The organism is Streptomyces sp. NPDC093252, from assembly GCF_040683675.1.
In the GTDB taxonomy this organism is placed as follows: domain Bacteria; phylum Actinomycetota; class Actinomycetes; order Streptomycetales; family Streptomycetaceae; genus Streptomyces.
On sequence record NZ_JBFBEM010000013.1, the window covers coordinates 228,691 to 284,951 of the forward strand.

Sequence of the window (56,261 nt, forward strand, 5' to 3'; positions counted from 1 at the left end):
GCTGCTGGCCCGCCGCCCCGACCTGGACGCGGTCTTCGCCGCCTCCGACGTCACCGCGGCCGGCGCCCGCCACATCCTCCGCGAGGCCGGCCGCCGCATCCCGGACGACGTGGCCCTCGTCGGCTACGACGACTCCGCCATCGCCCGGCACATGGACCCGCCCCTGACCAGCGTCCGCCAGCCCATCGAGGAGATGGGCCGCAGCATGATCGACCTGCTGCTCACCGAGATAGCCGCCCGCCGCCCGGCCCCGCCGCCGCCCCCGCGCACCGGGCACCAGGTGGTCCTGGCGACGGAACTCGTCGTCCGCACCTCCGCGTGAACACCCCCGACGCGCGGATTCCCGCCCTGGCCCACTGGCTGTCCGCCCGGCTCGACGAGGACGAGCGCTCGGCACGGGCGGCGAGCCGCCGCCACGGTGAGCCGGGCCCCGGGGCCGGGGTGCGCTGGCGCTGGGAGGACCCGGAGACCGACGAGCCCGTACTCCCCGACCCGGACCGCGCGGAGTTCGTCACCTGCGAGGCCCCGGATGGCGAGGGCGCCGTGGTGGCCCTGCGCAGCGAGGAGACCTGGCCGACCCGGCGCTCCGGCGAACTCCCGCAGTTCGGCATCGATCTCGCCCGGGAGGTGGACGCGGCCGTGGGCGCGCACATCGTCCGCCACGACCCGGCGCGGGTCCTGGCCGAGACCGACGCCAAGCGCCGCGTCCTGGCCTGGGCCCTGACCGCGCCGCCGTCCCCGTCCACGGACCATGTGCTGCGTCTGCTGGCCCTGCCGTACGCGGACCAGCCCGGCTACCGGGCGCAGTGGCGGCCCTGAAGACGCCGGGCGCGGACCTCCCGGCAGAAGACGGCGCCGATCCAGGCGGCGGCGACGGCCAGCACGACGGCCGCCCCGACCAGCAAGGGGATGATCACGAGGTCTCCAGGAGCGGAGTGCAGGTCATGGGTCCACCCTAAGCTCCGGGCATCGCGTCCGCGTCGACCGGTGTGCCGCACCCCCACCGGAGGGGCCGCAGGCGAGGGACGGACGGCCGGCCGACGCCCCTCAGCGCGCCTCCTCCTCGAACCGGCGGATCCGCCCGTGGAGCGAGACCCCGAACGATGACTCTTCCGGGAAATCCACCACCCCCACCACCCCCCGTCCGGCATCGTCGTGCCCAGCGCCGCCCACACCCCCGGGCGGCGGTGGACAGCGTGGAGGAAGAGGTGCCATGACAGGCAGACGTGAGACATGGACGACAGACGAGTTCGGCGCCTCGCACACCGGTGCCGTCGGGGTCCTTCTCGATGACGGCACGGTCCCGGGCCCCGCCTACTTCGACATCGGCTCCGGCAGCGCCGGGGAGCCGATCTCCCACTGGAGCGTCTACGACGGCAGGTTCTCCCACGTCCCCAGGGCCGCCGCCTTACAGGGTGTGTGCTCCTGCGGCTGGTCCGGCCCGGCACATCCGCTCGACTGGGACGCGATCGGCGACCGGCGACTGGACGAGGCCGGCGCGGGCACGGCGTACCGGGGCGAGAGCGACTGGGACGCCCACACCACCGAGGTGGCGGCGTCCGCCGTCCCCGTGCCGGAGGACATCACCCGGCTGCTGGAGCAGGTGCGGGAGTCGATCGAGAAGCTGGGGAAGACCTCGCCCCTGGCCGCGGTGCGGGCGGTCCGCCGTATGGAGGTGACCGCCGAGGACGCCGGATACTGGGCGGCCCGGGGCGCCCGGGGGGATGCCTCCCGCGCAGAGGCGGCCACCGCACTCGGCCTCGACGAGGACGCCGCCCGAAAACTACTGGCCCGCCTCGGCCGCTGGAGCCCCTACTTCTCCTGACCCCCCTTGGGGCGCCGCCGCTCTCGGACGGTGTCCGGTGTGGCGTCCGGGGAAACACCAAGGGCCCGACCTGATTCATCAGGTCGGGCCCTTGATCGATTGAGGGTGAGTGACGGGACTCGAACCCGCGGCCACCTGGACCACAACCAGGTGCTCTACCAACTGAGCTACACCCACCATGACCGGCGGTGGAAACTGGCGTCTCTCCGACCGGCCGAGAAAAAGTGTACAGGGTCCGAAGGGGTGCTCGCGCCCGGCTTTTCCGGGGCTCGCGCGGGGCCCCGGAACACGGTTACTGCGCAGGCAGGACGTGCTGTGCGGCGATGGCTCTGGCGGTGTCGGAGTCCGGTCCCGGCTGCGGGACGAAGATCGCCTCGCGGTAGTAGCGCAGCTCGGCGATGGACTCGCGGATGTCGGCCAGGGCGCGGTGGTTGCCGTTCTTCTCGGGGCTGTTGAAGTACGCCCTCGGGTACCAGCGGCGGGCCAGCTCCTTGACGCTGGAGACATCGACGATCCGGTAGTGGAGGTAGCCCTCCAGCGTCGGCATGTCCCGCAGCAGGAAGCCGCGGTCGGTGCCGACGGAGTTGCCGCACAGCGGGGCCTTGCCGGGTTCCTTGACGTGCTCGCGCACATACGCCAGGACCTGCTCCTCGGCGTCGGCGAGCGTGGTGCCGCCGGCCAGCTCGGTGAGCAGTCCGGACGCGGTGTGCATCTCCCGGACCACCTCCGGCATCGTCTCCAGCGCGGCGTCCGGCGGACGGACGACGATGTCCACGCCGTCGCCGAGCACATTCAGCTCGGAGTCCGTGACGAGGGCGGCCACCTCGATGAGCGCGTCGTCCGACAGCGAGAGGCCGGTCATCTCGCAGTCGATCCACACCATGCGATCGTTCATGCGACCACCCTACGGCCGAGGTCCGCCTGTGCGGTGCCCCGCGTCGCCCCGGAGCGCGGAGCGCGATCGGCAGCGGGGGGTGGGGTGCGCCCCCACCCCCCGCTGCCGACTCTGCCGACTCTGTGCCGACTCTGCCGACTCTGTGCCGACTCTGTCGGACGAACCCGTGCCTACCGGCCCGCGCTCATGCCCCGCTCCGCTGGCCCGGCAGGCTCGCCAGGGGTGCTCCCGCGCCGAGCGCGCTCGCCGTCGCCGGGGTGCGGCGGGCCTGGAGCGGCACCGGCGGATCCGGGTGCAGGGAGTGCGGCGGGGGGAGGTGGGGGGACGGGGGCGGACCCGGCGGTGCCGAGCCGTGGTGATCCTGGTCGGACGACTTGTCCACCTGCGGACGCCGGGCCCGGTACGCGGCCCGGTACGCGGCCGGTGAGGAGCCGAGCTGGCGGCGGAAGTGGCCGCGCAGGGCGACCGGCGAGCGGAAGCCGCAGCGGCCCGCCACCTCGTCCACCGAGTAGTCCGACGTCTCCAGCAGCCGCTGCGCCTGGAGCACCCGCTGGGTGATCAGCCACTGGAGCGGCGCGCTGCCGGTCAGCGAGCGGAAGCGGCGGTCGAAGGTGCGGCGGCTCATGTAGGCGCGGGCCGCCAGGGTCTCCACGTCGAACTGCTCGTGGAGGTGCTCCAGCGCCCAGGCGACGACCTCGGCGAGCGGGTCGGCGCCGATCTCCTCTGGTAAAGAGCGGTCCAGGTAGCGTTCCTGGCCTCCGCTCCGGCGCGGTGGGACGACCAGCCGGCGGGCCAGTGCCCCGGCGGCCTCGTTGCCGTGGTCCGTGCGCACGATGTGCAGACACAGATCGATTCCGGCGGCGGTCCCCGCCGATGTCAGTACGTCGCCGTCGTCCACGAAGAGTTCTCTGGGATCGACATGGACGGACGGATAGCGCTTGGCCAGCGTCGGCGCGTACATCCAGTGCGTGGTCGCCGGGCGGCCGTCCAGCAGGCCCGCCGCCGCGAGGACGAAGGCGCCGGTGCACAGCCCGACGATCCTCGCGCCTTCCTCGTGCGCCCGGCGCAGCGCGTCGAGCGCGTCCTCCGGGGGCGGGGAAGTGATCGAGCGCCAGGCCGGCACGACGACCGTGCCCGCCCGCGCGATGGCTTCCAGGCCATGCGGTGTACTGAGTTCCAGGCCCCCCGTGGTCCGCAGCGGACCGTCCTCGCCACCGCACACCAGCAGTCGGTAGCGCGGAACGCCGGCGTCCTGGCGGTCGATCCCGAACACCGACAGCGGTATGGAACTCTCGAAGATGGGGCCGCCGCTGAACAGCAGCACCGCGACGATCTCCTTGCGCCGTCGCCCGGACAGCTTCCGGGCCGCGGCTTCCGGCGCGGCAGTGGAGTCGTGGCTCATCCTGCTAAGCCCCCCTCGGTGGTCGCGGCTCCTCGGTTGTGTCGCTCCTGCACGTTTCCCCTCGGTCCTGCACGAGTCCCCCGCCATACGACAGTCAAGATCGAATCTACTGCGTCCCGCACCACGGAGGTGACCGGATTGGCACCCCTGCGGAGGGTCGAGTTGGCAACTTGGCGTAAAGCATTCGATCACGAAGCGTTGCACTCCCGCGGCGCAGAGGGAAGTGCGCCTTGTCGCGGTGGCCAATCCGCGTAGGGTGCGGAGCCGGGCTGAGACCCTTTCCGTGCAGGTCGAACGGTGCGTGAGGGGTCGTCAGACCAGTGGATGCGCAGTATGCAGAAGTTGGCTGAAAAGTTATGGGCCGGGGTGCGGAAACCGGTCAGTCGCGGGGGGCTCTGCGGACGGGGTCCGGTGGGAGGGGAAGTGCGGGGGGAAGGGGGGCCGTTTCTGGCTGGTGCTGGTGCTGGTGCTGGTGCTGGTGCTGGTGCCGTGGGCCGGGGTCGGTGCCGGGTTCGCTACCGGGCCGGCTGTCGGGTCTGTCGCCGAGTACGTCGCCGAGTATGTCTCCGGGTGCGCCGCCACGTTCGTCTCCGGGTGCTGCGGCGGGAGTTCCCCCTCGGCGGCCCGGCGTTCCGCGCGCCGCAGCAGCAGTCGGCACACCCCGGTGACCGCCGCGAGTCCCAGCGCCGTACCGGCCGCTCCGGCCAGGGAGGTGCCGTACCAGAGGAGGACCAGCGGGACGAGGACGCAACTGAAGACCGCCCAGCGCACCACGTCCCCGGCCGGGTCGGGAGCGGCGAAGGATGTCCGGGGCGCGGGCGGGGAGTGCTGCGGGGCCGGGGTCCGGTGCGGCTCCCCGCCGGTGGCGCGGGGCGCGGCGGGGACGGTACGGGGTGCGGACATGGCATGCTCCCTGTGGCGTGGTTCACGCACTTCAACGCCCGCGTCCCGGGACGGTCACTGTCAGCGAGCGGCCGGGCGATCACCCTCCCGCGCGGTGAATCCTGTGCAAACCGCCTGTACGGGGCAGCAACCATTGCGTGACGGGCGCCCCCTCGTGCATGCTCCACGAAACCCGCCGGGCGGCCGTGCGGGATCTGGGCGAAGGAGGCGTGCCGCCGTACCCTTGGGGGTATGGGGTTGGGAAGATGATTCCCGGACACAGCGCGGACGATCCGGTCCACCCGGTCGTCCCTCCCCGACAAAGGATCACAACGCCGAGACAGCCATGGCCGGTCACGAATTCTTTGAACCCGCGGACCGCAAGCGGCCCGTCGCCGACCCCACGGCGGCCGATCCCCTGGCGGCGGAAGAGCCACGCCACGCGTGCGACCCCGCCTTCAAGCACGGCGTCGTCGTCGGTTTCGACGGCTCCACCTCCAGCGAGCGCGCCCTCGCGTACGCCATCGGCATGGCCCGCCGCTCCCACGCGGGTCTGATCATCGTGCATGTCGCCAACCGGCTGCCCACCACCGTCTGGGCGGGCTGCGAACCCCCCGTCTTCGTCGATGTCCCCGACCACCGCACCGAGGTGCTCGGACTGGAACTCGCCTGCGCGGACTATCTCGCCGAGGTGCCCTGGATCCTGGTCGAGCGCGGCGGGGACATCTGCCATGAACTCGAAGAGGTCGGGCGGGAGTACGAGGCGGACGCGATCGTCGTGGGCTCCACGCACGGGCTGGTGGGCCGGATGTTCGGCTCGGTCGCCGGGCGGCTCGCCAAGCGCGCCAAGCGGCCGGTCATCGTTATTCCCTGAGGGTTGCTCCCCGAGGGCTCCTGCGAGGGTCCGGTCTCCGCGAACGCGGCCGGGCCGTTTCTGCTGCTGTTCGCGCAGTTTCCCGCGCCCCTGAAAAGAATGCGCAGTTCCCCGCGCCCCACGAAGGGGCTGCGGGGTTCGGCTGGGGGCGGAGGGCTACTCGACTGTTACCGACTTGGCCAGGTTTCGGGGCTTGTCGATGTCTCGGCCCAGGGTCAGGGCCGTGTGGTAGGCGAGGAGTTGGAGGGGGATGCCGAGGAGGATGGGGTCGAGTTCGTCCTCGTTCTTGGGGACCAGGATCGTCTGGTCGGCCTTCTCCTGGGGCTGGTGGGCGACCGCGAGGATCTTGCCCTCGCGGGCCTTGATCTCCTCCATCGCGGCGCGGTTCTTCTCCAGCAGGTCGTCGTCGGGGACGATCGCCACCGTGGGCAGGGCCGGTTCGATCAGGGCCAGGGGGCCGTGCTTCAGCTCGGACGCCGGGTATGCCTCGGCGTGGATGTAGGAGACCTCCTTGAGCTTGAGGGATGCCTCGCGGGCGACCGGGTAGCCCCGTACCCGGCCGATGAAGAGCATCGAGCGGGCGTCGGCGTAGGTGCGGGCGAGCTTCTCGATCTCGGGTTCCTGCGTCATGATCTCGGCGATCTGGGCGGGCAGCCGGCGCAGGCCCGCGATGATCCGCTTGCCGTCGCGGACCGAGAGGTCCCGGACCCGGCCCAGGTGCAGGGCGAGCAGGGCGAAGGCGACGGTGGTGTTGGTGAAGCACTTCGTGGAGACGACGCAGACCTCCGGGCCCGCGTGGACGTACATCCCGCCGTCCGCCTCGCGGGCGATGGCCGAGCCGACCACGTTCACCACGCCGAGGACCTTGCCGCCCTTGCGCTTCAGCTCCTGCACGGCGGCCAGCACGTCGTAGGTCTCGCCGGACTGGGAGACGGCGATGTAGAGGGTGTCGGGGTCCACGACCGCGTTGCGGTAGCGGAACTCGGAGGCGGGCTCGGCGTCGGCGGGGATCCGGGCCAGTTCCTCGATGAGCTGGGCGCCGATCATGCCCGCGTGGTACGAGGTGCCGCAGCCGAGGATCTTGACCCGGCGGACCGCGCGCGCCTCGCGGGCGTCCAGGTTGAGGCCGCCGAGGTGGACGGTGGAGAAGCGGTCGTCGATCCGGCCGCGCAGCACCCGGTCCACCGCCTCGGACTGCTCGTGGATCTCCTTGTGCATGTAGGTGTCGTGGCCGCCCATGTCGTAGGAGGCGGCCTCCCACTCGACAGTGGTGGGCTCGGCGGTGGTGCGGGTGCCCTCGGTGGTGTAGGTGCGGAAGTCGTCGGCCTTGAGGGTGGCCATCTCGCCGTCGTCCAGGGTCACTATCTGCCGGGTGTGGGTGACCAGGGCGGCGATGTCCGAGGCGACGAACATCTCCCGCTCGCCGATGCCGAGGACGACCGGGGAGCCGTTGCGGGCCACCACGATCCGGTCGGGGAAGTCGGCGTGCAGGACGGCGATGCCGTAGGTGCCCTCGATCAGGCGGAGGGTGTCACGGACCTTGTCCTCCAGCTTGTCGGCCGGGGAGCGGGCGATGAGGTGGGTCAGGACCTCGGTGTCGGTCTCGGAGAGGAAGACGACCCCGTCCGCCTCCAGCTTGCGGCGCAGGTCGGCGGCGTTGTCGATGATGCCGTTGTGGACGACGGCGACCTTGCCCTCGGCGTCCAGGTGCGGGTGGGCGTTGAGGTCGGAGGGGGCGCCGTGGGTGGCCCAGCGGGTGTGGGCGATGCCGGTGGTGCCCTTGAAGCGGGCCGGGACCTTCGCCTCCAGGTCGCGTACCCGGCCCTTGGCCTTGACCATCCGCAGCCCGGCGGCCTTGGGGGAGGTGACGACGAGGCCGGCCGAGTCGTAGCCCCGGTACTCCAGGCGCTGGAGGCCCTCCAGGAGCAGCGGGGCCACATCACGCTTCCCGATGTATCCGACGATTCCGCACATATGGGGTGTTCCTAGTCGTAGAGGGAGGGGGAGGGGAGGAGGGGGAGGGAGGGGCTGGTTTGAGGGTCAGCCGTAGACGATGCGGCGGAGTTGGCGCTGTGACAGGTCCGGGGGGGCCACCGCCCGGTACTTGAGGTCCGTCTCGATCCGCTCGAAGATCGTCGCGTTCACCAGGCCCTGGGCCTGTAGCTCGCGGTGGCGGCGGCGGACGTAGTCGACGGTCGTCTCGTCGAAGTAGGCGAGTACGTCCTGGATCACCCGGAGTGCCTCGCCCCTGCTCAGGGGGGTGGAGCGGGTCAGGTGATCTACGAGGTCGTCGTGCACCCGCTTGATCCTGGGGTATGGGGGAGGGTTTCGCAAGAATTCTGCCCGGTTTCGGGCAGGGAGTCCCTCCGGGAGGCCGCTCATCGGGTCACATGCGGCGGAGGACCGCCTGTTTGGCCAGGGTGAACTCCTCGTCGGTCAGTACCCCCGCGCGGTGCAGTTCGCCCAGCTCCCGCAGGCGCCGCAGCAGCGCGTCATGGTCGTCGGAGGGGGCGGGCCGCGCCGGGGTCTTGGTGAGGCGCGGGCGGGTGTCGGGGGCGGTGGGCGCCGGGGCGGGGGTGGCGGAGGCCGACGGGTGGGGCAGGCGGGCCTGCACGGCCGCCGCGATCAGGGCCATCAGCGGGTCCTTCTTGAACCCCCACAGATCCACCGAGTGGGGGTCGTACTTCGGCGGGGCCTTGGTCGGCGCGTGGCGGACGGTGAAGCGGAGGAAACCGTTGTCCAGGCCCGCCGCCGGATGCCACTCCACCGCCGAGATCTCGCCGATCGCGATGACCCGGGTGCCGGACGCCGACTTCGCCTCCTCCGTCTTCCAGTTCCACTCCAGCCGCACCCGCTCCCCGTCGAAGCTCGCCGTGGCGTCCCCCGCCGAGAACGACAGCGGCACCCCGGGGCCGGGGAGCAGATAGGCGTCCACCGGGTCGCCCGGCACCTGGTCCAGCAGCAGCGCGTTGCGCACCTCGTCCACGAAGTACTCGGCGACTCCGTACCGGTCCGGCTCCACGACCAGTTGGTAGGGGTCGTGCGGCTCGGCCAGGCGTCCTCCGGTCGCCAGTTGCAGCGGGTCGGCGCCGTCCCGCAGCCGGAGCCGCAGGCGCCCGGACCGTCGTCCCTGTTCGAGGGAGACGCCGGCCAGCGCGCCCAGCGGGACGACGAGTTCCCCGAGGGTTCTGCGCAGCAGGCCGACCGACTTGTCCCGGCCGGGCGTCAGCCGCAGCGCGTCCCCGTCGAACTCCCAGGTGCCGTCCCTCTGGATGATTTCCGCCATGCCAGGGATTGTTCCACCGCAGCCGCGAGAGAGTGGTGCGCATCTGTCGGGCTCAAGGCAAGGAAGGAACCGGCTTGTGAGACAGCACCGCAGAACGTTCCGCCTTCTGGGTTCCCTGCTCCTCGTCACCGGCGTCGGCACCTCCCTCACCGGAGCCGCCGCGCCCGCCTCCGGCGCCGGGGACGGCGTCGTCCCGCTCGGCCGGGTCATTCCGGCGCCCGCCTCCGTCGCACCGGGCGGCGTCCCGTACCGGATCACCGAGCGGACCCGGATCGGGGTCGGCGACTCCGGGGACGCCCGCCGCGTCGGCGACTACCTCGCCGATCTGCTGCGCCCCGCCACCGGTTACCGGCTCCCCGTCACCGCCCAGGCCGCCGGGGGCATCACCCTGCGGCTCGCCAAGGGCCCCTACGGTGAGGAGGGGTACCGCCTGGACAGCGGGCGTGGCGGCGTCATCATCACCGCGCAGCGCGCCGCCGGGCTCTTCCACGGGGTGCAGACCCTGCGCCAGCTCCTCCCGGCCGCCGTCGAGCACGACTCCGTCCAGCCCGGCCCCTGGCGGGTGGCCGGCGGCACCATCGAGGACACCCCGCGCTACGGCTGGCGCGGCGCCATGCTCGATGTGTCGCGGCACTTCTTCTCGGTCGAGGAGGTGAAGCGGTACGTCGACCAGCTCGCCCTCTACAAGTTCAACAAGCTGCATCTGCATCTCAGCGACGACCAGGGGTGGCGCATCGCCATCGACTCATGGCCGCGGCTCGCCACGTACGGGGGGTCGACGGAGGTCGGGGGCGGTCCCGGCGGTTACTACACCAAGGCGGACTACCGGGAGATCGTGCGGTACGGCGCCGCCCGGCATCTGGAGGTCGTTCCCGAGATCGATCTGCCGGGGCACACGAACGCTGCCCTCGCCTCCTACGCCGAGCTGAACTGCGACGGGGTGGCGCCGCCGCTCTACACCGGGACCGAGGTCGGCTTCAGTTCGCTGTGCGTGGGCAAGGAGGTCACCTATGACTTCGTCGAGGATGTGATCCGGGAGATCGCGGCGCTCACCCCGGGCCGGTATCTGCACATCGGCGGGGACGAGGCGCACTCCACGAGCGACGAGGACTACGCGGCGTTCATGGAGCGGGTCCAGCCGGTGGTGGCCCGGTACGGCAAGACGGTGGTCGGCTGGCACCAGCTCACCGGCGCGGTGCCCGCGCGGGGTGCACTGGTGCAGTACTGGGGGCTCGACGGGACGCCCGCGGCGGAGAAGGAGCGGGTCGCGGCGGCGGCGCGGGCGGGTACGGGGGTCATTCTGTCGCCGGCCGATCGCGTGTACCTGGATATGAAGTACGACGCCGATACGCCGCTCGGGCTGGACTGGGCGGGGTATGTGGATGTGCGGCGGTCGTATGAGTGGGAGCCGGGGGATTATCTGGCGGGGGTGCCGGCGGGGGCGGTGCGGGGGGTTGAGGCGCCGTTGTGGTCGGAGACGTTGGTGGATTCTGCGGGGGTGGAGTTCATGGCGTTTCCTCGGGTGGTGGGGGTTGCTGAGTTGGGGTGGTCTTCTGTGGGGGTGCGGGGGTGGGCGGATTATCGGGTTCGGTTGGGGGAGCAGGGGGAGCGGTGGGGGGTTATGGGGGTTGGGTTTTATCGGGCTGAGGGGGTGCCGTGGGGTAGCTGAGGGGTAGGGGGTGGTGGGTGCGGGTGTGGGGTGGGTGCGGGTGGGTTGTGGCTGGTCGCGCAGTTCCCCGCGCCCCTGAAAGATTGCGCAGTTCCCCGCGCCCCTGAGAGGAATGCGCTGCTCCCTGCACTCCTGAAAAGATTGCGCAGTTCCCCGCGCCCCTAAGGGCTGCCCCAGTTCCCCGCGCCCCTGGAAGGACTGCGCAGTTCCCCGCGCCGCTGAAAAGAATGCGCAGTTCCCCGCGCCCCTTTCTACGTGTTGGCTAGGGGGTTTTCTAGGGTGCCTGTTAGTTGTAGGGCTGCTGTGGGGTTGGTCAGGTCCAGCATGTGGTGGTTGTTTTGGAGTTGTAGGCGGTTGAGGCAGGAGAGGGGGAAGTGGGGGGCGAAGAGGTTGTGGTGGGTGAATTTTTCGGAGAGGTGGGGGTGGGATGATTGGTATTCGCGGGTGACCTCGGCGACTGTGTGCCAGAAGTCGGGTTCTTTCAGGACTTCCTCGGTGGTGAGTTGGGCGGAGAGGAAGCGGAAGAAGCAGTCGAAGACGTCGGTGAAGATGGAGAGGAGTTTGAGGTCGTCGGGGACGTCCACGCGGAGCCGTTCCACTGCCGGGGGCAGGATCGCGTGGGGGTCCATGACGGCGATCTCCTCGGCGATGTCCTTGAAGATCGCCCGCTGCACCAGCCCGTCCTTCAGGACCAGGATCACATTCTCGCCGTGGGGCATGAAGACCAGGTCGTATGCGTAGAAGCAGTGCAGGATCGGGGTGAGGTAGGCGCGGAGGTAGTGGCGCAGCCAGGTCCGGGGGGACCGGCCGGAGCGTTCGATCAGGGCGGTGGTGAAGGAGCGGTTCTCGTGGTCGGTGTGGAGGAGGGAGGCCATGGTGGCCAGTGACTCGCCCGGGGCGAGGGACGGGACCGGGCTCTCGCGCCAGAGCGCGGCCAGCATCTTGCGGTAGGGGGAGTGGCGGTCGGTGGCCCGCTCGTACTCCAGATGGCGATAGCCGACCGCCGCGCGTTCGCGGATGATCGTCAGGCCGGTCGCGGTGAGGGTGGGGTCGTTGTCGATCAGGTGCGACAGCCAGTCGTTGATGGCGGGGGTGGCCTCCATATAGGCGGCGGACAGGCCGCGCATGAAACCCATGTTGAGGACCGACAGGGCTGTCTTGACGTAGTGCTTGTGCGGGGCGGTGGTGTTGAAGAAGGTCCGGATGGACTGCTGGGCCAGGTACTCGTCGTCGCCCTCGCCGAGGCAGACCAGGTGGCGGCGGGCGATGTCGGCGGCGAAGGTGACGGTGAGTTTGTTCCACCACTGCCAGGGGTGGACCGGGATGAGGAGGTAGTCGGCCGGGTCGAGGTCCTGGGCGCGGAGGGTGGTGTGGAAGCGGGTGAGGGTGGGGGCGCCGAGTTCGGCGTGGAGGAAGGACTCGTACGCGATGCCCGTGCCCGCGGTGAACGCGGCGCGGGAGCGGTGGGCGGCGAGCCAGACGAGACGGACCGGGCTCGCGGTCTCGGGGGCGTACGAGAGGTAGTCGTGGACGCCGAAGCCGAGGCGGCCGTTGTTGGCGACGAAGCAGGGGTGGCCCTCGGTCATCCCGGTCTCGATCTCCTGGAAGGAGCCGGACGCCAACTCGGCGGCGGTGAGCCGCGGTTTGGCGAGTTTGAAGCAGGTGCCGGCCAGGGTGGAGGAGATCTCTTCGAGGTAGACCGGGAGGATCGCGTCGCTCAGGCCGAGGGAGGTGCGGAGGTCGAGGATGAAGTCGAGGGCACAGAGGGGGAGTGGGGTGCCGGAGCGGTGGCGGGTGAGGGAGGCGGGGTCGATCTGCCAGTGGTCCAGGGCGTGGCGGACGGCGGTGAAGCGGTAGGTGGTGCGGCCGTCGTCGCTGGGGACGAGGTAGGTGTCGTCGCCTTCGGGTTCGGGGGTGAGGTGTGCCACGGCGTCGGACAGGGTCATGCGGTGGCTCCCCGGGCGGTCAGGTACTGCTGCCGGGTGCAGAAGGAGAGCAGGGCCCGCTTCTCCGGCTTGTCGATCTCCCGGTCGGGGACGAAGCCGACGGCCGCGTTGAGGGCCTGGACGGCGGTGTTGGCCACGTCCGGTTCCACGACCACCCGGCGGGTGCGGGGGTCGGCGAAGAGTTCGTCCATGACGGCGGTGAGCACGGCCCGGGTGAAGCCGTGCACGGGGCGGTCGGTGGGGGCGGTCAGGAAGTGCATGCCGACATCGCCGGGCTCGGGCTCGTACAGACCGGTGAGTTCGACGTATCGCGGGTCGTACTTCTCCATGAGGAAGGCGGGGGTGCCGTTGTGCAGGCCGAGGAGGGCGTGGTGGTGCTCGTGGGCGGCGATCCCCATGTAGGTGCGTTCGACGTCCTGGAGGCGGGCGTTGCCCATCAGCCAGAACACGGCCTTGGGGTGGGTCACCCAGCCGTGCAGCAGTTCGGCGTCCCGGAGCGGGTCGAGGGGGCGCAGGGAGAGGGTGCCGAGGCTCATACGGCGAACTCCTGGAAGGCGATGGTCTTCTCGATCGGGTAGGGCTCGGCGCCGAGCAGTTCGCGGATGATGCAACTGTTGCGGTAGGCCCCCATCCCGAGGTCGGGGGAGGTGATGCCATGGGTGTGGACACCGGCGTTCTGGAGGAAGACGCCGTGGCCGGTGATGTCGATGGCGTAGTTGCGGGCCACGTCGAAGTTGCCGTGGGTGTCGCGCACCAGCCGGTCGGCGATCGGGGCCAGGAAGGGCGGCTCGGTGTAGCGGTGGCCGGTGGCCAGGACCAGGCCCTCCGAGGCCAGCTCGAAGTGGGTGTCCTGCTCCTGCTGGTGGAAGCCCAGGGTGTAGGTGCCGTCCTCGTACCGGGCGCTGGTCAGGGCGGAGTTGGTGAGGAGGCGGGTGGGGACCGGGCCGCTCAGGTTCTTCTGGTAGAGGAGATCGAAGATGGCGTCGATGAGATCGCCGTCGATGCCCTTGAACAGGCCCTTCTGTTCGGCGGTGAGGCGGTAGCGGGTGGCCTCGGGGAGCCGGTGGTAGTAGTCGATGTAGTCCGGGGAGGTCATCTCCAGGGTGAGCTTGGTGTATTCGAGGGGGAAGAAGCGGGGGGAGCGGGTGACCCAGTTCAGTTGGTAGCCGTGGACGTCGATCTCGCTCAGCAGGTCGTGGTAGATCTCGGCGGCGGACTGGCCGCTGCCGACCAGGGTGATCGACTTCTTGCGGCGCAGCGCGTCCCGGTGCGGGAGGTAGTGGGCGTTGTGCAGCAGGTCGCCGCCCAGGTCCCGGCACGGCTCGGGGAGGTGGGGCGGGGTGCCGGTGCCCAGGACGAGGCGGCGGGCGCGGTGGGCGGTGCCGGTGGCGGTGCGGACGGTGTAGACGCCGTCCCGGTCGTCGTGGGTGACCTCGGTGACCGTGGAGTTGAAGCGGACGCTGGTCAGGCGGTTCGCGGCCCAGCGGCAGTAGGCGTCGTACTCGGCGCGCAGGGGGTAGAAGTTCTCGCGGATGTAGAACGCGTAGAGGCGGCCCTGTTCCTTCAGGAAGTTGAGGAAGGAGTAGGGGGAGGTGGGGTCGGCGAGGGTGACCAGGTCGGAGAGGAACGGGGTCTGGAGGTGGGCGCCGTCCAGGAACATGCCCGCGTGCCACTCGAAGTCCGGCTTGGCTTCGAGGAAGACGCCGTTCAGCTCGGTGAGGGGCTCGGTGAGGCAGGCGAGGCCCAGGTTGAACGGGCCGAGGCCGATGCCCACGAAGTCATGGACCTCCCCGGGGTCAGCAGGCGCGGTCAAGGGAGCCTCCCAGGTACCGCTCGGCGTGCCCGGCGAGCAGATCGAGCACGGCGGTCAGGTCGGACGGGGTGGTCTCGGGGTTGAGCAGGGTGAACTTGAGGTAGTGGCGCCCGGCCACCTTGGTGCCTGCCACCACCGCCTCCCCGGACGCGAACAGCGCCTTGCGGGCGTAGAGGTTGGCGCGGTCGACGGCCGCCGGGTCGGTCACCGCGGCCGGGACGTACCGGAACACCAGGGTGGACAGCACCGGCTCGGCGGCCACGTCGAAGCGCGGGTCGGCGGTCAGCAGCCGATAGCCCTCGGCGGCCAGGTCGCAGACCTCGTCGAAGAGCGCGCCGACGCCGTCGGCGCCCATGGTGCGCAGGGTCATCCACAGCTTGAGCGCGTCGAACCGGCGGGTGGTCTGGAGGGACTTGTCGACCTGGTTGGGGATGCGTTCCGCCGCGGCCCGGCGCGGGTTGAGGTACTCCGCGTGATAGGTGGCGTGGCGCAGGGTCGCCGCGTCCCGCACCAGCAGGGCCGAGGAACTCACCGGCTGGAAGAACGACTTGTGGTAGTCGACGGTGACCGAGTCGGCGCGCTCGATCCCGGTGAGCAGGGACCGGCGGGTGGGGGAGACCAGCAGGCCGCAGCCGTAGGCCGCGTCGACATGCAGCCAGGTGCCGTACCGGGCGCACAGCTCGGCGGTCTCGGGCAGGGGGTCGATGGAGCCGAAGTCGGTGGTCCCGGCGGTGGCGACGACCGCCATCGGGGTGAGTCCGGCGCTGGTGTAGCGCTCCAGTGCGCGGGCGAGGGCGACGGTCCGCAGCCGCCGGTGCCGGTCGACGGGCAGGGAGACCACCGCGTCCGGGCCGAGGCCCAGCAGTTTCGCCGCCTTCCGCACGCTGAAGTGGCTCAGCTCGGAGGTGAAGATACGCAGGTCGGCCAGGGAGGCGGCCTTGCTCTCCTCGCGGGCCAGCAGCAGTGCCTGGAGGTTGGACTGGGTGCCGCCGGAGGTGAACACCCCGTCGGCGGCCGGGCCGAACCCGATGCGCCCGGCGGTCCAGTCCACGAGCCGGCGCTCGATGAGGGTGCCGCCCGCCGACTGGTCCCAGGTGTCCAGGGAGGAGTTGAGGGCGGACAGCACGGCCTCGCCGAGCACGGCCGGTATGACGACCGGGCAGTTGAGGTGGGCGAGATAGCGGGGGTGGTGGAAGGAGACGGCGTCCCGGAGGTAGACGTCCTCCAGTTCGTCCAGCACGGCGGTGGTGTCGTGCAGCGGCCGGTCGAGGTCGATCCGCTCGATGAGGGCGTCGAGGGCGTCGACGGTCACTCCGGTGAACGGCCGTCGGGTGGTGGCGAGCCGGGCGGCGACCCGCTCCACCCCCTCGGTCACGGAACGGCGGTACCGCTCCGCGGTCGTGTGGTTGAGGAGCTGCGAGCGCATGTGGGGGAGCCTCCGGCGGGGCGGGGGAGGGGAACAGGGGGAAGCGGAGCGAGATAGTCGCTCTTACTTAGGTAAGCCTAACCTAAGTTACTCGCTCACTCCCCGCTGACCCTCTCGGCCCCCTCCAGCGCCTCGGCCAGCGCCGTCAGCACCGGCTCGCACTTGGCGTACGACAGGATCGGCTCGTTCTCCCGGGAGAGCACCTGGCCCGCCTTCACCGCCGGGAGCTGCCGCCAGGTGCCCTTGGTGATGTCGGCCGGCTGGATCGCCGAGGTGCGGTTGTCCATGAGGATGAGGTCCGCCGGGTACTTGTTGACGTTCTCCCAGCTCAGCGTCTCGAACCAGCCGCCGGTCTCCGCCAGCGCCGACGCCGGGGGCTCCACGAAGTTCACCCCGAGGGACTTGAAGTACTCCAGGTCGACGGAGAGATTGGAGCCGGAGACGTAGAACATGTCCGCGGCGGCGGAGCCGACCAGGATCTTGAGGCCGGGCTTGGCCGCGGCGGCGGCGCGCAGCCGGGCCGCCGCGTCCTCGAACCGCTTCTTCGCCGCCGTCACCTCGGTGGCCCTCAGGTCGGCGCCGAGGGAGGCGGCGAGTTCGGCCATCCGCTCCAGGGAGCCGGTGAGCAACCGGTCGTAGACCGAGATGCCGACGGTGGGGGCGCCCACGGCGAGGATCTTGTCCTTGGACTCCTCGGGGACGTACCAGAGCGTGCCGCGGTCGTCGTACATCGTGGAGATCAGGAGGTCGGGGGCGAGGGCCGCGTACTTCTCGATGTTGAACTGGCCCCACTCGTTGCCGAGGATCGTCACCTCGCCGATGTCGAGGTCGCCGGCCTGGACATCGGGTGTGCCGTCGGCGGTCCGGGTGGGGCCGAAGACGCCCTGGACGGTGACGCCGTAGTCGTGGAGGGCGGCGGCGGTGCCGGTGAAGGCGACGAGGGTGGCCGGGGTGCGGTCGGCGGTGACGGTCTCGCCGCGGTCGTCCTTGAACGACCAGGGGCCGGAGGCGCCGGTGCCGGTGCCGGTGCCGGTGCCTCCGGCCGGGGCGGGGTCGTCGGCTCCGCAGGCGGTGAGCGCGGCGCCGAGTCCGAGGGCGCCGGCGGCGGTGAGGATCTGGCGGCGGGTGGGGGAGGGGAGCCGGTGGCGGGTGGGGGTGGTGCGGGGCATGGCGGGGCTGCTTTCGGGGGAGAGGGCGCGGCCGGACGGACCTGGCTGGGTTGACCTGGCCGGATGGGCCGGGCTGGATGGGCCAGGCCGGACGGGCCGGGCTGGATGGGTCGAGCGGGAAGGAAGGTTAGCCTAACCTTGCTTCCCGCTCGGTCCGGGGGCCGCCCCCTGCGTCAGCCGGTCAGCCCGTCAGCCCCAGCTCCCGCGCGATCAGCATCCGCTGCACCTCGCTCGTGCCCTCCCCGATCTCCAGGATCTTGGAGTCCCGCCACATCCGGGCCACCGGGTACTCGTTCATGAACCCGTAGCCGCCGTGGATCTGGGTGGCGTCGCGCGCATTGTCCACGGCGATCGTGGACGAGTACAGCTTGGCGAGCGCCGCCTCCTTCTTGAACGGGTCGCCCGCCACCAGCCGGTACGCGGCGTCGCGCCAGGCCAGCCGGGCCGTGTGGGCCCGCATCTCCATGTCCGCGATCTTGAACTGGATCGCCTGGTACCCGCCGATCGCCCGCCCGAAGGCGTGCCGCTGCTTCGCGTACGCCACCGACTCGTCCACACAGCCCTGGGCCAGCCCCGTCGCCAGTGCCGCGATGGCGATCCGGCCCTCGTCCAGGATGCGCAGGAACTGGGCATAGCCCCGGCCCTCGGCGCCCAGGAGATTCGCCCTCGGGACGCGTACGTCGGCGAAGGACAGCTCCCGGGTGTCCGACGCGTTCCAGCCGACCTTCGAGTAGGGCGCGGCCACCGTGAAGCCGGGGGTGCCCGACGGGACGATGATGGACGAGATCAGCGGCTTGCCCTCGGCGGTGCGGCCGGTGACGGCGGTGACCGTGACCAGGCCGGTGATGTCCGTGCCGGAGTTGGTGATGAAGCACTTGGTGCCGTTGATCACCCACTCGTCCGTGGCCTCGTCCAGTCGGGCCGTCGTCCGGGTCGCGCCCGCGTCGGAGCCGCCGTCGGGCTCGGTCAGCCCGAACGCGCCGAGGATCTCCCCTGCGCACAGCCTGGGCAGCCAGGTCCGCTTCTGCTCCTCGGTGCCGAAGAGATGGACCGGCATCGCGCCCAGCGACACCCCGGCCTCCAGGGTGATCGCCACCGAGGAGTCGACCCGGGCCAGTTCCTCCAGGGCCACGCCGAGCGCCAGATAGTCGCCGCCCATGCCGCCGTACTCCTCCGGGAAGGGGAGGCCGAACAGGCCCATGCGGCCCATCTCGCGGACGATCTCGTAGGGGAACTCGTGCCGCTCGTAGTAGTCGCCGATCTTGGGGGCGACGACCTCGTGGGCGAACTCCTCGACCGTGCGGCGGAGTTCCTCCAGCTCGGGGGTGAGGCGGTGGCGGTGGTCCATGGTCGTCACTCCTGGGGCTCCTCTTGCTCCTGGTCGCCCTGGTTCTCCTGGTTCTCCTGGTGGGAGAGGGCGCGGACGGTGCGGGACGGGCTGGGGCGGCCCAGTCGTTCGGCCATCCACACGCTGGTGGCGGTGAGCCGGCCGAGGTCGACACCGGTCTCGATGCCGAGGCCCTGGAGCATCCAGACCAGGTCCTCGGTGGCGAGATTGCCGGTGGCCGACTTGGCGTAGGGGCAGCCGCCCAGGCCGCCCGCGGAGGCGTCGACGGTGGTCACGCCGTGTTCCAGGGCCGCGTAGGTGTTGGCGAGCGCCTGGCCGTAGGTGTCGTGGAAGTGCACCCCGAGGACATTGGTGGGGACGCCCTCCTCGTTGAGCAGGGAGAGCAGTTCGAGGACATGGCCGGGGGTGGCCACGCCGATGGTGTCGCCGAGGCTCAGTTCGTCGCAGCCCATGTCCCGCAGCGCCGTGCAGACCCTGGCGACCTGGTGGAGGGGGACGACTCCCTCCCAGGGGTCGCCGAAGCACATCGACACATAGCCGCGGACCTGCGCGCCCGCGTCCTTCGCCTGCCGGACGACCGGGTCGAAGACGGCGAGGGACTCGTCCAGGGAGCGGTTGAGGTTGGCGCGGGCGAAGGACTCGGTGGCGCTGGCGAACACCGCGATGCGGCGGGCGCCGAGGGCGAGCGCGCGGTCCAGGCCGCGGCGGTTGGGGACCAGGACGGGCAGGGCCACGCCCTTCAGGTCGCCGAGGAGGGGGAACAGGTCCTCGGCGTCGGCGAGTTGGGGCACCCACGCGGGGTGGACGAAGCTGGTCGCCTCGATGGTGGTGAGCCCGGCGGCGGCGAGGCGGTGCACGAACTCCGCCTTGATCTCCGTGGGGACGGATGTCTTCTCGTTCTGGAGGCCGTCGCGGGCGCCCACCTCGTGGATCCGGACCCGGGTGGGGAGGTCGGTGGCCGGGACGACCATGGGGAGGGCGGTCATGACGGGTCCTTGGCGGGGGCGTCCTGCGAGGTGTCCGGCGGGGAGTCGGTCGGCGCATCCGGCGAGGCGTCCGGGGCCGGGGTGATGACGGCCAGGGTCTGGTCCATGGCGACCGTCGTGCCGGGGGTGACGTCGAGTGCGGTGACCGTGCCCGCGTGCGGGGCGGAGATGACGTGCTCCATCTTCATCGCCTCCACCACCAGCAGGTTCTGACCGGCGGTGACCTCGTCGCCGACGGCGACCTTCACCACCGTGACCGTGCCGGGCATGGGGGCGGTGAGGGAGTCGGCACCGGAGCGGGTGGTGCCCTGGAGGGCGGCGGCGACCGGGTCGTGGTCACGGACCTGCCAGGAGTCGCCGTCCCGGCCGAGCCAGTCACCGGCGCGGTGGAAGGTGTGGCGGACGCCGTCGAGGGTGACGGAGACCCGGGTGGGGGTGAGGGTGTGGGTGCCCCGGGGGGTGTGGGTCACCGGGTCGGTCACCCGCAGGGGGAAGGCGACCGGGTGCGGGGTGCCGCCGAGGCGCCAGCCGCTCGGGACCGAGAACGGGTCGGTCCAGCCGCCGGGCGCCGGGCGGAGCGCGTCCAGGCGGACGGCCGCCGCCGCCTCGTACACCTCCTCGGGTACGTGGGCGGGGACCAGGTCGGGGGCGACGCGCTCGACCAGGCCGGTGTCCAGGTCGCCCGCGACGACCGCCGGGTGGGCCAGCAGGCGGCGCAGGAACCCGGCGTTGGTGGTGACCCCGAGGGTGACGGTGGCGGCGAGGGCGGCCCGGAGAGTGCGCAGGGCGCTCGCCCGGTCGGGGCCGTACGCGATGACCTTGGACAGCATCGGGTCGTACCGGCTGCCGACCGCGTCGCCCTCGCTCAGCCCGGAGTCGGTGCGGACGCCGTCCCCGGCGGGCTCGTCCAGCAGCAGGACCGTGCCGCCGGTCGGGAGGAAGCCGCGCGCCGGGTCCTCGGCGCAGATCCGGGCCTCGACCGCGTGCCCGGTGAGGGTGACGGCGTCCTGGGTGAAGGGCAGCGGCTCCCCGGCGGCCACCCGTACCTGCCACTCCACCAGGTCAAGCCCGGTGACCAGCTCGGTGACCGGGTGCTCCACCTGGAGGCGGGTGTTCATCTCCATGAAGGAGTACGCCGACGGGTCGCCGCCGGGGACGATGAACTCGACCGTGCCCGCGCCCACGTACCCGCAGGAGCGGGCCGCCTGGACGGCCGCCTCGCCCATCGCCGCGCGCGTCGCCGCGTCCAGCAGGACGCTGGGGGCCTCCTCGATGACCTTCTGGTGGCGGCGCTGGAGGGAGCACTCGCGCTCGCCGAGATGGACGACGTTGCCGTGGGCGTCGGCGAGGATCTGGATCTCGATGTGCCGGGGGCGGTCGATCCACCGCTCGACCAGGAGGGTGTCGTCGCCGAAGGAGGCGGCGGCCTCGCGGCGGGCGGCGGAGATCTCCTCCTCCAGCGCGGTGAGGTCGCGGACCAGGCGCATGCCCTTGCCGCCGCCGCCCGCGCTGGGCTTGAGCAGCACGGGCGCGCCCAGCGCGCGGGCGGCCTCCGCCAGCTCCGGGTCACGGCCGCCGGGGACCACGGGGACCCCGGCCGCGCTCACCGTCTCCTTGGCGCGGATCTTGTCGCCCATCAGCGCGATGGCGTCGGCGGGCGGCCCGATGAAGACGAGCCCGGCATCGGCGCAGGCGCGCGCGAAGGGGGCGTTCTCGGCGAGGAAGCCGTAGCCGGGGTGGACGGCCCGGGCGCCGGTGCGGGCGGCGGCCTCCAGGAGGCGGTCGGCGGACAGATAGCTCTCGGTGGCGGGCGCGGGGCCGATCCGTACCGCGGTGTCCGCCTCGCGGACGTGCCGGGCGTCGGTGTCGGCGTCGGAGAAGACGGCGACCGAGCGGATGCCGAGGGCGCGCAGGGTGCGGATGACGCGGACGGCGATCTCACCGCGGTTGGCGACGAGGACGGTGTCGAACAGGGCTGCGGACATGGGCGTCGGCATCGGCATCGGCGTCGGCATCGGAGTGGGCGTGGGCATGGGGGTGCGTCCTCTCACATCCGGAAGATGCCGAACTGGGGGTCGCCCAGGGGTGCGTTGGCGCAGGCGGTCAGGGCCAGGCCGAGGACCTGGCGGGTCTCCAGGGGGTCGATGACCCCGTCGTCCCAGAGGCGGGCGGTGGCGTAGTAGGCGCTGCCCTGCCGCTCGTAGCGCTCGCGGATCGGGGCCTTGAAGGCGTCCTCGTCCTCCGCCGTCCAGGACTCGCCGCGGCCCTCGATCTGGTCGCGCTTGACGGTGGCGAGGACGGAGGCGGCCTGCTCGCCGCCCATGACGGAGATCTTGGCGCCGGGCCACATCCACAGGAAGCGGGGGGAGTAGGCCCGGCCGCACATCGAGTAGTTCCCCGCGCCGTAGGAGCCGCCGACGACGACGGTCAGCTTGGGGACGCGGGTGGTGGCGACGGCGGTGACCATCTTCGCCCCGTGCTTGGCGATGCCGCCTGCCTCGTAGGTCCTGCCGACCATGAACCCGGAGATGTTCTGGAGGAAGATCAGGGGGATGCCGCGCTGGTCGCACAGCTCGATGAAGTGGGCGCCCTTCTGGGCGGACTCGGAGAACAGGATGCCGTTGTTGGCGACGACCCCGACCGGGTGGCCGTGGATCCGGGCGAAGCCGGTGACCAGGGTCTGCCCGAACTCGGCCTTGAACTCGGCGAACCGCGAGCCGTCCACCACCCGGGCGATGATCTCCCGCACGTCGTAGGGGGTGCGCGGATCGGCGGGGACGGCCCCGTACAGCCCGTACGGGTCGACCTTGGGCTCGGTGGCCGGGACGACCGCCCAGGGCAGCGGCCCGCGCGCGGGGACGGTCGCGACGATGTTCCGGACGATCCGCAGCGCGTGGGCGTCGTCCTCCGCGAGATGGTCGGTGACGCCGGACACGCGCGCGTGGACCTCCCCGCCGCCCAGCTCCTCGGCGGTGACGACCTCGCCGGTGGCGGCCTTCACCAGGGGCGGCCCGCCCAGGAAGATCGTCCCCTGGTTGCGCACGATGACGGCCTCGTCGCTCATGGCGGGCACATAGGCGCCCCCGGCGGTGCAGGACCCCAGCACGGCGGCGATCTGCGGGATCCCGGCCGCCGACAGCCTGGCCTGGTGGTAGAAGATCCGCCCGAAGTGGTCCCGGTCGGGGAAGACCTCGTCCTGCATCGGCAGGAACGCCCCGCCCGAATCGACCAGATAGACGCAGGGGAGACGGTTGTCGAGGGCCACCTCCTGCGCGCGCAGATGCTTCTTCACCGTCATGGGGTAGTACGTCCCCCCCTTCACGGTGGCGTCATTGGCGACGATCACGCACTCGCGCCCGCTGACCCGCCCGATCCCGGCGATCACCCCGGCGGCCGGCGCCTGCCCCTCGTACATCCCGTCGGCGGCCAGCGGGGCCAGCTCCAGGAACGGCGAACCGGGGTCCAGCAGCGTGTCCACCCGGTCCCGGGGCAGCAGCTTCCCGCGCGCGGTGTGCCGCTCCCGGGCCCGCTCACCGCCGCCCAGTCGGGCCGCCGCCAGCCTGCCGTGCAGCTCCGCCACCAGCGCGCGCTGGGCCGCCTCGTTGGCGCGGAACGCCGCCGACGCGGGGTCCGCCGCGCTCGACAGCTCCGGTGCCTGGTCCATCCCGCGAGCCCCCTCACTTTGTTAATGAGCGTTAACGCATTTCCTTCAGGTTAACGACCGCTAACCCCTCTGTCTACAATTGCCTTCATGGCCACCAGAACCGACGCCCCCACCCGTCGCGAGCAGATCCTCAAGGAGGCCGCCCGGCTCTTCGCCGAACGCGGCTTCCACGGCGTCGGCGTGGACGAGATAGGGGCGGCGGTCGGGATCAGCGGCCCCGGCCTCTACCGGCACTTCCCCGGCAAGGACGCGATGCTCGCCGAGCTGCTGGTCGGCATCAGCGGGCGGCTCCTGACCGGCGCGAAGCACCGCGTGGCGGAGGCGGGGCCGGACTGCCCGCCGGAAGGGCTCCTGGACGCCCTCATCGAGGGCCATGTCGACTTCGCCCTGGACGACCGTCCGCTGATCACCCTGCACGACCGCGAGCTGGACCGCCTCCGCGACAGCGACCGCAAGCTGGTACGGCAGCTCCAGCGGCAGTACGTCGAGCTGTGGGTGGGCGTCGTCCGCGACCTGTACCCCACCCTCCCGGAACCGGCGGCCCGCTCCGCGGTGCACTCGGTCTTCGGCCTGCTGAACTCGACGCCCCACCTGGGGCGCCGGGGGGCGTTGCCCGGCCGGGCAGCTACGGGGGAATTGCTGCGCCGGATGGCCAAAGGGGCGCTGGCCTCGGTCGGGCGGGATGAGGGTGGTTCGTTCGGGTGAGGGGTGAAAGGTGAGAGGCGGGGTCAGTCATACGCGCGGAGGGCGGTGATGAGCTGCCGCCCCTCGCGGGCGCCCCGGCGGAGGAGGAGGGCGGCGGTGGTGTGGAGTTCCCGCCAGGAGTGGGGGCGGCCCACGGCCGCGGCGTCGGGGACGCTCGCCAGGGCCACGGTCAGCGACTGCGCGGCCTCACCCGCGCCCGCGAGGGCGTGCGCCAGGCAGGCGCGGTACCAGGTTCTGTCCCGCCGGAAGTCCGGTGCCAGGGCGTCCAGGCCGGTCGTGAGGGAGTCGACGGCCCCGGGCCAGTCGCGCAGATGCATCGCGGACATGCCCCGCTGGAGGGTGAACCAGGTCTCGCCGTAGAAGTACATCCAGGGCGGCTCGTCCTCGGGGCGCTCCGCCGCGCGGCCGATGAGGGCCTGCGCCTCGTCCAGCAGGCGTTCGGCGGCGCCGCCGTCCCCGTTGAGGGCGTGCCCCCGGGCGGCCATCTGGGCGGCCATGCCCTGGACGCCGAGGGAGGCGCCGGGGGTCGACCAGCGGGCGGCCTCGGCGAGGCGGATGGTCCGGGTGCCGTGTCCGGTGGCCCAGGCCAGGTGGGACTTCATGCTCAGGGTGGTGGCGGCCATGTTCGCGTCCCCGGCCTCAAGGGCCCACTCATGGCTCCGGTCGTGCCAGGCCAGCGCCGCGGTGTCCGCCCCCTGGTCCTGGGCCATCCAGGCCAGGAACTGCGCGTGCTCGGCGGCGAGCCGCACCACCCGGCCGGCGAGCGGCCCACGCGCGCCGGAGTAGAGATCCACGACGTCCCGCAACTGCCGGCGCATCAGACCGACCAGCGGGCGGGAGCCGATCTCGTCCTCCGCGCGGCGGTGCTCGGCGAGCAGCCGGTCCAGCCAGTCCAGGGTGGGGGCGTCCGCCCGGTGCCCGCCCTTGGTCACACTCGTGATCCGGGTCAGTAGATCTTCGTCGGGGTCGAGACCGGAGGGAGTGAGGGCAGGGACCGGAGAGGTGCGCTGCTGTGGCGCCTCCAGGAGGTGCGCCGGGATGCCGAGCCCCGTCACGATGCGCTGCCGTACCTCGACCGAGGTCACCCGGCGCCGCCCCCGCTCGATGTCGGACACGTCCGGCTGCACCAGACCGACCCGCTCCCCGAGCCTGGTCTGACTGGTGCCGGTGAGCCGCCGGTAGGTCCGGAGGACGGCGCCCCAGTCGGCACGGGTGACCGCTGCCGCGAGGGCGGGGTGGGACCAGAGATCGGTACGGGAATCCCCCATAGGCCCAATATAGGGCGGGACCATAGGGCGACGGGATGGGAGCAACGGGCGTCCACCGAAAGGGTCTTCAGCGACCGACTTCCCGTTGCCCAGGAGGCCCGTATGACCAGCCGCCTGCCCACTGGCGCCAAGATGACCATCGAGGTCTACACCGTCGACCGCCACGGCACCGTCGTCACCCCGCCCCGCACCACCGTCGTCGTCCCCGTCGACCAGGACCCCCCTCCCGACCTCCTCGGGACCGGTACCCGGTTCCCGCCCTGTGCCTGTCCTCTGCATCGCGTCCCCGGTACCGGGCAGTGAGCGTGTCCCGTGGGGCGGGCGCCCCATCGGGTGGTCTGGACGCGGGATCGTACTCGCCGGTACGGTTGGAGTGAGCAAGCGCTTAGACATGGCTCCGGTAGCCATCCGGCAGGAGGAGGCGGCGTGCGCCGTACGGTGTTCAACGAGGATCACGAGGCGTTCCGGGAGACCCTCCGCGCCTTCATCGAGGCCGAGGTCGTGCCGGTGTACGACGACTGGTTCGCCGCCGGTCAGGCCCCGCGCGCCTTCTACCACCAGCTCGCCGAGCTGGGCCTCTTCGGGATCAACGTCCCCGAGGAGTACGGCGGCGCCGGGCTCGACAGCCATAAGTTCGAGGCGGTCCAGTACGAGGAGACCGCCCGCGCCGGTGTCACCTTCGGCGGGTCCGGGGTGCATGTGCTGCTCGCCCTGCCGTACATCAAGTCGCTCGCCACCGAGGAGCAGAAGAAGCGGTATCTGCCCAAGTTCGTCTCCGCCGAGGAGATGTGGGCCATCGCGATGACCGAGCCCGGCACCGGCTCCGACCTCGCCGGGATGAAGACCACCGCCAAGCTCAGCGAGGACGGCACCCACTACGTCCTCAACGGCTCCAAGACCTTCATCACGGGCGGGGTCCACGCCGACCGGGTCATCGTCTGCGCCCGTACCGCGCCCGCCACCCCCGAGGACCGGCGGCACGGCATCTCCCTCCTCGCCGTCGACACCAGGTCGCCCGGCTACTCCATCGGCCGCAAGCTCGACAAGCTGGGGCTGCGCACCTCCGACACCGCCGAGCTGGCCTTCGTCGATGTGAAGGTGCCGGTGGAGGATCTGCTGGGCGAGGAGAACAAGGGGTTCTCGTACCTGGGCGCCAATCTGCCCTCCGAGCGCTGGGGCATCGCCTTCGGCGCCTACGCCCAGGCCAAGGCCGCCGTACGGTTCGCGAAGCGGTATGTGCAGGAGCGGACCGTGTTCGGGCAGCCCGTCGCGCACTTCCAGAACACCAAGTTCGAGCTGGCCGCCTGCCAGGCCGAGGTGGACGCCGCCGAGGCCGTCGCCGACCGGGCCCTCGAAGCGCTCGACGCCGGGGAGCTGACCGCCGCCGAGGCCGCCAGCGCCAAGCTGTTCTGCACCGAGGTCGCCCACCGCGTCATCGACCGCTGCCTCCAGCTCCACGGCGGCTACGGATACATGAACGAGTACCCGATCGCCCGCCTCTACGCCGACAACCGCGTCAACCGGATCTACGGCGGCACCAGCGAGATCATGAAGTCGATCATCGCCAAGGACATGGGTCTCTAGGACCGTCCCCCCCATGACAGGTACAGGCGCAGGCACAGGTACAGGCGCAGGCGCGGGCTCGGCCAGGCCCGGATCCACACCCGGGACGGGCGGGCTCGCCGTCTCCGTCGTCCAGGAGGGCGTGGTCCGCGTCCCTCGGTGAGACTGGGGGACATGACCCCCTCCGAGGCGGACCCACCGCGGGACGGCGGCGGTGAGAGCGTCGGCACCGTTCTCGTCGCCGCCGCCGCCAATCTCGGGATCGCCGTCGCCAAGGCCGTCGCCGGGGTGATCAGCGGCTCCAGCGCGATGCTCTCCGAGGCCGCCCACTCGGTCGCCGACACCGTCACCGAGCTGATGCTCCTGGTCTCCCTGAAGCGCGGGGTCCGGCCGGCCGACGAGGACTACCCCCTTGGGCACGGCGCCGAGCGGTACATCTGGGCCCTGCTCGCCGCCGTCGCCACCTTCGTCGGCGGCGCCGTCTTCTCCTTCTACGACGGCGTCCACACCCTCGTCGAGGGCGAGGAACCCGGCGATCCGCTCATCTCGTACATCGTCCTCGGGGTCGCCTTCCTGCTGGAGGGCTACTCGCTGCGGACCGGGGTGCGGCAGGCGCGCGGGGAGGCCGCCCGGCTGAAGGCACCCTTCCGGCTCTATCTGCGGCACACCCCCGACACCGCCGTGAAGGCCGTCGTCCTGGAGGACACCGCCGCCCTCGCCGGGCTGCTGCTGGCGGCGGGCGGGCTGCTCGGCGGCCAGCTCACCGGCTCCGGCGTCTGGGACGGCCTCGCCTCCCTGCTGATCGGCCTGCTCCTGCTGTACGTGGCCTGGGTGCTGGGCCGCTCCAACGCCGTGCTGCTCATCGGGCGCGCCCTGCCCCGGCCGATGCGGGAGCGCATCCGCGCCGAACTCCTCGCCGTCGAGCACATCGAGGCCGTCCTGGAGCTGACCACCGTCGTCCAGGGGCCCCGGCAGGCGCTGGTCGCCGCCAAGGTCGACTTCCGGGACGTGTCCACGGCCGCGCAGGTCGAGTGGGCCTGCGAGACCGCCGAGGCCCGGCTGCGGCAGGCGTTCCCGGCGATCGGGCGGGTCTATCTCGACCCGACGCCGGGGTACGCGCAGCGCCGCGAGGAGGGGCTCAGTCCCTGGCCGTGACCGGGGCTTCGAGGGGTCGGTACAGGCCCGCCTCCGAGAGGAGATACGCCGTCATGGGGTCGTAGTGGCGGGGGCTGACCACATGGTCGTCCAGCGGGACCGTCACCTGGACGGTGCCCTCCGCCTCCGCGATGAACAGCGCCGGGTCGTTGCAGTCGGCGTACCCCACCGACTCCACCCCGTGCTGCCCGGCGTAGCCCGCCCAGCCGTGGTCGGCGACCACCAGGTCCGGCAGCGGGCGGCCGTCGCGCTCCAGCGCGGTGAGGATCGCCTTCATCGGGTCCCCGGAGTGGGTGTGCCACAGCGTCGCCCCGTGCTCCAGCATCGCCACGTCCGCGAACTGCATGACGTAGCCCTCCTCGGTCTGGAGGCCGTCCGGGATGACGACGATGTCGCAGCCGACGGCGCGCAGCGCGGCGGCCGTCGCCCGGTGCACGTCCAGCAGCCCGCCCGGGTGGCCGGTCGCGAACAGCACGCGCTGGGTGCCCGCCGCCGCCTTGCGCAGCCGGGCCGCCAGCCGGTCCAGCCCGGCGACGGTCAGTTCGGGGTCGATGGTGTCCTGTCCGTACCGGTACTCCGGGTCGTCGTTGACGCCGACGCGCTCCGCCATCACCGCGAGCACGTCCTGCTCGTCGGCCCAGCGGTCGCCCAGTTCCAGGCCGAGCCAGAAGTTGCGGACGCCGTTGGCGAGCTGACGGTAGTGGGAGAGGTTGTTCTCACGCGGCGTGGCGACCTCGCCGGCGATACGGGTCTTGACGAGGTGGTCGACGAGTTCGGCGCGGGTGGGTGTCGGTGTCCCGGGTATCGGCATGGCTCCCATTGTGGGCCACGTCCCCCTGTCCGTCCCGGATGTCCCGCCCGCTGGGACGTGGGTCACGCGATCATGCCGATACGGGCAACGGGGTTTGTGCCGGGCTCTCGTTTCCGGCTTCAGTCTCCGGCGGTCAGGCGCGGCGCAGCGCGAACCAGAGTTCCATCCGGACGTCCGGGTCGTCGAGGTCCGTCTCCAGCAGGGCCGCGCAGCGGGTGACGCGCTGGCGGACCGTGTTGCGGTGCACGGAGAGGGCGACGGCGGTGCGGTCCCAGCTTCCGTGCAGGGAGAGCCAGGTGCGCAGGGTGTCGATGAGGGCGGGGCTGTCCGCGAGCGGGGCCAGCAGGGCGCGGGCGTGGGCGGCGGCCTCGTCGCCGGGGATCAGCTCGGCGAGGGCGGAGCGGGCGCCGTGGCGCACCAGCGGGGCGCGGGTGGCGCGGGCGCGGGCCAGGGCGCGGGCGGCGCGGGTGTCGGCGGACGGCCAGTCGGCGGGCGCGGCGGGGGCGCTCACCCCGAGGGTCCAGCCGGGCTGCGGGAGGGCGTCCCGGCCGGGGGGCAGCAGGACGCGGACGGTGCCCTCGTCCTCGTCCAGGTCGACCAGGGCCGAGCCCAGCGCCGCGCCGAGGCCCGAGGCGGCGAGGGGGTCGGCGGGGCGGGTGGTGGGGCGGGCGTGGACGACCCGCCAGAGGGGGGTGCCGGTGGCGGTGGCGGTATCGGCGTGGGTGCCGGTGCCGGTGCCGGTCGCGAGGAGGGGGGCCACCTCGGGGGCGCGGGCGCCCAGCAGTAGCCGGACCAGTGCCGAGGAGCGGGTGGCCGCCGTACCGCTCTGGTGCTCGCCGGTGAGGAGGGAGAGCAGGACGGCGGCCAGGGAGGCGATGGTGTGGTCGGCGGGGTCGCGGCGCGGGGCGGCCAGGCCCAGGGCGAAGCCCTGACCGGCGCCGAGGGCGTAGGCGGTGAGATGGACGCCGGGGAGGGTGTCGGTGGCGGTGGTGGAGGAGCGGCTGGTCACCAGGCGGGCGAGGCGGGTCAGGGCCTTCTCCACCGGCCCGTCCGGACGTGGGCCCGCGCCCGCGATCTCGCCGCCCTCCGGCCCGTACAGCACCGCCCGGCCGCCGCCCACGCGCTGGGAGAGCTGGCGCAGTACCGACGGCACCGGGTCGGGGCGGGCCGCGGCGGCGGCCAGGCTCCGCTGGGCCTCGGTCACCCGGCGCAGCTCCGCGTGCCGTACCTGGGCCATCAGCTCCCAGACCGCGCGGGCCACCGCCGCGAACGTCGTCGCCGGGGGCACTTCGAGCAGGGGCAGCCCCTGCGCCTCGCAGGCCGCGACCAGCGCCCGGGGCACGGTGTCGTGGACCGGCGCCACCCCGAAGCCGACGGCCACCCCGCCCGCCGCGACGACCCGGCCCGCGTAGTCGTCGAAGTAGGTGCCCGAACCGGCCGCCTCCGTGATGTGCACGCCCGCCGTCAGCAGCAGCTCACCGCCCAGGAGATAGGGGTACGGGTCGGACATCTCCGTGGTGAGCGCGCCGTGGATGATCACGCCGGAGGCGTCGGGCCCCGCGATCTGCCGCAGCGCCAGGTCCTCCCGGGCGAGCAGGGCGGAGAGGGGGACGGGTGGGGTGGGCGGGACGCGTGGCAGGGGGCCTTCCGCCGAGATGGGCGTCATGGTGTGCGCGTCCATGGTGTGCGCCTCTATGGCCTGCGCATCCATGGCGTCTGCATCCACGGCGTCTGCATCCACGGCGTCTGTATCCACGGCATGTGCATCCATAATGTGCGTTTACTCCATCCCGTTCCGCCCATGTGGATGAAACGTACACTTCGCAGTCGTCTTCCGGCCACCTAAGGTCGGTCCAGACCGGCGGCGCCGGGCCCGCGGGTACGGGCGGATGTCCCCGCGAAGGCCCTGGTCTCCACCCCGGCGACCACCCCGGTTGCCACCCCGGCGACCACCCCGGTCGCCACCCCGGTCGCCGTCCCCGTGACCGCTGCCGGGACACGTCCCCATCTGCACGACACGCCACCGAGGTGCGCGAAGGAGGGCCCCTATGGCCGTCGACTACATCGTGATCGTCGTCTATCTGGCCGGCATGCTCGCCATGGGCTGGTGGGGCATGCGCCGCGCCAAGTCCAAGAGCGACTTCCTGGTCGCCGGACGGCGGCTCGGCCCCGCCATGTACTCCGGCACCATGGCAGCGATCGTGCTCGGCGGCGCGTCCACCATCGGCGGTGTGGGTCTCGGCTACCAGTACGGGCTGTCGGGTGCCTGGCTGGTCCTCACCATCGGCTTCGGGCTGCTCGCCCTGTCGGTCTTCTTCTCGGCGCGGATCTCCCGACTGAAGGTCTACACCGTCTCCGAGATGCTGGACCTGCGCTACGGCGGCCGGGCGGGCATGATCTCCGGCGTGGTGATGTGGGCGTACACCCTGATGCTCGCGGTCACCTCGACCATCGCCTACGCGACCATCTTCAACGTCCTCTTCGATGTGAACCGCACCCTGGCGATCGTCATCGGCGGGTCGATCGTCGTGGCGTACTCCACCCTCGGGGGGATGTGGTCGATCACGCTCACCGACATGGTGCAGTTCGTGGTGAAGACCATCGGGGTGCTGCTGCTCCTGCTGCCCATCGCCGTCGTCAAGGCGGGCGGGTTCGCCGAGATGAAGGCGCAGCTCCCGACCGAGTACTTCGACCCGCTGGGCATCGGCGGCGAGACCATCTTCACCTATGTCCTGATCTACACCTTCGGCATGCTCATCGGCCAGGACATCTGGCAGCGGGTGTTCACCGCGCGCAGCGACCGCACGGCCAAGTGGGGCGGCACCATCGCCGGTACCTACTGCCTGGCGTACGCGGTCGCGGGCGCGGTGATCGGTACGGCGGCCAAGGTGATGTACCCCGACCTGGCCTCCCCGGACGACGCCTTCGCCACCATCGTCAAGGACGAACTCCCCATGGGGGTGCGGGGCCTGGTGCTGGCCGCCGCGCTCGCCGCCGTGATGTCCACCTCCTCCGGCGCGCTGATCGCCTGCGCGACCGTCGCCAACAACGACATCTGGTCCCGCCTGCGCGGCCTGGTGAGGCCACCGGCGGCCGGGCCCGGTGACGAGCCGCACGACGAGGTGAAGGGCAACCGCGCCTTCATCCTTCTCATGGGCGTCGCCGTGATCCTCGCGGCCATCGCGCTCAACGATGTGGTCGAGGCGCTGACCGTGGCGTACAACCTGCTGGTCGGCGGTCTGCTGGTGCCGATCCTCGGCGGGCTGCTGTGGCGGCGCGGCACCGTGCAGGGGGCGCTCGCGGGGGTCGCGGTCGGCGGGATCTCGGTCGTCGCGCTGATGGCGGCCTTCGGGATCCTCGCCAACGAACCCATCTACTACGGCCTGCTGGCCTCCCTCGCCGCCTACGTCGTCGTCTCGCTGGCCACCCCGGCGACCGACGCGGCCGTGCTCGCGGCGTGGCGGGAGCGGCTGGCGGGGCGGGCCCCGGACCCGGACGCCGAGCCGGAGCCGGTCCCGGCCCACCAGTAAAGTCGAATGAGCAGCCGCAAGTCGTTCATACACCACCATGTGCGACAAAACGGCTAGGAAGCACGAGAGAAGGCAAGCCACCATGAGCAGCAGCCCCGAGACGCCCCGCGGTCCCGTCGGTCCCGTCGACTCCTCCCGGATCCCCCGGTACGCCGGGCCCGCCACCTTCGCCCGGCTGCCCCGGCTGGACGAGGTCGGCACCGCCGACGTGACCGTCGTGGGCGTGCCCTTCGACTCCGGTGTGTCCTACCGGCCCGGCGCCCGCTTCGGCGGCAACGCCATCCGCGAGGCGTCCCGGCTGCTGCGCCCCTACAACCCCGCCCAGGACGCCTCCCCCTTCGCCCTGGCGCAGGTCGCGGATGGCGGGGACATCGCGGTGAACCCGTTCAACATCCACGAGGCCGTCGAGACGATCGAGGCCGCGGCCGACGACCTCCTCGGCACCGGCGCCCGTCTGATGACCCTGGGCGGCGACCACACCATCGCGCTGCCCCTCCTGCGCTCGGTCGCGAAGAAGCACGGCCCGGTCGCCCTGCTCCACTTCGACGCCCACCTCGACACCTGGGACACCTACTTCGGCGCCGAGTACACCCACGGCACGCCGTTCCGCCGCGCGGTCGAGGAGGGCATCCTCGACACCTCCGCGCTCTCCCACGTCGGCACCCGCGGCCCGCTCTACGGCAAGCAGGACCTGACCGACGACGAGAAGATGGGCTTCGGCATCGTCACCTCCGCGGACGTCTACCGCCGCGGCGCCGACGAGATCGCCGACCAGCTCCGCCAGCGCATCGGCGACCGCCCCCTCTACATCTCCATCGACATCGACTGCCTCGACCCGGCCCACGCCCCCGGCACCGGCACCCCCGAGGCGGGCGGCATGACCTCCCGCGAGCTGCTGGAGATCCTGCGCGGCCTGGCCTCCTGCCACCTGGTGTCGGCGGATGTCGTCGAGGTCGCCCCGGCCTACGACCACGCCGAGATCACCTCGGTCGCCGCGTCCCACACGGCGTACGAACTCACCACGATCATGACCCGCCAGATCGCCGATGCCCGCGCGGCGGCCGGCACCGATGCCGGTGCGGCGGCCCGTCCGGCGGACCGTTCTGCGGACCGTTCGGCGGCGGCGGAGAAGGGCTCCGGAGCACAGTGACCCACGACCACGACCTGGTACTCCGTCCGACCCCGGGCCAGATCACCGCAGCCCTCAACCCCCCGGCCGGCCGCAACGGCGGCGACCTGGTCGTGGAGACCCTGGCCGGGCTGGGCGCGACGACCGTCTTCGGGCTCCCCGGCCAGCACGCGCTGGGCATGTTCGACGCGCTGCGCCGCAGCGACCTGCGGTACATCGGCCTCAGGGTGGAGAACAACGCGGGCTTCGCGGCGGACGCGTACGGCCGGACGACCGGGGAGGCGGCCCCGCTGTTCCTCTCCACCGGCCCCGGCGCCCTCACCTCCCTCGCCGCCCTCCAGGAGGCCCGCGCCGCCTCCGCCCCGGTCGTCGCGATCAGCAGCCAGATCCCGACGGCGGGCCTGGGCGGCGGACGCCACGGCTACCTCCATGAACTCCCCGACCAGTCGGCGTCCTTCCGGGGCGTGGTCAAGTCCGTCCACACGGTCCGGACGCAGTCCCAGATCCCGTCGGCGGTCGCGGAGGCGTGGCGCTCGGCGCTGACGGCCCCGCACGGCCCGGTGTGGGTGGAGATACCGCAGGACGTCCTCCTCGCGCAGACCTCCCTCCCGGTGGTGACCGGGGTGGACGCGACCCCGGAGGACCTCCCTCCCCGGGTGGAGCTGACCGCCGTGGCGGCTGCCCTGCTCTCCGGTGCCGCCCGCCCGGCGATCATCGCGGGCGGCGGGGTCGTCCGCGCGGACGCCTCCGGCAAGCTCCTCGCCCTCGCCGAGAAGCTGAACGCCCCGGTGGTGACGACCTTCGGCGGCAAGGGCGCGTTCCCCTGGACGCACCCGCTCTCCCTCCAGTCCTGGCTGGAGGACCGCCACACCACGGACTTCCTGGAGGACGCGGATGTCCTCCTGGTCATCGGCTCGGGCCTCGGCGAACTCTCCTCGAACTACCACACCTTCGCCCCGCGCGGCCGGGTCATCCAGATCGAGGCGGACCTCGGCAAACTGGAGTCCAACCACCCCGCCCTCGGCATCCACGCGGACGCCCGCCTCGCCCTCCAGGCTCTCCTGGAGACGGTCGAGCCCCGCCCCGATGACGCCGCGAGGGATCGAGTACGGGACGTCCTCTCTCGGGTCAGCGCCCGCATCGCCGCCCAGGACCTCACCCTCGAACAGAACGTCCTCGCCTCGGTCCGCGCCGCCCTCCCCGCCGCGTCCCCGTCCTTCTGGGACATGACGATCCTCGCCTACTGGGCCTGGTCCGCCTTCGACCCGCGCGGCACCAACACCATGCACTCCGCCCAGGGCGCGGGCGGCCTCGGCTACGGCTTCCCGGCGGCGCTGGGCGCGGCGGCGGCCGACCCGACCCGCCCGGTCCTCGCGGTCTCCGGCGACGGCGGCGCGCTCTACTCCATCGCCGAACTCGCCACCGCCCGCCAGTACGACCTCCCCGTCACCTGGCTGATCGTCGACGACGGCGGCTACGGCATCCTCCGCGAATACATGACCGACGCGTTCGGCCAGCCCACGGCGACGGAACTGACCCGCCCGGACTATGTCGCCCTCGCGGAGTCCTTCGGCGTCCCGGGCGTCCGCACGACCCCGGAGACCCTGGAGACGGACCTCGCCGAGGCACTGGCGACACCGGGTCCTTCGGTGGTGGTGCTTCCGGCGGTACTGCGGATGTTCGCGGCGACGCATCTGGGGTGAGACCGGCGGGGGTGAAGTCATTCGCTGCCCGTGAGCTGTGATGGCCGGCGCCTAGGATGTCTAGAGATGATCGTTCGGGAGGCGTCGATGAGCGGCCGGGGAGCTGGGCGGCAGCCGAAGTATCAGCGCATCGCCGCTGAATTGCGTGCCGCTGTCGAGGCGGGGACCTACGGTCCGGGTGAACGGCTGCCCGGTGAGAACGACCTGATGGCGACGTACGGCGTCGCGCGCATGACGGCCCGTCAGGCGCTCGGCGTCCTTCAGGCCGAGGGGCTCGTGGAGGCGCGCAAGGGTGCCGGTGTCTTCGTGCGGCACTTCAGGCCGATCCGGCGTCTCGGTGTCGAGCGGCTGGCGCATGCGCGGTGGGGAGAGGGGCGCTCGGTCTGGGAGGCGGACGCCTCCGGGCGGGAGCTGGTGGTCGACTCGGTCGAGGTGACCGACGAGGACGCCCCGCCGGTCGTCGCCGGGGTGCTCGGGCTCGCGGACGGTGAACGCGTCTGCGTCCGGCGCCGCCGGTACACGCTCGACGGCAAGCCCGTCCTGCTCTCCGTGTCGTATCTCGCCGCCGACCTGGTCGCGGGGAGTGCGATCACGCGGCCGGACACCGGCCCCGGCGGGGTCTACGCCCGGCTCGCCGAGCTGGGGCGGGCGCCTCTGCGGTTCCGGGAGGAGGTGCGGTCGCGGATGCCGGGCGCCGAGGAGGCGGAGGCGCTGGCGCTCCCGGCCGGGGTTCCGGTGATGCTGGTCGTCCGGACCGCCTTCGACGCCGGAGGCGCCGCCGTCGAGGTCAACGACATGGTCCTCGACTCCTCCGCCTATGTACTGGAGTACGGCTTCGAGGCGTGAGGAGGGCGGATGCCGGTGACCGACCTCCGCCCTCCCGCATGCGCCCGCTACCAGATCGCCTCCACCCACTCCGGATGGTCGATGAACGGATTCCGATTGGCCTGGTAGTTCGTGTAGATCAGGTCGTTGCGGCGCTCCTCGAACGCGTCCGGCGGGTCCTCGTCGTTCCACTGCTTCAGGACCGAGAGGCGGCCGTGGTAGGGGACGCTGCCGTTGGTGACCGTGTCGTTGGGCTCCAGGTTCGGCCAGCCGTCGGTGCCCTCGTAGCGGACGGCCATGTAGAGGATCATGCGGGCCACATCGCCCTTGACGGCGTCGCGCGGCTCGAAGGAGTTCGAGTCGGTGAGGCTGCCGCCGCTGTTGGTGAAGGCGGAGCCGCCGTTGTCGAAGTCCTTGTTGCCCCGGGTGGAGTTGACCTGGACGTCCTCCGGGCGCAGGTGGTGGAGGTCGGTGCCCGGTCCGGTGGCCGTACCGAAGTCGCCGTGCGACTGGGCCCAGACGTGCTCGCGGTTCCACTGGCCGGTGCTGCCGCCGTTGGCCGTCTTGGCGCGGGAGATGCCCGAGTAGAGCAGGACGACGTTACTGGCGTTGCGCGGGTCCTGGTCGGTGACCTTCAGGGCCTCCCAGACGGCCGAGTACGAGATCTTGGTCTGCTTGCTGATGATCGTGCTGAGGGAGGTCTTCAGCGCCGGGCCGGTCTTGCCGATGGCGGTGGCGTAGTAGGTGGTGTCGTAGGCCGTGGTGGTGGCGGTGGCCGGGGTCGCCGAGAGGGCGGGGAGGGTCACGGCCAGGAGGACGGCCGAGGCGGCGAGGGCGACCCGGCGGCGGGGGGCGGCGCGGAGCTGCGTCACGGGCATGGGGTGTCCGTTCTACGCGGGTTGACAAGCGGGCACTTGAGAGTGACATGGACATGAGGTCCGAGAGGTGTCGGTCAGGTGTCCGTTGTGTGTCGGGTGTGTCGGGTGTCACGCCGACGTCCCGGCACCGTCCCCTCCGGTAACGGAACGGCCAGCTTTGGCCAGGGCGTACAACCGTTCGCCCGGGTCCGTCGGTCATAGCGGGCATGACTTTCGGGATATCCAGAAGCGCGCGATGGGTCGCCGGCGGCGTACTCGTCGCCAGCGTGGCCGCCATCACCCCCGCGTCGGCCGCCGCAGCGCCGACCGTCGCCTGTACGTCGGCCAAGGCCGGCCTCGCCGCCAAGCTCAAGAAGGACATCACCGCCGCCCTCGCCAACCGCAAGGGGACGGTCGCCGTCGGCGTCCACGACCGCTCCACCAACACCACCTGCACGCTCCGCGCGTCCACCGCCTACGACTCCGCCAGCGTCGTCAAGGTCACCGTCCTCGCCGCGCTGCTCTGGGACGCGAAGAAGACGAACCGCCTCCTCACCACCCGTGAGACCCAGCTCGCCACCGCCATGATCACCAAGTCGGACAACGCGGCGACCTCCACCCTGTGGAAGCAGCTCGGCATGACGAAGATCAAGGGCTTCCTCACCGCCGCCAAGATGACCCAGACCAAGCCCGGCGCGAACGGCTACTGGGGCCTCACCCAGATCACCGTCACCGACGAGCAGAAGCTGATGAAGCTGATCACCGCCAAGAACACCGTCCTCAGCGACAACGCGCGCGCCTACCTCACCAAACTGATGAGCAAGGTGGTGTCGTCCCAGCGCTGGGGCACCCCGTACGGCGTCCCCTCCGGTGTCTCCGTCGCCGTCAAGAACGGCTGGCTCCAGCGGGCCACCCACGGCTGGCGCGTGCACAGCGTCGGCACCTTCAAGGGCGGCGGCCACGACTACTCCATCACCGTGCTGACCCACGGCAACAGCACCATGAACTACGGCATCACCACCATCCAGGGCGTCGCCAAGGCCGTCCACAAGGACCTCGCCGCGAGCTGATACGTCCCGCTCGCTCCTCCCGGCCGTCCCTTCACGGGAAGTCCCACCCCCGGACACCCACCCGCCCTACCGTGCCCCCATGCGCCCGAGACTGCTCCGCTCCGCCCTCGCCACCCTCACCGCGACCGTGGCCGCCGCGACCTGCCTGACCACCACCCCCGCGTCGGCCGCCGCCCCCGCCGACACCGCCTGCTCCCCCTCCGTCACCATCGAGGGCTACTCCGACGCCCTCGACAAGACCACCCACGACGGCGTCTACGTCGGCAACATCTCCGCGCTGGCGGTCGACCGGCGCGGCACCCTCGCCGCCCTCTCCGACCGCTCGGCCCTCTTCTCCCTGGACGGCCGCACACGGGCCCCCCGCTCCGTCCTCCCGCTCGCCGACGAGAACGGCGCCGCCCTGGACTCCGAGGGCCTGGCCGTCGACCGGGACGGTACGTACCTCATCTCGACGGAGGGCGAACCGGCCGTGCGCCGCTACTCCCGCGACGGCGCGATCCTCGCCCGCCTCCCGGTCCCGGACGCCCTGCGCGTCACCCCCGCCGGGCGGGCCACCCCCAACGGCACCTTCGAGGGCCTGACCCTGCTGCCGAACGGCCGCACCCTGATCGCCGCCATGGAGTACGCGCTGACCGGCGACACCCCCGGCACCGTCCGCCTCCAGACCTGGCGGCGCACCGCCCCGAAGGGCGCCTTCGCCCTCGGCCCCCAGTACGCCTACCGCACGGACACCGGCCTGGGCGTCCCCGAGATCACCGCCCTCCCCGACGGCCGCCTCCTCGTCCTGGAACGCGGCTTCACCGCGGGCACCGGCAACACGGTCCGCCTCTACCTCGCCGACCCGCGCCGGGCGACGGACACCAGCGGGGTGGACCACATCGTGGGTGGGTCCGGCGTCCGCCCGATCACCAAGACCCTCCTCGCCGACCTGGCCGACTGCCCCGACCTCGGCGCCCCGGCCCACCAGCCCCAGGTGAACCCCCTCCTCGACAACATCGAGGCGATGACGGTCACCGGGGTCCGCCCGGACCGCCTGGAGGTCCTCCTCGCCAGCGACGACAATGAGCGCGCGACGCAGATCACACGGCTCTACGAGCTGACGGTCCGGGTGCGCCGCTGACGGCATCCTCCGGGCCCCGCGCGGCGCGCCAGTACGTCCGTACGTCCGTACGTCCCTGGCGTGCCGCAGCAGCCCCGACTCCACCAGGTCCCGGCGCAGCAGCGCGTAGTCGTCGAACACGCCCGACAGCCGCGCGTTCACCTCCGCCTCGCGGTACGCGGCACCGGGCTCGAAGAGGGTCTCGGCGAGGTGGGTGAAGAGCTGCTCCCTCCGGGCGGCCCTGCGCGGCACCTTGACCAGGCGACCGCCGGAGAACAGTGACTGCACGTCCCGTAGCGCGGGTGTCTCGTTCATGGGGGGACAGTGGCGCGGGGGCGGGGGGTGGGGCAAGGCGTTTTCGCCGGGGCCGGGGAGCCGGCGCTGAACATGCGTCCGTGGCAGCCGCGTTGGGTACGGTCCGGCCGGGGCCATCGGGACGCGGCGCTGGAGGCGGGCCATGGGACGGGCTCATACGGGTCTTGCGGCATTCGAGTCGCGGGCGGGACAGGCCGCTCGGACGCTGCTGCGCAGCCAGGGCTACGACGGCGGATGGGGACTCACCCTCACCTCGGTTTCGTCGATCGTGAACACCAGCGAGGTCCTGCCGGTTCTGGGGGCCGCCGGTGTCGCGGGACGGCCGGTGCGTCAGGCGCTCGGATTCCTGACCGGGGCGATTCCGGCGCACTGCCGCCCCCGGCACAAGGGCGGCCGGGGCGAGCACACCCGTTTCATCGCCTTCGGCCTGGCCGGGCTCCTGTCCCAGCCGCGCTTCTTCCACCACGAGGGCGTCGCGGAGGCGGTGACCTGGTGCGTCGGCTGGTTCGACGACCACCGGGTGGAGCACGGCTGGCCCGAGGTGCTCGGTCTCGACGACACCTCGCTCCATCAGACCGCCCTTGTCGTGCACGGGCTGGCCCAGCTCAGGGACACGCTGCATGTGCTCGGGCCGGATCTCGACATCTGCGGTGGCGTGAGCACCACGGGCCTGCTGGAGCGGGTGGAGCCGCTGCTCGACCACGGTGTCCACGGTCTGCTCTACCATCGCCGCTCCAGTGGCTCCTGGGGGTGGCGCACCTATGTGGACACCGATCCCAGCCCGAGCAAGACGGCGCTCTGTCTGCTGGCGCTCTCCGCGGTCGGTTCCGGCATCGGCCCGGCGGGCGAACCGGCCTGCCCGGACATGCCACGGGACACCGGCGGAGTCCACGGGCAGGTGCAAAGGAAGCGTCTTTCGGAGGTGGTCGCCGAGGCCGGGCAGTGGCTGCTGCGCAATCACCGACGCTGGGAGACCTTCGTCGAGGACGACAAGGACGTCCAGGGCACGGCCTGGGAGCACCTGGCGTACGCGCTGTGCACCCAGGCCGCCGTCAGGGCCGGAGCCGATCCCCGCGACCCCCGGCTGTCCGGGGCGTGGCGGCTGATGAACGAGCTGTGGGATCCCGAGACCGGGATGTGGAACGAACCCGGGGCCTCCGGCAGACGGGCCACCATCCGCGCGGCGTACTACACGGTCGCGGCCCACCGGGAGGCCCTCGCCCGCATCGCCCGGATCGGCCTCGGGGAGGACACCGAGCCGGACGGCGGCACCACCCGGACGACGGAGGCCCTGCTGCGGAGCGCCGAACTGGCCGGGGGGCGGGTGGTCCTGCTCACCGTGCCGGGCAGGCCGGACCCGGTCGCCTGCGAACTGTCCCAGCGCCTGTTCGATCTGGCGCGGGTCGTGCACGACGGACCCGGCGAGGGAATGTCGACGGAGCAGATCGCCCAGGCGCTGTTCGTCGCACCGTCATCGGTGCCCAAGTACATCCAGCGCCTCAATCTCGCGGTGTCCGCCGCTCTCGGCGGTGCACCGCACCGGCTCCTGCTGACCGCCGCCGTGAACGGGGCCGGGGGTTACGCCTGGGCCCGCTCGGCGGCGACCGGGTAGTTGAGCAGGGCGAAGCGGGCCAGGGAACGGACCTGCGCGAAGGTCGGCAGCTCCGCCAGGTCCTGTGGACCGAACCAGCCCGCCCCGTGCACCTCCTCCCGCTGCGGCCGAAGGGTCCGCTCACCGGCGCCCGCCTCCCGGCGGACATAGAAGAACTGGACGAGAGCGGGAGTGGCGAACCCCTCGCGCTCGATGTCCGTGTAGAAGGGCACCGGCTCGGGGGTGGCATTGTCGTCGGCCGGGTGGATCGCGGGCTGGCTGGAGATCGCCTCCACGAGCAGGCCGGTCTCCTCCTTGAACTCCCGTACGGCCGTGGCGGCGAAGGACTCGCCCGGTTCGATGTGGCCGCCGGGCGGGACCCACTTGTCGAAGCGGTTGTGATGGACGAGCAGTACCTTGCCGCGTTCGACGAGGTAGCCCGAGCAGATGTAGACCAGACCGATGTCGCGGGCGGTGTGGCCGTCGTGAATCAGAATCGAGCGGGGCACGCCCGCCACCCTAGACCCTTGCTGCCCTATCGAACTCCTGTGCCCGCGAGCGGACTTGGCCGGAGTGTCATCGAGCGCCGGATGACATGTCAGCGGCGTTGACATCGCGATGTCATCCCGTGCGCGCCGGGCGGGACGGCACCGTGGACACACGACGGCACCCACCCGCCGCGGGCCGTACCGGCGGTGGCGGGCGGAGCCGCAGCCGCTGCCCGATGAGGGAAGGACGGACCGCGCGATGCGCATCGACGATCCCGGCTGGCAGGCCCGCTACCACAAGTGGTTCGCGGGTCCGCAGACCGTGGTGGCGCAGCCCACGACCTGGTGCAACCTCGACTGCCGCTACTGCTACCTCCCGCTGCGCAAGGTCAGGCGCGAGATGGGCGCGGAAGTCGCCGTCGCGCTGGCGGCATCCGTCGCCGAGTTGACGGCGGGCGGCGGCCCGCCCATCGGGATCGTCTGGCACGGCGGCGAGCCCCTCGCGATCGGCCCGCGACGGTTCGGCACGCTGCTCGCCCCCTTCGAGGGGCTGCGGCGCGCCGGGCGGGTGCACCACTACGTGCAGACCAACGCCACGCTGATCACCGACGGGTGGTGCGATCTGCTGACCGCCCACGACATCCGGGTGGGCGTGAGCATCGACGGCCCGGCCGTGCTGAACTCCGACCGGGTCGATCTGCGCGGCAGGCCCGTGTTCGACCGGATCCTGCGGGGCGTCCGGCGACTGGGCGAGCACGGCATCCCGTTCTCCGCCATCGCGGTCGTCTCCGCCGGGTCCGTCACCCGGCCCGAAGAACTGCTGGAGTTCCTCGCGGGGCTCGGCTGCCACTCGGCGGGCTTCAACATCGAGGAGGCCGAGGGCGTCAACACCGGCCGGTGCTCGCCCTCGCCCGCGCAGGCCGAGGAGTTCTGGCGCCGCGTCCTCGTCTGGACGCGCACGCACGGCGGCCGTCTCCAGGTGCGGGAGGCCGCACGCCTCGCCGAGTATCTGCACCTCGTCCGCACGGGGCAGCGCGCGGCCTGGGCGGAACGGCGGCTCGACCCGATCCCCACGGTGTCCGTCGCCGGTGACGTGGTGCTGCTCTCCCCGGAACTCGCCGACACCGTCGACCCCGTCCACGACGACTTCCGTGCGGGCAACATTCTGCGCCGGTCGCTGAGCGACATCGTGGACAGTGCGGCCGGGCTCCGCTACGTCCGCGACTTCCTCACCGGGCTGGACCGGTGCGCCGGGGAGTGCGCGTTCTTCGACTTCTGCCGCGGCGCCCAGGCCGCCAACCGCTACTTCGAGAACGGCTCCCTGTGCTCCACCGAGACCGACTACTGCCGGGTCTCCCGGCAGGCCCTGGTCACGGCTCTGTTCACCCTCACCACCCAGGAGAAAGGGCACGCGACATGACACTCCTCGACCGGTTGGCCGCGTCCGACGCACCCGTCGTGATGGACTTGATCGCCGCCCACGCGCCCCACGTCCCCGCGATCACCGGGACCATCGCAGCCGCCGGGGCCGTGTGGGACAACCGGCCCACGTGGGACAACTGGCAGAAGAGCCCCGCGCCCTTCGACAACCGGCCCACCTGGGACAACTGGAACAAGAAGAAGTAGCCGGCCGCCCCGCCCGCACAGGCCCACACGATGGGAAGGAACCCCGATGGGAACCCGCACGATCCGCCGCACCACCGTCACGCTGCCGGCGCTCGACGCGCCCGGCCTGTACCTGTCCCGCGTGACCTCGCTCGAAGGCGGACGCGGCAGGGTCGCGGAGTTCCAGTACGGCGATACGGACCTGCGCGATCTGGACCTGGCCGACACCCATCTGATCGACGGGCGCGTCACCGGCCTCAGCACCCGGCGCACCCGGCTGGAGCGGCTGCGCGTCGACTCGGTGGAGTTCACCGACTGCGACCTGTCCGGCCTGCGCTGGTCGGACAGCAGGATCACCCGGACCGTCTTCCGGGACTGCAGGCTGATGGGCGCCGTCCTGGAGGAGATCACCCTCGACGACGTCGTCTTCGAGGACTGCAGACTCGACTACGGCACGCTCGCCCGCGTCCGGACCGCCGGGCCCGTCATCCTCTCGCGCTGCACCCTGCGCGAGACCACCTTCGAGGCCGGTGCCCTGAACGACACGGTCCTCGACGCCTGCGATCTGCGGCTGACCGCGTTCGACGGAGGCAAGTACAACGGTCTCGACCTGCGCGGCAACGATCTCTCCCGGATCCGCGGCGTCGCCTCGCTCAAGCGGGTGGTCATCGACCGGCCGCAGATCCTTCAGCTCGCCGAGGCCCTGGCCGCGGAACTGGAGGTCACCTACGGCGAGGACCTCGACGCCGGATAGACAGCCCGTCATTTGTCACTTGTCACTCGTCACCCGTCACCGGAAGGCAAATCATGGGGCCACGGCCCGAGTTCGGCTCGCCCGGCGATCTGCGCGACCGGTGCGCGGTCGCTCCCCTCCGACCGGTCCTCGGCGCGCCGGGCCACGAGGACGGCGCCCTCGTCCCCGACGGCGGCTGGATGCCGCCCCGCCCACCGCCGAGGACGTGACGCTCGCCGGTGCCCTGATCCACCGCGTGCACCGGTCCCTGCCGGACCTCTCCCCGCACGACCTGGACGCCCGCCTCGAAGCCGTCGCCCGTCTCGACTCTCAGGTGACGGATACATCGCGCCGACCGAGTTCCTCCCCCATGACGGCTCCACCGCCGGAATCGACGAGCCCTCCGTCGCGGCCTTCTGGCTCGCCAGGCCGCCACTCCCGTCCCTCAACTCTGCCCCTTCAGGCCAACTCCCTGTGCCACCGGGAAAGACCCGGAACGCCTGCCTCCTGTCCGGCCCGGCGAATGGCTAATTTCGTGCGCATGACAGCCCTCACCGCAACAGTCAAGCGCCGTGCGGCGCTCCTCCTCGGCGCCGCCTCCCTCGCCGCCTCGGCCGGTCTCGTGAACGCCACTCCCGCCGCCGCGGCGGTATCGGACTGCAACGGCTGGTCGGTGTGCTACTTCCAGCACAACAACTACGAAGGCGATGTCTACGTCTTCGGGCCCGGCCTGCCGCAAGGAACGCCCGAGTGGGGCCACGACCTCGCCTCCTCGATCGTCAACAACACGGGCTCGGCCTACTGCTTCTACGAGCACCCCTATATGACGGGCGCGCAATTCAGGATCGGCCCGTGGGAGCGCTGGGCCTCCCTCCCGAGCTGGATCAACGACAAGATCAGCTCCTTCAAGCCCTGCTAGCGGGCGCGCTGCGGGTTCCAGGGGCCGTCCCTCCCGGCCGGGGGGCGGCCCCTCATCCGTTGCGGGCGACCCGTTCGTCGGCCAGCACGACCGCCATGACATAGGCCATCACGGTCAGCCAGACGAGAAACATCAGCAGCGCCCTCCGGTCCGGGGGAGGGGTCTCCGTCACGTGCGGTCGGCCGGCGGCGACGGTACGAGGACCAGGGGGTTCGAGGGGTTCGAGCGCTGGTCCCGGTCGAGGCGGTCCAGCCGGGCGCGGATCAGCCGGTCCCGGTCCGGGGGGCGGATGTGATCCGGGTCGGCGGTCCAGGGGTCGCCGGGCGCGAGGGGGCGCAGTACGTAGCCGACCACCTCGCCCATCTCGTCGGCGGCGGTGTCGAGCACGGTCTCCCCGGCCATGGGGCGGTGCGGGCGGTCGGCCGACAGGTCGGCACCACGCTGCCGGTGCTCGACGGCGACGCGGATCGCGCGGGTGAGCCGCAGGGTGTCCATGATGGTGAGCGCGCCGACGAGGATGGTGGGTTCGGCGTCCTCGGTGCACCAGTCGACCTTCAGGGAGGCCGGCGCCACGTCGATCTGCGCCAGCAGTCGGCGGAGGGATTCGTAGGTGTCCTGTGCGTGGTTGTGGGGGTGGGGCATGGGGGGCTCCCGTTTCGGCCAATTGTCACTGTGCGTGCATCACTCTGAACTGAGCGCGAGTAGCTTCGCCAGGGGGGAGCGGACAACAAAGGCGCTGAAAGAAGGAGGCGTTCGTTGAGCAAGGGCACCCGGGGCATGCGGCTCAACGAGGAAAGGACCGGATGGGAGTTCTTCGGCAATGAGCTGAAGAAGCGGCGGGAGGCTGCGGGGCTGACGCAAGGCGAACTCGGGTCCAGGGTCTTCGTGTCCGGCAGCTACATCGGCCAGATCGAGGCCGCGATGCGCAAACCCCAGCTCGACCTGGCGGAACGGATCGACATCGAGCTGCGGACCGAGGGCCTCTTCGCCCGTATGTGCCGGGACCTCATTGAAGCCGTCCCCGTTCCCGACGACGAGGACGAGTCTCCGCTCCCCTCCTACTTCAGCGGAGTCGCCGTACTTGAGTCAGAGGCCCTCTCGATCGCCGAGTACGCTCCGTCCATCGTTCCCGGCGTCCTTCAGACCGAGCAGTACCACCGGGCCCTGCGAGCCCCTTTCCTGCCCCTGTCACCCGCGCGGAATGGAGGCGACGAGGTACGGCGGCGCCAGGAGCGGGCCGCTTTGCTCACCCGTCCAACAAGGCCGCTGTTGTGGGTCGTCCTCCAGGAAACCGTGTTGCGCGTCGCTGTGGGCGGTCGCGCGGTGATGGCCGGGCAGTTGAGGCACATCGCCGATCTGATGGAGTCCGGCCGCATCGGCGTTCAGGTGCTCCCCTTCTCCGAGGGCGCGGTGGCGGTCACCGGTGGCATGTTCTCGGTGATGACGTTCGAGGACGCCCCTGACGTGGCCTACAGCGAGGGGCAGCACTCGGGTCGGCTGCTCGATGATCCGGTGCTGGTGGTGCGGTACCAGCAAACCTTCGCTCTGCTGCGGGCAGCCGCCATGTCGCCGGGGGGTTCCCTGACGATGATCGCGACGGCGGCGGAGTCGTACACGTGACGCGCGTCCGGCCCGCTGTCTGATCGAATCCCGGTACTTCGGTTCGGCCGCCACCGCCACCAAGCCCATCGAGGTGCGGGTCAACTCCCCGCACCTCGTGGACCTGCCTGTCGTGCCGCACCCCCTCCCGCAGGATCCGCCCCTCAGTGCTGAGCCGCCCTCAGCCGGTCGGATACGGCGTCGGTGCCGGGCCGGCCGCGCACTCCGCGTCCGCCCCCCGCCCCGGCACCCGCGCGGGCAGCTCCCCCGTCGTCAGGTACGCGGCGATATGGGCGTCCACGCAGGCGTGGGAACCCGGCGTCGGGCCGTTGCTGATGCCGCCGGGGACGGCGACCAGGGACGCGCGGGGGAAACGGGACCGCACTTCGAGGCTGCCCGCGTAGGGGGTCGCCGCGTCCAGGGTCTCGTGGACCAGCAGAACCGGCGCGACGGCGGAGCCGTTCACCCGTACCGGCGTCCCCGCCTCGGCGCCCCAGGTGCGGCACGGCGCGTTGAACCAGGTGTTGCCCCAGGTCGTGCCCGGCGCCCGGCGCGCGGAGGCCACGGTGTCCGCCCGCCATGTCCGCCAGGAGGCCGGCCAGGGCGCGTCGGTGCAGATCTGGGCGAGCATCGCCGCGTACGTGTTGTCGTCGCCGTGCTGCATGAGCTGGTCGTAGAGCGCCCTCAGGGTCACGGCGTCGCCGTCGTGCACCCAGCCCGCGAACGCGGCGCCGAGCAGCGGCCAACTGGACTGGAAGTAGGGGGCCACCAGGAACAGGTCGGCCCATTCGTCGGGGCCGATCACCCCGGCGGCCGGTGCGGCGGTGACGGCGGCGATCTGCCGGTCCCACTCGGCGGTCACCTCCGCCCGGGTGGTGCCGAGGCCGTAGACGCTGTTGTGCGTGGCCAGCCAGTCGAACCAGAGCCGCAGATTCTCCTCCAGCCCCACGTTCTGGTCGAAGTTGGCCGCGTTGTACCAGACGCGCCGCGGATCGACGTTGGAGTCCAGCACCGCGCGGCGGACGCGGTCGGGGTGGAGTGTGGCGTAGACCTGCGCGGTGTACGTGCCGTAGGAGCGGGCGTAGAGGTTGAGGCGTCCGGCGCCCAGGGCGGCGCGGATGTACTCCATGTCGGCCGCGGTGTCCGTGGCCTTCATGTGGTCGAGCAGGGCCGACTGGGGGCCGGTGTCGCACGCCGTCGCGTAGGACTCGGTCCGTGCCACCCAGGCCGCCTCCTCGGCGGGGGTGGCGGGGGCGTAGGGCGGGCGGTCGTAGGCGAAGACATCGGGGTCGCAGGTCAGGGCCGGGGAACTGGGGGCGAGACCGCGGCGGGCGAAGCCGACCCAGTCGTAGGCCGCGCCCGCCCTGTCGGGCAGCAGGGCGCCCTGGAGCGGGTCGGTGTATCCGGAGCCGCCCAGCGGGTTGGGCACGGCCAGCAGCACGCCCTGGTAGTCGCTGTCGGGTGCGGTGTGCCGGATGCGGGACAGCGCCAGGGTGATCTTCGGGCCGCCGGGGTCGGCGTGGTCCAGCGGCACGCGCAGGGTGCCGCACTCGGCCCCGGCGGCGGTCAGGGCCGGATCGGCGCAGTCGTCCCACGCGATCCGCCCACCGGTACCCGTCCCGCCGCCCGGCACCGCCGCCACGGCGGGTGCCGCGGGGGCGGTGAGCAGCAGTAACGCCGCGGCGACGGCCCCCGCCACCGTTCGTCTCCACGGGAGTCTCGCCGTTGGTGTCGCCGTTGGTGTCGCCGGTGGTGTCACCTGAGGGTCTCCTCATCGGTCCCGGGTGCGGCCGAAGGACCGGCCGCACCTCGGAAGCGATGATTCCCTCAGTGCCTGTGGACCCGGGTGCCGTGGGCGCGATCCGGTCGCTGCGGACCCGGGCGCCGTGGATCCGATCCGGTCGCTCCGGGGCCGGGTGCCGTGGACCGACCGCTGGGGCCCGGCCCGCGCGGCGCGCCCCGCCTCACGTGGCCGGAATGACCCCCGTCCCCAGCAGCACCAGCGTCACGGCACCTACCGCCACCCGGTACCAGATGAACACGCTGTAGCTGTGGTGCGCGATGAAGCGCAGGAGCCACGCCACCGCCGCGTACCCCACGATGAAGCTGACCACCGTCGCCGTGATCGTCGCGGGCCAGCCCACCCCGTTGGAGATCGCGTCGAACTCCGTCACCGTCTGGAGGACCGCCGCTCCGGCCAGTGCCGGGATCGACAGCATGAAGGACAGGCGGGTCACCGTCACCCGGTCCAGGCCGCGCAGCAGACCCGTCGAGGTCGTGGCGCCGGAGCGCGACACCCCCGGGATCAGGGCCATGCACTGCACCAGGCCGATGATCAGGGTGTCCTTCCAGGTGACATCCCCCTCGCCGCGCGTCTGTGTGGCCCGGCGGTCCGCGAACCACATCACCCCGCTCCACAGGATCAGCGCGATGGAGACGACGTACAGACTGCGCAGGGTCGTCTCGATGTGGTCCTTGAAGACCAGGCCGACGATCCCGATGGGGATCGAGCCGATGATGACGGCCCAGGCGAACCTGTAGTCCGCCTCCCGCCGGGCCTCACGCCGGGTGAGGCCCCGGAACCACGCCGTGATCAGCCGGGCGATGTCCTTGCGGAGATAGATGACGGTCGCCAGGACCGCGCCCACCTGGATGATCGCCGTGAAGGCCGTGATGTCGGGATCGTCCGGGGAGTGGCCGAGCAGCCGCTCCAGAATCGTCAGATGCCCGGTACTGGAGACAGGGAGGAACTCGGTGAGTCCCTCGACCGCCCCCAGGAATGCCGCCTCAAGTATGTTCACGCAGCTCTATTCCTCTGCTTCTGCTTCCCCGCACGTACCTGGAACAGCAGGAGCCTAGGGAGTCGATCACCGGGCCCGTACCCCACCCCCGTCAGGAGCGGGCCCCGACGATCGCCAGGGATCGCCAGGGGGGGACGGACGGCGAATTGTTGCGGGGGGATGAAATCCGCTTCGCCCCGTGTTGGTCCCATGCGGAGGCATGAGGTACCCGGGGGCACCAGGTACCGGGGGACCAGGGAAAGGCGGCTCAGTGGCAGCGCAGCGGGGATGGATCGGGCGGCTGACCGGCTACGCCTGGCGGCACCGGACGGACGTCGTGCTCGCCCTCGGCTCCTCCCTGGCGGGCATGGCCGTCATGGCGGTCGTCCCGCTGATCACCAAGGTGATCATCGATGACGTCATCGGGGACAAGTCCCGGGGGATGGGCCTGTGGGCCGGGCTGCTGATCGCCGCGGCCTTCGTGGTGTATGTGCTGACCTACATCCGGCGGTACTACGGGGGGCGGCTCGCGCTCGACGTCCAGCACGATCTGCGGACCGAGATGTACGACACCCTCACCCGCCTCGACGGGCGCCGCCAGGACGAGCTGTCCACCGGGCAGGTCGTCGGGCGGGCCACCAGCGACCTCCAGTTGATCCAGGGCCTGCTGTTCATGCTCCCGATGACCATCGGGAACGTCCTGCTGTTCGTGATCTCGCTGGCGATCATGGCGTGGCTGTCGCCGCCGCTGACCCTGGTCGCCCTCGCCGTCGCCCCCGCCATCTGGTGGATCGCCAAGCGGTCCAGGGCCCGGCTGCACCCCGCCACCTGGTACGCGCAGGCCCAGGCCGCCGCCGTCGCCGGGGTGGTGGACGGAGCGGTCAGCGGGGTCCGGGTGGTCAAGGGGTTCGGGCAGGAGGAGCAGGAGACCGGCAAGCTGCGCGAGATCGGGCGCAGGCTGTTCGCCGGGCGGCTGCGGACCGTCCGCCTGAATTCCCGGTACACCCCGGCGCTCCAGGCCGTCCCCGCGCTCGGGCAGGTCGCCATGCTGGCGCTGGGCGGCTGGCTCGCGGTGCGCGGCAGCATCACCCTCGGTACGTTCGTCGCCTTCTCCACCTATCTCGCCCAGCTCGTCGGGCCCGTCCGGATGCTCGCCATGGTGCTGACCATCGGGCAGCAGGCCCGCGCCGGTACCGAACGGGTGCTGGAGCTGATCGACACCGAGCCGTCGATGGCGGACGGGAGCAAGGAACTGCCCGCCGACGCGCCCGCGACCGTCGAGTTCGACGATGTGTCGTTCGCGTACGACCCGGCGACGCCCGTGCTGCGCGGGCTCAGTTTCGAGATCCGGGCGGGGGAGACCCTCGCCGTCGTCGGGTCCTCCGGGTCCGGGAAGTCCACCGTCTCGCTGCTCCTGCCGCGCTTCTACGACGTCAGTCGCGGGGCCGTGCTCATCGGCGGGCACGATGTGCGCGAGCTGACCCTGTCCTCGCTGCGCTCCGCCATCGGGCTCGTCCCCGAGGATTCGTTTCTCTTCTCCGAGAGCGTGCGCGACAACATCGCCTACGGGCGCCCCGGCGCCAGTGACGAGGAGGTGCGGGCGGCGGCTCGGGCCGCGCAGGCCGACGGGTTCATCAGCGAGCTTCCCGAGGGGTACGACACCAAGGTCGGCGAGCACGGCCTCACCCTCTCCGGCGGCCAGCGGCAGCGCGTCGCCCTCGCCCGCGCCCTGCTCACCGACCCCCGCCTCCTCGTCCTGGACGACGCCACCTCCGCCGTCGACGCCCGGGTCGAGCACGAGATCCACGAGGCGCTGAAGGAGGTCATGCGGGGACGCACCACCCTGCTCATCGCCCATCGGCGGTCCACGCTCAACCTCGCCGACCGCATCGCCGTCCTGGACGGGGGACGGCTCGCCGACCTCGGTACGCACGAGGAGTTGCAGGAGCGGTCCGCGCTCTACCGGCGGCTGCTCACCGATCCCGACGAGCTGGGGGGCGTCTCCCCCGGGCACACCCCGCCCGCCGCACCCCGCGAGGACACCTCCGTCCGCGACGAACTCGACGCCGAGTTCGACGCCGAGCGCGGCATCACCCCCGCCCTGTGGACCGGCGACCGCGAACCCAAGGACCTCGCCCTGGCCGGCACCCCGGCCACCCCCGAACTCCTCGCCCAGGTCGACGCCCTGCCCCCGGCCACCGACGTCCCCGACATCGACGAGGGGCGCGCGGTGCGGCCCGAGGCGCACTACGGGCTGCGGCGGCTGCTGCACGGCTTCGGGCGGCCCCTGCTGATCAGCCTCGGCCTGGTCGCCCTCGACGCCGGGATGGCGCTGCTGCTGCCGGTGCTGATCCGGCACGGCATCGACAGCGGCGTCACCGAGGCCGCCCTCGGCGCGGTCTGGGCCGCCGCCCTCCTCGGGGTGATCGCCGTCCTCGCCCAGTGGGCCGCGCAGACCGGCGAGATCCGGATGACCGGCCGCACCGGCGAACGCGTGCTGTACGCGCTGCGGCTGAAGATCTTCGCCCAGCTCCAGCGGCTCGGCCTCGACTACTACGAGCGCGAGCTGACCGGGCGGATCATGACCCGGATGACCACGGACGTGGACGCGCTGTCGACGTTCCTCCAGACCGGGCTGGTCACGGCCTTCGTCTCGCTGGTCACCTTCTTCGGGATCATGGGCGCGCTCCTCGTCATCGACATCCAGCTCGCCCTGGTCGTGTTCCTCACCCTGCCGCCGCTGATCGTCGCCACCTTCTTCTTCCGCCGGGCCAGCGTCAAGGCGTACGAGCTGGCCCGCGAGCGGGTCTCGGCGGTCAACGCCGATCTCCAGGAGTCGGTGTCCGGGCTGCGGATCGTCCAGGCATTCGGGCGGGAGGCGGACGGCGGGCGGCGGTTCGCCGAGCGGAGCGCCCGTTACCGGGAGGCCCGGATCCGGGGGCAGTGGCTGATCTCCGTCTACTTCCCCTTCGTCCAGTTCCTGTCCTCGGGCGCCGCCGCCGCCGTCCTCGTCGTGGGCGCCGGACGGATCGAGGCGGCGACCCTCACCACCGGCGCGCTGGTCGCCTATCTGCTCTACATCGATCTGTTCTTCGCCCCGGTCCAGCAGCTCTCCCAGGTCTTCGACGGCTACCAGCAGGCGTCCGTCTCCCTCGGCCGGATCCAGGAACTGCTGCGCGAGCCCACCTCCACCCGCTCCGCGCACCAGCCCCGCGAGGTGCTCTCGCTGCGCGGCGAGATCGCCTTCGAGGACGTCGACTTCGCCTACGGCACGGAGGAGGAGGCCCTCACCGGCATAGACCTGCGCATTCCCGCCGGGCAGACCGTCGCCTTCGTCGGCGAGACCGGCGCCGGGAAGTCCACCCTGGTCAAGCTGGTCGCCCGGTTCTACGACCCGACCGGCGGCCGGGTCACCGTCGACGGCGCCGATCTGCGCGACCTCGACCTCACCTCGTACCGGCACCGGCTCGGGGTCGTCCCCCAGGAGGCGTACCTCTTCCAGGGGACCGTGCGGGACGCCATCGCCTACGGGCGGCCCGACGCCACCGACGCCCAGGTGGAGGCCGCGGCCCGCGCGGTCGGCGCCCACGAGATGATCGCCACCCTCGACGGCGGCTATCTCCACGAGGTCGCCGAACGCGGACGCAACCTCTCCGCCGGACAGCGCCAGCTCATCGCGCTGGCCCGCGCCGAACTCGTCGACCCCGATGTGCTGTTGCTCGACGAGGCCACCGCCGCCCTCGACCTCGCCACCGAGGCCCAGGTCAACCAGGCCACCGACCGCCTCGCCGGCCGCCGTACCACCCTGGTCGTCGCCCACCGGCTGACCACCGCCGCCCGCGCCGACCGGGTGGTCGTCATGGATCACGGCCGGGTCGCCGAGGACGGCACCCATGACCAACTCCTCGCCCTGGACGGCCGGTACGCCCGGCTGTGGCGCACCTTCACCGGCGCCCCGGAGGCCCCGGAGGAGGGCGAGCCGGTGGCCGTGTCCCGCTGACCGCCCGGCGCCCCGGTGCAACCTTCCGGTGGGTCTTCGGCGTCCGTACACCCGTACGGCCGGTGTCGTCGGGCGGGAAGGGGCGGTCGTGGTCTGGGGAGACGTGCACCGGTGGTTCGTGCTCGGTACGGCCTCGGTCACCGCCGCCGCGCTGCTCGCCCTGCTGGCCCCCGCCGACGCCTCGGCCGCCGTCGCCGGGGGATCGGGGTGCGCCGGGCGCAAGATGCGGACCCTGCCCTTCACCACCGGGTCCGTCCAGGTCTTCAAGAGCGGCGGCTATGTCTGCGCGGTGACGCTGCCGAAGACGGTCGGGGGACGCAAGGCGATGTCCGTCTCCCTCCAGGCACGCGGCAACCGGCCGGTCGTCGACCAGGGCCGCTATGTCCGCCGCGCCGGACCGGTCACCGTGCACGCGGGCCAGCGGTGCGTGCGGGTCAAGGGCTCGGTGGGCTCCGGGTCGGTGAGCAGCGGCTGGATCCTGTGCTGAGCGGTCCCCCTCCGGCCTAGGGAATCCCCTACGGTTCGTCAGTACCCCCTGGTGTGAGCCCGATCGCTCCGATAGCTTCCGCTACCGCGCACATCTGCCGCACAGGTTCACGCTCACATGGTCACGCTCACAGGGTGACGTTCACAGGGGAGGGTCATGCGCAAGGCGCTCAGATGGCTGCTCGCGCTCACGGTGCTCATCGGCACCCTCAGCACGGCGGGGGCGGCCACCGCCGCCCAGCAGCCACAGGCCACGGACATCAAGGACCGGCTGCTCGCCGTACCCGGAATGAGCCTGGTCCAGGAGAAGCCGTACCCCGGCTACCGCTTCTTCGTCCTCAACTACACCCAGCCGGTCGACCACCGCAAGCCCTCCCAGGGCACCTTCCAGCAGCGGATCACCGTGCTGCACAAGGACGTCTCCCGCCCCACCGTCTTCTACACCGGCGGCTACAACGTCTCCGTGAACCCCAGCCGCCGCGAGCCCACCCAGATCGTGGACGGCAACCAGGTCTCCATGGAGTACCGCTTCTTCACCCCGTCCCGCCCCAGCCCGGCCGACTGGACCAAGCTGGACATCTGGCAGGCCGCCAGCGACCAGCACCGCATCTTCGAGGCCCTCAAGCCGATCTACCAGGAGAACTGGATCTCCACCGGCGGCTCCAAGGGGGGCATGACCGCCACCTACTACGAGCGCTTCTACCCGCGCGACATGGACGGCGTCGTCGCCTACGTCGCCCCCAACGACGTGGTGAACAACCAGGACAAGGCGTACGACCGCTTCTTCGCCGAGGTCGGCACCGAGGAGTGCCGCGACCGGCTGAACGGCGTCCAGCGCGAGGCCCTGGTGCGCCGCGAGGCCCTGACGGAGCGCTACGCGGCCTACGCCGCCGAGAACGAGTACACCTTCACCACCGTCGGCAGCCTGGACAAGGCGTACGAGGCCACCGTCCTCGACTACGTCTGGGGCTTCTGGCAGTACAGCGTCCTCGCCGACTGCGACACCATTCCGGCCGACGCCGCGAACGCCACCGACGACGAGCTGTGGAACTCCCTCGACACCATCGCCGGTTTCTCGTTCTACACCGACCAGGGCCTGTCCCCGTACACCCCGTACTACTACCAGGCGGGCACCCAACTCGGCGCCCCCACCATCCACTTCCCGCACATCGAGAAGAAGTACATCCGCTACGGCTACCTCCCGCCGCGTGAGTTCGTGCCGCGGGACATCGCCATGACGTTCCAGCCGAACGCCATGCGGGACATCGACTCCTGGGTGCGGGGCAACGCCCGTCAGATGCTCTTCGTCTACGGCGAGAACGACCCCTGGGGCGCCGAGCCGTTCCGCCTGGGCAAGGGCGCCCGCGACTCCCACGTCTTCACCGCGCCCGGTGCCAACCACGGGGCGAACGTGGCCGGTCTGGTCGCCGACGAGAAGGCCCTCGCCACCGCCCGGATCCTGGACTGGGCCGACGTCGCCCCGGCCGCCGTCCAGCAGGACGCCGACCTGGCCAAGCCGCTGGCCCGCTACGACGCGAAGCTCGACGTCCGGGACGTGGAGCGGGAGCCGACGCTGCGCCCGTGACCCAGGGGCAGGGCACGCGCCCGTGACCCAGGGGCAAGGGACGCCGCCCGTGACCCATGCCAGGGGGCCGGTCTCCGTTGCGGGGGCCGGTCCCTTCTGCTGTCCGTCCGGCGCGGCCCACCGGGCACCGGGCGGGGCGGTCCGGGCTCAGTAGGCCAGCCCGTGGCCCCGTGGATAGAGGACCCCGCCCGGCGCGTCGGTCCGGGGGACCGGGACCGGCAGGCGGCCCCGGGGGCGGACCCGTCCGGCGATCACCCGGGCGGCGGCCCGCAGTTCGACGTCCGTCCAGGAGTAGGTGGCGAGGGCGGCCCGGACGCCGGGCAGTCGGGCCACGTCGTAGGGGTTGCGGATCGCGACGGCCACCACGGGCTTCCCGGTGGCGATCAGCCGCTCCACCAGGGTCCGCTGGGCGCTGCCCGCGCCGCCCGCCGGGATGTTGTGGGTGCCGACGACCACCGCGTCCGCGCCGCCCGCCGCCGTGACCGCCCGCTCGATCGCCGCCGGGGTGGGGGCGAGGCCGGTGGGCAGGGCGGTCGCCCGGAAGCCCTCGGCCCTCAGGGCGTCGGCCAGCACGGTGGTGGGCGGGCCGGTGGTGCCGGAGGGGGAGGCGGGGTCGGCGCCCACGACCAGCAGCGCGGGGTGGGTCGTCCGGTCCAGGGGCAGCAGCCGGTCCTCGTTGACCAGGAGGGTGGTGGTGCGCTCGGCGATCCGGTCGGCCGCCGCGCGGTGCGCCGGGGTCCCGACGACCCGGTCCACCCCGGACCGGGTGACGTACGGGGCGTCGAACAGATCCAGCCGCGCCTTCAGCCGCAGCATCCGGAGGATCGATTCGTCCAGCCGCGCCTCGGTGAGTTCCCCGTCCCGGACGGCCGTCAGCACCGCGTTCCAGGCGAGATCCAGGTCCGGTGCGTTCAGCAGGACGTCCACCCCGGCCCGCAGCGCCAGCACCGGCACCCGGTCGTCGCCGTACTTCTGCCGCACCCCGGCCATGTCGAGGGCGTCGGTGACGACGAGGCCGTCGTAGCCCAGTTCCTCGCGCAGTATCCCGGTGACGATCGGGCGGGAGAGGGTGGCAGGGTCGCCGGAGCCGTCCAGCGCGGGGACCAGGAGGTGAGCGGTCATGACGGAGTCCGCCCCGGCCTCGATCGCCGCGCGGAACGGCACCGCGTCCAGCGTGTCCCAGCGCTCCCGGGTGTGGGTGATGACCGGGAAGCCGAAGTGGCTGTCCACGGCGGTGTCGCCGTGCCCCGGGAAGTGCTT

The 56,261-nt window shown here is 71.9% G+C and carries 49 protein-coding genes, 1 tRNA gene and 2 pseudogenes (2 of these 52 only partly in view); 25 read left to right on the top strand and 27 right to left on the bottom strand.

The window, feature by feature from the left end:
- Positions 1-322 carry the final stretch of a LacI family DNA-binding transcriptional regulator gene (locus tag AB0O01_RS26685; protein WP_365317157.1) on the top strand. Its footprint begins 737 nt before the window's first position, so the window shows 322 of its 1,059 coding nt (coding positions 738-1,059); its start codon lies off the left edge, out of view; the stop codon is at positions 320-322.
- On the top strand, positions 319-819 hold the full coding sequence (locus AB0O01_RS26690; RefSeq protein WP_365317159.1) for a DUF6221 family protein: 501 nt from the start codon (positions 319-321) through the stop codon (positions 817-819). Before AB0O01_RS26685 ends, AB0O01_RS26690 begins: the two co-directional genes overlap by 4 nt.
- On the opposite strand, the gene AB0O01_RS26695 is transcribed toward AB0O01_RS26690, so the two are convergent.
- The gene (locus AB0O01_RS26695; protein WP_365317160.1) at positions 795-917 is read right to left on the bottom strand and encodes a hypothetical protein; all 123 of its coding nucleotides are present in this window, start codon (positions 915-917) and stop codon (positions 795-797) included. The genes AB0O01_RS26690 and AB0O01_RS26695 overlap by 25 nt on opposite strands.
- 296 nt (positions 918-1,213) lie before the next feature.
- Here AB0O01_RS26695 and AB0O01_RS26700 point away from each other — a divergent pair, with 296 nt between their 5' ends.
- Positions 1,214-1,825 carry a hypothetical protein gene (locus tag AB0O01_RS26700; protein WP_365317162.1) on the top strand — a complete coding sequence of 204 codons (612 nt, stop codon included), beginning with the start codon at positions 1,214-1,216 and terminating at the stop codon, positions 1,823-1,825.
- 104 nt (positions 1,826-1,929) lie between these two features.
- Here AB0O01_RS26700 and AB0O01_RS26705 read toward each other — a convergent pair.
- The 4 genes and pseudogenes from AB0O01_RS26705 to AB0O01_RS26720 form a co-directional block, all read right to left on the bottom strand.
- Positions 1,930-2,002 (bottom strand) — tRNA-His (locus AB0O01_RS26705).
- Positions 2,003-2,117: 115 nt separating this feature from the next.
- Positions 2,118-2,720: an oligoribonuclease gene (gene orn, locus AB0O01_RS26710; protein WP_365317164.1), complete on the bottom strand. Its 603-nt coding sequence runs from the start codon at positions 2,718-2,720 to the stop codon at positions 2,118-2,120.
- A gap of 184 nt (positions 2,721-2,904) precedes the next feature.
- Positions 2,905-4,122 carry a helix-turn-helix domain-containing protein gene (locus tag AB0O01_RS26715; protein WP_365317166.1) on the bottom strand — a complete coding sequence of 406 codons (1,218 nt, stop codon included), beginning with the start codon at positions 4,120-4,122 and terminating at the stop codon, positions 2,905-2,907.
- A 618-nt stretch (positions 4,123-4,740) separates the two neighbouring features.
- Positions 4,741-5,025, bottom strand: a pseudogene (locus AB0O01_RS26720) (hypothetical protein); the annotation flags it as partial.
- Between the two features lie 325 nt (positions 5,026-5,350).
- Here AB0O01_RS26720 and AB0O01_RS26725 point away from each other — a divergent pair.
- Positions 5,351-5,878, top strand: a complete 528-nt coding sequence (locus tag AB0O01_RS26725) for a universal stress protein (RefSeq protein ID WP_365317167.1) — start codon at positions 5,351-5,353, stop codon at positions 5,876-5,878.
- Positions 5,879-6,034: 156 nt separating this feature from the next.
- Here the strand turns inward: AB0O01_RS26725 and glmS are convergent, their stop codons facing one another.
- The 3 genes from glmS to AB0O01_RS26740 form a co-directional block, all read right to left on the bottom strand.
- Positions 6,035-7,852: a glutamine--fructose-6-phosphate transaminase (isomerizing) gene (gene glmS / locus AB0O01_RS26730; RefSeq protein ID WP_365317169.1), complete on the bottom strand. Its 1,818-nt coding sequence runs from the start codon at positions 7,850-7,852 to the stop codon at positions 6,035-6,037.
- Positions 7,853-7,918: 66 nt separating this feature from the next.
- A complete protein-coding gene (locus AB0O01_RS26735) occupies positions 7,919-8,176 on the bottom strand; it encodes a hypothetical protein (RefSeq protein ID WP_365317171.1) in 258 nt (85 codons plus the stop codon).
- Positions 8,177-8,264: 88 nt separating this feature from the next.
- On the bottom strand, positions 8,265-9,164 hold the full coding sequence (locus AB0O01_RS26740) for a DUF4429 domain-containing protein (RefSeq protein WP_365317173.1): 900 nt from the start codon (positions 9,162-9,164) through the stop codon (positions 8,265-8,267).
- 76 nt (positions 9,165-9,240) lie between these two features.
- Between AB0O01_RS26740 and AB0O01_RS26745 the strand changes: the two genes are divergently transcribed.
- The gene (locus AB0O01_RS26745; protein WP_365317175.1) at positions 9,241-10,833 is read left to right on the top strand and encodes a beta-N-acetylhexosaminidase; all 1,593 of its coding nucleotides are present in this window, start codon (positions 9,241-9,243) and stop codon (positions 10,831-10,833) included.
- Positions 10,834-11,084: 251 nt separating this feature from the next.
- Here AB0O01_RS26745 and AB0O01_RS26750 read toward each other — a convergent pair whose 3' ends face one another.
- The 9 genes from AB0O01_RS26750 to AB0O01_RS26790 form a co-directional block, all read right to left on the bottom strand.
- Positions 11,085-12,779 carry an IucA/IucC family siderophore biosynthesis protein gene (locus AB0O01_RS26750; protein WP_365317177.1) on the bottom strand — a complete coding sequence of 565 codons (1,695 nt, stop codon included), beginning with the start codon at positions 12,777-12,779 and terminating at the stop codon, positions 11,085-11,087.
- Positions 12,776-13,315: a GNAT family N-acetyltransferase gene (locus tag AB0O01_RS26755; RefSeq protein ID WP_365317179.1), complete on the bottom strand. Its 540-nt coding sequence runs from the start codon at positions 13,313-13,315 to the stop codon at positions 12,776-12,778. Before AB0O01_RS26755 ends, AB0O01_RS26750 begins: the two co-directional genes overlap by 4 nt.
- Positions 13,312-14,592, bottom strand: coding sequence for a SidA/IucD/PvdA family monooxygenase (locus AB0O01_RS26760; RefSeq protein ID WP_365317180.1), 1,281 nt, complete (start codon positions 14,590-14,592; stop codon positions 13,312-13,314). Before AB0O01_RS26760 ends, AB0O01_RS26755 begins: the two co-directional genes overlap by 4 nt.
- Entirely contained in the window at positions 14,576-16,018 is a 1,443-nt protein-coding gene (locus AB0O01_RS26765; protein WP_365317181.1) for an aspartate aminotransferase family protein, read from the bottom strand. The genes AB0O01_RS26760 and AB0O01_RS26765 overlap by 17 nt, the downstream gene beginning before the upstream one ends.
- Before the next feature lie 95 nt (positions 16,019-16,113).
- On the bottom strand, positions 16,114-17,187 hold the full coding sequence (locus tag AB0O01_RS26770; protein WP_365317183.1) for an ABC transporter substrate-binding protein: 1,074 nt from the start codon (positions 17,185-17,187) through the stop codon (positions 16,114-16,116).
- Between the two features lie 181 nt (positions 17,188-17,368).
- On the bottom strand, positions 17,369-18,535 hold the full coding sequence (locus tag AB0O01_RS26775; protein ID WP_365317265.1) for an acyl-CoA dehydrogenase family protein: 1,167 nt from the start codon (positions 18,533-18,535) through the stop codon (positions 17,369-17,371).
- A 5-nt stretch (positions 18,536-18,540) separates the two neighbouring features.
- A complete protein-coding gene (locus AB0O01_RS26780; RefSeq protein ID WP_365317185.1) occupies positions 18,541-19,521 on the bottom strand; it encodes a hydroxymethylglutaryl-CoA lyase in 981 nt (326 codons plus the stop codon).
- On the bottom strand, positions 19,518-21,494 hold the full coding sequence (locus AB0O01_RS26785; RefSeq protein ID WP_365317266.1) for a biotin carboxylase N-terminal domain-containing protein: 1,977 nt from the start codon (positions 21,492-21,494) through the stop codon (positions 19,518-19,520). The genes AB0O01_RS26780 and AB0O01_RS26785 overlap by 4 nt, the downstream gene beginning before the upstream one ends.
- A 74-nt stretch (positions 21,495-21,568) precedes the next feature.
- Complete coding sequence (locus AB0O01_RS26790; RefSeq protein ID WP_365317187.1) at positions 21,569-23,185, bottom strand: carboxyl transferase domain-containing protein; 1,617 nt, start codon at positions 23,183-23,185, stop codon at positions 21,569-21,571.
- 87 nt (positions 23,186-23,272) lie between these two features.
- Here AB0O01_RS26790 and AB0O01_RS26795 point away from each other — a divergent pair, with 87 nt between their 5' ends.
- Entirely contained in the window at positions 23,273-23,890 is a 618-nt protein-coding gene (locus AB0O01_RS26795; RefSeq protein ID WP_365317188.1) for a TetR/AcrR family transcriptional regulator, read from the top strand.
- Between the two features lie 23 nt (positions 23,891-23,913).
- Here AB0O01_RS26795 and AB0O01_RS26800 read toward each other — a convergent pair whose 3' ends face one another.
- A complete protein-coding gene (locus AB0O01_RS26800; protein WP_365317190.1) occupies positions 23,914-25,158 on the bottom strand; it encodes a helix-turn-helix domain-containing protein in 1,245 nt (414 codons plus the stop codon).
- A 102-nt stretch (positions 25,159-25,260) separates the two neighbouring features.
- Here AB0O01_RS26800 and AB0O01_RS26805 point away from each other — a divergent pair, with 102 nt between their 5' ends.
- From AB0O01_RS26805 to AB0O01_RS26815, 3 genes are all read left to right on the top strand, one after another.
- On the top strand, positions 25,261-25,461 hold the full coding sequence (locus AB0O01_RS26805; protein WP_365317192.1) for a hypothetical protein: 201 nt from the start codon (positions 25,261-25,263) through the stop codon (positions 25,459-25,461).
- Positions 25,462-25,584: 123 nt separating this feature from the next.
- Positions 25,585-26,742, top strand: coding sequence for an acyl-CoA dehydrogenase family protein (locus tag AB0O01_RS26810; protein WP_365317194.1), 1,158 nt, complete (start codon positions 25,585-25,587; stop codon positions 26,740-26,742).
- A 153-nt stretch (positions 26,743-26,895) separates the two neighbouring features.
- Positions 26,896-27,876 (top strand): cation diffusion facilitator family transporter, encoded by a 981-nt coding sequence (locus AB0O01_RS26815; RefSeq protein ID WP_365317195.1) that lies wholly within the window; start codon positions 26,896-26,898, stop codon positions 27,874-27,876.
- Here the strand turns inward: AB0O01_RS26815 and AB0O01_RS26820 are convergent.
- Positions 27,860-28,687, bottom strand: a complete 828-nt coding sequence (locus tag AB0O01_RS26820) for a phosphatase (RefSeq protein ID WP_365317196.1) — start codon at positions 28,685-28,687, stop codon at positions 27,860-27,862. The two genes, AB0O01_RS26815 and AB0O01_RS26820, sit on opposite strands and share 17 nt — an antisense overlap.
- A gap of 133 nt (positions 28,688-28,820) precedes the next feature.
- Positions 28,821-30,353: a helix-turn-helix domain-containing protein gene (locus tag AB0O01_RS26825; RefSeq protein ID WP_365317267.1), complete on the bottom strand. Its 1,533-nt coding sequence runs from the start codon at positions 30,351-30,353 to the stop codon at positions 28,821-28,823.
- Between the two features lie 382 nt (positions 30,354-30,735).
- Between AB0O01_RS26825 and AB0O01_RS26830 the strand changes: the two genes are divergently transcribed.
- The 4 genes from AB0O01_RS26830 (at position 30,736) to AB0O01_RS26845 (ending at position 35,895) form a co-directional block, all read left to right on the top strand.
- Complete coding sequence (locus AB0O01_RS26830) at positions 30,736-32,217, top strand: sodium:solute symporter (protein ID WP_365317198.1); 1,482 nt, start codon at positions 30,736-30,738, stop codon at positions 32,215-32,217.
- An 82-nt stretch (positions 32,218-32,299) separates the two neighbouring features.
- Positions 32,300-33,367 carry an agmatinase gene (gene speB, locus AB0O01_RS26835; protein ID WP_365317200.1) on the top strand — a complete coding sequence of 356 codons (1,068 nt, stop codon included), beginning with the start codon at positions 32,300-32,302 and terminating at the stop codon, positions 33,365-33,367.
- Entirely contained in the window at positions 33,364-35,049 is a 1,686-nt protein-coding gene (locus AB0O01_RS26840; RefSeq protein WP_365317201.1) for a thiamine pyrophosphate-binding protein, read from the top strand. The genes speB and AB0O01_RS26840 overlap by 4 nt, the downstream gene beginning before the upstream one ends.
- An 87-nt stretch (positions 35,050-35,136) precedes the next feature.
- On the top strand, positions 35,137-35,895 hold the full coding sequence (locus tag AB0O01_RS26845; protein ID WP_365317269.1) for a GntR family transcriptional regulator: 759 nt from the start codon (positions 35,137-35,139) through the stop codon (positions 35,893-35,895).
- 47 nt (positions 35,896-35,942) lie between these two features.
- Here the strand turns inward: AB0O01_RS26845 and AB0O01_RS26850 are convergent, their stop codons facing one another.
- Entirely contained in the window at positions 35,943-36,752 is an 810-nt protein-coding gene (locus AB0O01_RS26850; protein WP_365317202.1) for an endonuclease, read from the bottom strand.
- Positions 36,753-36,958: 206 nt separating this feature from the next.
- On the opposite strand from AB0O01_RS26850, the gene AB0O01_RS26855 reads away from it, so the two are divergent.
- Together AB0O01_RS26855 and AB0O01_RS26860 are read left to right on the top strand one after the other, a co-directional pair.
- Complete coding sequence (locus AB0O01_RS26855) at positions 36,959-37,801, top strand: serine hydrolase (RefSeq protein ID WP_365317204.1); 843 nt, start codon at positions 36,959-36,961, stop codon at positions 37,799-37,801.
- Positions 37,802-37,880: 79 nt separating this feature from the next.
- Entirely contained in the window at positions 37,881-38,921 is a 1,041-nt protein-coding gene (locus tag AB0O01_RS26860; protein ID WP_365317205.1) for an esterase-like activity of phytase family protein, read from the top strand.
- 45 nt (positions 38,922-38,966) lie between these two features.
- Here AB0O01_RS26860 and AB0O01_RS26865 read toward each other — a convergent pair.
- Positions 38,967-39,215, bottom strand: a pseudogene (locus AB0O01_RS26865) (DUF2087 domain-containing protein); the annotation flags it as partial.
- A gap of 142 nt (positions 39,216-39,357) precedes the next feature.
- On the opposite strand from AB0O01_RS26865, the gene AB0O01_RS26870 reads away from it, so the two are divergent.
- Complete coding sequence (locus AB0O01_RS26870) at positions 39,358-40,827, top strand: hypothetical protein (RefSeq protein WP_365317207.1); 1,470 nt, start codon at positions 39,358-39,360, stop codon at positions 40,825-40,827.
- On the opposite strand, the gene AB0O01_RS26875 is transcribed toward AB0O01_RS26870, so the two are convergent.
- Positions 40,794-41,315, bottom strand: coding sequence for an NUDIX domain-containing protein (locus tag AB0O01_RS26875; protein WP_365317208.1), 522 nt, complete (start codon positions 41,313-41,315; stop codon positions 40,794-40,796). The genes AB0O01_RS26870 and AB0O01_RS26875 overlap by 34 nt on opposite strands.
- Positions 41,316-41,553: 238 nt before the next feature.
- Between AB0O01_RS26875 and amcB the strand changes: the two genes are divergently transcribed.
- The 5 genes from amcB (at position 41,554) to AB0O01_RS26900 (ending at position 44,551) form a co-directional block, all read left to right on the top strand.
- Positions 41,554-42,714, top strand: coding sequence for a cyclophane-forming radical SAM peptide maturase AmcB (amcB, locus tag AB0O01_RS26880; RefSeq protein WP_365317210.1), 1,161 nt, complete (start codon positions 41,554-41,556; stop codon positions 42,712-42,714).
- On the top strand, positions 42,711-42,920 hold the full coding sequence (gene amcA, locus AB0O01_RS26885; RefSeq protein WP_365317212.1) for a multiple cyclophane-containing RiPP AmcA: 210 nt from the start codon (positions 42,711-42,713) through the stop codon (positions 42,918-42,920). The genes amcB and amcA overlap by 4 nt, the downstream gene beginning before the upstream one ends.
- Before the next feature lie 46 nt (positions 42,921-42,966).
- Positions 42,967-43,653 (top strand): pentapeptide repeat-containing protein, encoded by a 687-nt coding sequence (locus AB0O01_RS26890; RefSeq protein WP_365317214.1) that lies wholly within the window; start codon positions 42,967-42,969, stop codon positions 43,651-43,653.
- Positions 43,654-43,706: 53 nt separating this feature from the next.
- Positions 43,707-43,862: a hypothetical protein gene (locus AB0O01_RS26895; RefSeq protein WP_365317216.1), complete on the top strand. Its 156-nt coding sequence runs from the start codon at positions 43,707-43,709 to the stop codon at positions 43,860-43,862.
- A 311-nt stretch (positions 43,863-44,173) separates the two neighbouring features.
- Positions 44,174-44,551 carry a peptidase inhibitor family I36 protein gene (locus AB0O01_RS26900; RefSeq protein ID WP_365317217.1) on the top strand — a complete coding sequence of 126 codons (378 nt, stop codon included), beginning with the start codon at positions 44,174-44,176 and terminating at the stop codon, positions 44,549-44,551.
- A gap of 168 nt (positions 44,552-44,719) precedes the next feature.
- On the opposite strand, the gene AB0O01_RS26905 is transcribed toward AB0O01_RS26900, so the two are convergent.
- Complete coding sequence (locus AB0O01_RS26905; RefSeq protein ID WP_365317218.1) at positions 44,720-45,193, bottom strand: hypothetical protein; 474 nt, start codon at positions 45,191-45,193, stop codon at positions 44,720-44,722.
- 114 nt (positions 45,194-45,307) lie between these two features.
- Here AB0O01_RS26905 and AB0O01_RS26910 point away from each other — a divergent pair, with 114 nt between their 5' ends.
- Positions 45,308-46,171 carry a helix-turn-helix transcriptional regulator gene (locus AB0O01_RS26910; protein WP_365317220.1) on the top strand — a complete coding sequence of 288 codons (864 nt, stop codon included), beginning with the start codon at positions 45,308-45,310 and terminating at the stop codon, positions 46,169-46,171.
- A 160-nt stretch (positions 46,172-46,331) separates the two neighbouring features.
- On the opposite strand, the gene AB0O01_RS26915 is transcribed toward AB0O01_RS26910, so the two are convergent.
- Both AB0O01_RS26915 and AB0O01_RS26920 read right to left on the bottom strand, forming a co-directional pair.
- Positions 46,332-47,849: an alpha/beta fold hydrolase gene (locus AB0O01_RS26915; RefSeq protein WP_365317222.1), complete on the bottom strand. Its 1,518-nt coding sequence runs from the start codon at positions 47,847-47,849 to the stop codon at positions 46,332-46,334.
- Positions 47,850-48,114: 265 nt separating this feature from the next.
- A complete protein-coding gene (locus tag AB0O01_RS26920) occupies positions 48,115-48,951 on the bottom strand; it encodes an undecaprenyl-diphosphate phosphatase (protein WP_365317223.1) in 837 nt (278 codons plus the stop codon).
- 250 nt (positions 48,952-49,201) lie between these two features.
- On the opposite strand from AB0O01_RS26920, the gene AB0O01_RS26925 reads away from it, so the two are divergent.
- From AB0O01_RS26925 to AB0O01_RS26935, 3 genes are all read left to right on the top strand, one after another.
- The gene (locus AB0O01_RS26925) at positions 49,202-52,930 is read left to right on the top strand and encodes an ABC transporter ATP-binding protein (protein WP_365317225.1); all 3,729 of its coding nucleotides are present in this window, start codon (positions 49,202-49,204) and stop codon (positions 52,928-52,930) included.
- 88 nt (positions 52,931-53,018) lie between these two features.
- On the top strand, positions 53,019-53,417 hold the full coding sequence (locus AB0O01_RS26930; protein ID WP_365317226.1) for a hypothetical protein: 399 nt from the start codon (positions 53,019-53,021) through the stop codon (positions 53,415-53,417).
- A 156-nt stretch (positions 53,418-53,573) separates the two neighbouring features.
- Positions 53,574-55,001 (top strand): S28 family serine protease, encoded by a 1,428-nt coding sequence (locus tag AB0O01_RS26935; RefSeq protein ID WP_365317228.1) that lies wholly within the window; start codon positions 53,574-53,576, stop codon positions 54,999-55,001.
- A 147-nt stretch (positions 55,002-55,148) separates the two neighbouring features.
- On the opposite strand, the gene AB0O01_RS26940 is transcribed toward AB0O01_RS26935, so the two are convergent.
- Positions 55,149-56,261, bottom strand: partial view of a glycoside hydrolase family 3 protein gene (locus AB0O01_RS26940; RefSeq protein WP_365317230.1) — the 3' portion only. The gene runs 780 nt beyond the window's last position; 1,113 of the gene's 1,893 nt are visible here — the last part of the coding sequence; its start codon lies beyond the right edge, outside the window; its stop codon occupies positions 55,149-55,151.

What these genes read in the sequence shown, in the direction of transcription:
- AB0O01_RS26700 (WP_365317162.1), top strand. Translation starts at nt 1,214, where the DNA reads ATGACAGGCAGACGTGAGACATGGACGACAGACGAGTTCGGCGCCTCG.
- orn (WP_365317164.1), bottom strand. Translation starts at nt 2,720, where the DNA reads ATGAACGATCGCATGGTGTGGATCGACTGCGAGATGACCGGCCTCTCG.
- AB0O01_RS26715 (WP_365317166.1), bottom strand. Translation starts at nt 4,122, where the DNA reads ATGAGCCACGACTCCACTGCCGCGCCGGAAGCCGCGGCCCGGAAGCTG.
- AB0O01_RS26725 (WP_365317167.1), top strand. Translation starts at nt 5,351, where the DNA reads ATGGCCGGTCACGAATTCTTTGAACCCGCGGACCGCAAGCGGCCCGTC.
- glmS (WP_365317169.1), bottom strand. Translation starts at nt 7,852, where the DNA reads ATGTGCGGAATCGTCGGATACATCGGGAAGCGTGATGTGGCCCCGCTG.
- AB0O01_RS26740 (WP_365317173.1), bottom strand. Translation starts at nt 9,164, where the DNA reads ATGGCGGAAATCATCCAGAGGGACGGCACCTGGGAGTTCGACGGGGAC.
- AB0O01_RS26750 (WP_365317177.1), bottom strand. Translation starts at nt 12,779, where the DNA reads ATGACCCTGTCCGACGCCGTGGCACACCTCACCCCCGAACCCGAAGGC.
- AB0O01_RS26755 (WP_365317179.1), bottom strand. Translation starts at nt 13,315, where the DNA reads ATGAGCCTCGGCACCCTCTCCCTGCGCCCCCTCGACCCGCTCCGGGAC.
- AB0O01_RS26765 (WP_365317181.1), bottom strand. Translation starts at nt 16,018, where the DNA reads ATGCGCTCGCAGCTCCTCAACCACACGACCGCGGAGCGGTACCGCCGT.
- AB0O01_RS26770 (WP_365317183.1), bottom strand. Translation starts at nt 17,187, where the DNA reads ATGCCCCGCACCACCCCCACCCGCCACCGGCTCCCCTCCCCCACCCGC.
- AB0O01_RS26775 (WP_365317265.1), bottom strand. Translation starts at nt 18,535, where the DNA reads ATGGACCACCGCCACCGCCTCACCCCCGAGCTGGAGGAACTCCGCCGC.
- AB0O01_RS26780 (WP_365317185.1), bottom strand. Translation starts at nt 19,521, where the DNA reads ATGACCGCCCTCCCCATGGTCGTCCCGGCCACCGACCTCCCCACCCGG.
- AB0O01_RS26790 (WP_365317187.1), bottom strand. Translation starts at nt 23,185, where the DNA reads ATGGACCAGGCACCGGAGCTGTCGAGCGCGGCGGACCCCGCGTCGGCG.
- AB0O01_RS26795 (WP_365317188.1), top strand. Translation starts at nt 23,273, where the DNA reads ATGGCCACCAGAACCGACGCCCCCACCCGTCGCGAGCAGATCCTCAAG.
- AB0O01_RS26800 (WP_365317190.1), bottom strand. Translation starts at nt 25,158, where the DNA reads ATGGGGGATTCCCGTACCGATCTCTGGTCCCACCCCGCCCTCGCGGCA.
- AB0O01_RS26805 (WP_365317192.1), top strand. Translation starts at nt 25,261, where the DNA reads ATGACCAGCCGCCTGCCCACTGGCGCCAAGATGACCATCGAGGTCTAC.
- AB0O01_RS26815 (WP_365317195.1), top strand. Translation starts at nt 26,896, where the DNA reads ATGACCCCCTCCGAGGCGGACCCACCGCGGGACGGCGGCGGTGAGAGC.
- AB0O01_RS26820 (WP_365317196.1), bottom strand. Translation starts at nt 28,687, where the DNA reads ATGCCGATACCCGGGACACCGACACCCACCCGCGCCGAACTCGTCGAC.
- AB0O01_RS26825 (WP_365317267.1), bottom strand. Translation starts at nt 30,353, where the DNA reads ATGACGCCCATCTCGGCGGAAGGCCCCCTGCCACGCGTCCCGCCCACC.
- AB0O01_RS26830 (WP_365317198.1), top strand. Translation starts at nt 30,736, where the DNA reads ATGGCCGTCGACTACATCGTGATCGTCGTCTATCTGGCCGGCATGCTC.
- speB (WP_365317200.1), top strand. Translation starts at nt 32,300, where the DNA reads ATGAGCAGCAGCCCCGAGACGCCCCGCGGTCCCGTCGGTCCCGTCGAC.
- AB0O01_RS26845 (WP_365317269.1), top strand. Translation starts at nt 35,137, where the DNA reads ATGAGCGGCCGGGGAGCTGGGCGGCAGCCGAAGTATCAGCGCATCGCC.
- AB0O01_RS26850 (WP_365317202.1), bottom strand. Translation starts at nt 36,752, where the DNA reads ATGCCCGTGACGCAGCTCCGCGCCGCCCCCCGCCGCCGGGTCGCCCTC.
- AB0O01_RS26855 (WP_365317204.1), top strand. Translation starts at nt 36,959, where the DNA reads ATGACTTTCGGGATATCCAGAAGCGCGCGATGGGTCGCCGGCGGCGTA.
- AB0O01_RS26860 (WP_365317205.1), top strand. Translation starts at nt 37,881, where the DNA reads ATGCGCCCGAGACTGCTCCGCTCCGCCCTCGCCACCCTCACCGCGACC.
- AB0O01_RS26870 (WP_365317207.1), top strand. Translation starts at nt 39,358, where the DNA reads ATGGGACGGGCTCATACGGGTCTTGCGGCATTCGAGTCGCGGGCGGGA.
- amcB (WP_365317210.1), top strand. Translation starts at nt 41,554, where the DNA reads ATGCGCATCGACGATCCCGGCTGGCAGGCCCGCTACCACAAGTGGTTC.
- amcA (WP_365317212.1), top strand. Translation starts at nt 42,711, where the DNA reads ATGACACTCCTCGACCGGTTGGCCGCGTCCGACGCACCCGTCGTGATG.
- AB0O01_RS26890 (WP_365317214.1), top strand. Translation starts at nt 42,967, where the DNA reads ATGGGAACCCGCACGATCCGCCGCACCACCGTCACGCTGCCGGCGCTC.
- AB0O01_RS26895 (WP_365317216.1), top strand. Translation starts at nt 43,707, where the DNA reads ATGGGGCCACGGCCCGAGTTCGGCTCGCCCGGCGATCTGCGCGACCGG.
- AB0O01_RS26900 (WP_365317217.1), top strand. Translation starts at nt 44,174, where the DNA reads ATGACAGCCCTCACCGCAACAGTCAAGCGCCGTGCGGCGCTCCTCCTC.
- AB0O01_RS26905 (WP_365317218.1), bottom strand. Translation starts at nt 45,193, where the DNA reads ATGCCCCACCCCCACAACCACGCACAGGACACCTACGAATCCCTCCGC.
- AB0O01_RS26935 (WP_365317228.1), top strand. Translation starts at nt 53,574, where the DNA reads ATGCGCAAGGCGCTCAGATGGCTGCTCGCGCTCACGGTGCTCATCGGC.